We start from the raw sequence: 57,671 nt of genomic DNA on the forward strand, positions 1-57,671 counted from the left end.
GCGGAAGGACCCGAAGGAGTCACCCAGGTGCACGTGCCGCACCCGGTCGCCCAGGTCGCGCACCATGTCGAGGGCGTCCTCCCCGGCCGTGGCGGCATGGCTGATGTCGAAGGTCACGTCGCTGTAGGGGTAGTCGCGGGGGTCGGGCCCGGGGAGGTAGGCCTGCATGGCCGAGCCTCCGGTGCGCCAGGGGAACATGTTCTCGACCGCGATGGGGATGCCCCAGCGCTCCTGCCGCTGCGCCACCCCCTCGACGAAGCCCTCGGCATACCCTCGCTGCCAGCGGAACGGGGGGTGGACGACCACGCACTGCGCCTGCACGTCGCGGGCGAGGTCGAGCGCGCGCTCGATCTTGCCCCAGGGCTCCCAGCCCCACAGCCGCTGCGCCAGCAGCAGGGTCGGCGCGTGGATCGCGCCGATCTGCAGCTCGTGCAGGGCGGCGAGCGCGCTGAGCGCCCCTGCCTCCTGCGTCACCGGGTCCGTCCACACCATGATCTCGACCCCGTCGTAACCGAGCCGTTCGGCGAGGTCGAAGGCGTAGGCGGCGTTCTCGGGGTAGACCGAGGAGGTCGACAGGTGGACCGGGATGGGGGTGCTCATCGGCCGAGCCCCACCGTGCGCGAGGAGTCGGGCGTCGGGTGGCCGCCGGGCCGGACGTCCACGACCAGCAGGTGGACCGTGCTCGATCCGACGTCGACGACACCCAGGCGCATGCGGGCCATGATGCCGCACCCACCCGGGACCGGCCCACAGGCGTGCGGCAGAACGCCGTCCGGGACGGCCCGCGGGCCGCGTCCCGGGCGCGGCGGGCCTGTCGGGACCGGCGCCTACCCTGGGGGGCGTGGCCAAGGCGAACAGGACGGCATACCGCTGCACGGAGTGCGGCTGGCAGGGCGTGAAGTGGGCGGGGCGGTGCCCGCAGTGCCAGGCGTGGGGCACCGTGTCCGAGAGCGGTGGGGCCGCCGCGGTCCGCACCAGCGCGGTGCGCCCCTCCCGGCCGGCCGTGCCCATCGCGACGGTGGATGCCGAGGCCGCCCAGGCGCGCCCGACCGGGGTCGGCGAGTTCGACCGCGTGCTGGGGGGTGGGCTCGTGCCGGGCGCGGTCGTGCTCATGGCGGGCGAGCCCGGCATCGGCAAGTCGACCCTGGCGCTGGACGTCGCCGCCCGCGCGGCCCGTGAGGGCCGGTCGGTGCTCTACGTCTCCGGGGAGGAGTCCGCCGCCCAGGTCAAGCTGCGGGCCGAGCGCATCGGTGCCGTGGCCGACACCCTCTACCTCGCCTCGGAGACCGACCTCGCGACGATCCTCGGACAGCTCGAGCAGACCGACCCCGACCTGCTCGTCGTCGACTCGGTGCAGACGGTGGCGAGCGCCGAGGTCGAGGGGGCGCCCGGCAACGTGGGACAGGTGCGCGAGGTGGCCTCGGCGCTCATCCAGGCGGCCAAGACCCGCCGGACCGCCGCCGTCCTCATCGGGCACGTCACCAAGGACGGCGGCATCGCCGGACCGCGCGTGCTGGAGCACCTCGTGGACGTCGTCGTGGCCTTCGAGGGCGAGCGGCACAGCCGGCTGCGCCTGGTGCGCGCGGTCAAGAACCGGTTCGGCCCCACCGACGAGGTGGGCTGCTTCGACCTCGGCGACTCCGGCATCTCGGGCCTCGCGGACCCCAGCAACCTCTTCCTGTCCAGCCGCGACCGCCCGGTGCCTGGCACCTGCGTGACGGTGACCCTCGAGGGCCGGCGGCCGCTGGTCGCGGAGGTGCAGGCCCTGGTCAGCGAGGCGGCCGCCGGGTCGGCCCGGCGGACGACGAGCGGGCTCGACCCGGCCCGGTTGGCGATGGTCCTCGCCGTGCTGGGGCAGCGTGGCGGGGTGCCGCTGGCCAAGGACGACTGCTACGCCGCGACCGTCGGCGGGGTGCGCCTGTCCGAGCCGGCCGCGGACCTGGCGCTGGCCCTGGCCCTCACCAGCGCCAAGGCCGACCTGGCGCTGCCGGTCGGCACGATCGCGGTGGGCGAGGTGGGCCTGTCCGGCGACCTGCGCCCGGTCACGGGTGCGCCGCGCCGGTTGGCCGAGGCCTCCCGGATCGGCTTCACCGAGGCGGTCATCCCGGTGGGCTCCCTCACCGAGGGCCGGCCACCGGCGGGGATGCGCGTGCACGAGGTCGCGACGCTGAGCGACGCCGTCGCGCTGGTCCTCGCGGCGGCGCAGGCGAGCACCCGGGCGACCGTCACGGCCGCACCGGGTCCCTGATCAAGAATCCATAACGGTCTGACCGGCTCGACGGAGCGACCCCTGCTGCCGCCTAGGATCGGCCCAGTGCCCCACCGGCACGCGAGCACCGCCGGCTGCGCAACAGGAGGGAGGTGGGCATGCCTGAGCGCAACGACGAGGCCCTGCTGCGCGCCACCCTGGGCGCGGTCGCGCCGGGCACCGACCTGCGTGACGGGTTGGAGCGCATCCTGCGCGGTCGGACGGGGGCGCTCATCGTCCTGGGCAGCGACCGGACGGTCGACTCCATCAGCACCGGAGGCTTCGAGCTCGACGTCGAGTTCTCCGCGACCCGGCTGCGCGAGCTGGCCAAGATGGACGGGGGCATCGTGCTGAGCCGGGACGGCACCCGCATCGTGCGGGCAGCCACCCAGCTGGCCCCGGACCGCACCATCGAGACCCGCGAGAGCGGCACCCGGCACCGCACCGCCGAGCGCACGGCCAAGCAGACCGGCTTCCCCGTCGTCTCGGTGAGCCAGTCCATGTCGCTCATCGCGCTCTACGTCGGCGACATCCGCCACGTCCTCGAGGACCGCAGCCAGCTGCAGGCGCAGGCCAACCAGGCGCTGCAGACGCTCGAGCGCTACCGCTCACGCCTCGACGAGGTGACCGGCACGCTGTCCGCGCTCGAGATCGAGGACCTCGTCACCGTGCGGGACCTCGCCTCGGTGCTGCAGCGGCTGGAGATGGTGCGCCGGATCAGCGCCGAGATCGAGCAGTACGTCGTCGAGCTGGGGGTGGACGGCCGGCTCATCGGTCTGCAGCTGGAGGAGATGACCGGCGGTGTCGAGCGCGAGCGCGGACTCGTCGTCCGCGACTACATCGGCGCCTCCGACGCGGGCCGGGACCCCGTGCAGGTGCAGGCGGCCCTCGGGGCGCTGGACAGCACCGAGCTGCTGGACCTCGCGGCCGTCGCCCGGTGCCTGGGCATCACGGTCGTGGGCGACGGCATGGACCACCAGCAGCTCAGCCCGTCCGGGTACCGCCTGCTGCACCGCATCCCCCGCCTCCCCGGAGCGATCGTGGACCGGCTGGTGGCGCACTTCGGCACCTTCCAGCAGCTGCTCTCGGCCGGCCTCGAGGACCTCATGGAGGTCGACGGCGTCGGCGAGGCCCGGGCGCGCGCGGTGCGCGAGGGGTTGTCGAGGCTCGCGGAGAGCTCGATCCTCGAGCGATACTCCTGACGTGCCGGCCCCCGAGGTCCTGCACGACCGTCTGCTGCCCTGGTATGCCGTGCACCGGCGCGACCTGCCCTGGCGGGACCAGGACCGCTCGCCGTGGGGGGTCCTCGTCTCCGAGGTCATGCTGCAGCAGACGCCGGTGTCGCGGGTCCTGCCCGTGTGGGAGCGATGGATGAGCAGGTGGCCGACCCCGTCGGCCCTGGCGGACGCGCCGACGGGCGACGCCGTGCGGGAGTGGGGCCGGCTGGGCTACCCGCGCCGCGCCCTGCGCCTGCACGCCGCCGCGACCGTCGTCCGCGACGCCCACGACGACGAGGTGCCCGCGGACGAGGCGGTCCTGCGCACCCTGCCGGGGGTCGGCGACTACACCGCGGCGGCCGTCGCCGCCTTCGCCTTCGGGCGGCGGGCGACCGTCGTCGACACCAACGTGCGGCGGGTGCAGGCCCGCTCGGTCACCGGACTCGCCCTGCCGGCCCCGGCCCTCACCCGGGCCGAGACCTCCCTCGCCGCCCGGTTGCTGCCCCAGGACGACGCGGTGGCCGCGAGGTGGAGCGTGGCGGTCATGGAGCTGGGCGCGCTCGTCTGCACGGCCCGGGCACCGCGGTGCACCGAGTGCCCGCTCGTCGACCTCTGCGCGTGGCGCGCGGCCGGCTCACCGGCCCCCAGCGGCCCGCCGCGTCGCGGCCAGCGCTGGACCGGCACGGACCGGCAGTGCCGGGGCACCCTCCTGCAGCTCCTGCGCGACTCCCCGGGGCCGGTCCCGGCCGAGCGGCTGCAGGCCGCCTGGCCCACGCCCGGGGCGGAGGAGCCGGAGGAGGCCGCGCGGCAGCGGGAGCGCTGCCTCGACGCGCTGGTCGCCGAGGGCCTGGTCGAGCCCCTGCCCGGCGCACGGTTCCGCCTGCCCGGTACCTGAGCGACGCCGTCGGTGCGGGTCGCGGACCGGCGTCGGGGGGCGCCGTCGATACGATGCCTGGCATGACGCTGCGCTGGGACACCTATGAGTCGGCCGAGCAGTGGCGCGCGCGCCTGCTGCAGACGCCGGGACGTCCGTCGATGTTCCAGACCCCGGAGTTCGCCCAGGTCAAGAGCCTGACCGGGTGGACACCGAGGTATGCCGACGTCGACGGCTTCCCCCTCACCGTGCACGAGCGCCGGGCGCCCGGTTTCGGGAAGGTCTGGTACCTCCCCAAGGGGCCCGGGGTGGCGTCCGTCCAGGGCCTGGCCGCGCTGCTCCCGGACCTGCGCACGGCGGCGCACGACGCGGGGGTCCTCCTCGTCAAGATCGAGCCCGAGCTGGTCGAGTCCCCGGAGACGCTGCAGGCGCTGGAGCGCCTGGGCCTGCGGCCCGCCGGACGCATCCAGACCAACAGGTCCACCGTCGTCGTCGACGTGACCGGCACGCCGGACGAACTCATGGCACGCCTGCCGTCCAAGACCCGCAACACCGTCCGCCGCGGCCTCAAGCAGGGTGTCGTCACGGAGGCCGCGCCGTCGCAGGAGTCGACCTACGAGCGCATGTGGGCGCTGTGGATGGAGGTGGTGCAGGACCAGGGCATCGCCCCGCGCTCCCACGAGTACCAGGTGGCGATGTGGCGCACGTTCTGCGAGGCCGGGCTCGGTCGCGTCTTCCTCGCCCAGCACGAGGCCCGGGACGTGGCCGGGGCCTTCGTCACCGTCGTCGGCGACGTCGCGTGCTACCGCGACGGTGCCAGCGTGCGCGAGCGCCCGGTCCGCGGCGCCAGCCACGCGCTGCAGTGGGAGGCGATGTGCTGGGCGCAGGAGCAGGGGGCGACCTCCTACGACATGGCGGGGACGCCGCACTCCTCGCGGGTCGACGACCGAAGCGACCCCTTCTTCGGCATCGGGGAGTTCAAGCGCAGCTTCAGCAAGGAGGTCACCGACTTCGTCGGCGCCTACGACCTCGTGCTCCGGCCGCGCCGGTATGCCGCCTGGCAGCGGGTGGGGCACCGGGTCACGGCCAAGGTGGTCTCCGGCGGCCGGCCGGGTGCGACCTTCTACTGAGGCTCAGAACCCGGTCGTCGAGGGGCGGGGGTAGAACCTCGCCAGCTTCTTGGCGTGGTTGAGCCGGTTGGCCATGACGTAGGCGCGCCGCCGCCAGTTGCCGCGTTCGTAGAGCAGGGGGTGGACGACCCCGCGCCGGGCGGCCCGCAGGACGCGTCGGCGCAGGGCGCGGTCGCGCACGTAGTAGGGGAGCACGGCCGGGCTGACGATGCTGTAGAGCACCTCGTCGGTGCCACGGACCGGCTCGCGCTCCACCCCGCGGACGAGGTCGTCCACGAACGCCCCGGCGAGGTCGGCTCCGGCCGCGGTGGCGTAGAAGCTGTTGCGCCCCATGCGCGGGTTGACCTCCATGTAGTAGATCGTCCCGGTGCGCGGGTCGCGCTTGGCGTCGATGTTGGCGAAGCCCCAGTAGTCGACCGCACCGAGGATGCGCTCGGCGGCGTCCATGAGCTCGGGCATGGGTGTGGTGATCATGGCGATGGGGCTGCCGATGGTGGTGGGTTCGTGCTCGCCCAACAGGACCTGCGCCGTCGCGACCGCGGTCAGCCGGCCGGTGCGGTCGACATACCCCACGATCGAGAGCTGGTGGGTGTCGTCGCCGGGGATGTGCTCCTGCACCAGGAAGTCCTGGCGCACCCCACCGTCGACCAGGACCGTGACGAGCTCCTCCCACTCCTGCGGCGTCTGCAGGAACCACACCTTCTGCGCACCGGGGAACGTGAGGTTCTCGAAGTGCGCGCTGTTGGCCGGTTTCGCCACGACGGGGTAGGTGACGTCGACCGGCTCGGGGGTCCAGCCGGGGCGGTCGGCCTCGCCGAAGCGCACGACGGTGGTCCTCGGGGTGGGCAGTCCCAGCCGCTCGCAGAGCTGCCCGAACTGCTGCTTGTCGGCGATCTGCTCGAGGGTCTGCGGCGACATCCGGGGGAAGGCGAAGACCTCCCCCAGCTCCTCGGCGTGCTGGGCGATGAGGTCGGTGTGCGAGTCGGAGTTGCAGCACAGCAGCAACGGCACGTCCGGCTCGCGCTCGCGGGCCGCCCGCCCCTCGGCCAGCAGCGTCGCGAGCAGCTCGGCCCGCCCGGTGTTCTGCCCCGCCTCCACGGAGCGCAGGATGCGCGAGTTCGCGATCGCCCCGGACCGGCCGCGCGAGACCAGCGTCGTCTCCACGCCGTAGCTCTCGTGCAGGGCCCGGGCGAGCCCGTAGGTGCCCGGGTCGGTACCGAGGAAGACGGGCCGGAAGGCCGGTCCCGGGGCAGGCGAAGGCACGGCGGTGGCGTCCGAGGGCATACCGCGCATGCTACGTCACCGGCTGCCGCCGGCCGGGGCGTAGCGGGGCGTCAGTTGACCCCGGTGACCCGCCCGTAGCCGGAGACCCCGCTGAAGATCGCGCGGTACTGCGTGGGGACGCCGGGCCGGCCGGTGTCGTACATCATGCCGTCGCCGGCGTAGATGCCCACGTGGTAGGCCGGCGAGCCGAAGAAGACGAGGTCACCCGGCTGCGGGTTGCTCACCGGCGTGGTGGCCGCCTGCTGCTGCGACGAGGTCCGCGGGATGGTCAGGCCCACCTCGGCGAACACGTACTTCGTGTAGCCGGAGCAGTCGAAGCCCTCCTGCGGGCTGTTGCCGCCGTACTTGTACGGCGTCCCGATGTACTGGGCCGCGGTGTTGAGGATGAGCTGGCGCAGCTGGCTGGGGGCCGGGGCCGGAGCAGGTGCCGGGGCTGGAGCGGGCGCTGCCCCACCGGGGTCGCTGGACGTGAGGACCGACTCGGCCATGTAGCGCGAGCCGGACATCTTCAGCCAGCCGTTGCTCGTGATCGTGCCGGTCACCTTGGTGCCGCGGGCCTGGCTGCCGACGATGGAGTAGGACGTGGACGGCCCCGACCGCACGTTGGCCAGGGAGGCGCTCACCCACCGGGTGACCTGGCCTGGCGAGGGGTCCGGCTGCTCGCCGCCGCCACCGCCCCCGCCACCGGGGTCGGTGCCGGTGAGGATGGTCCGGGAGATGTACTTGCCGCCACCGATGTTCAGCCAGCCGTTGCTCGTCCACGTGCCCTGGACGCGGGTGCCCTTGCGCATCGTCGTCACCACGGAGTGCCCGAGTCCGGGGCCGGAACGCACGTTGCCGATCGAGGCGTCCATCCACTGCGTCACCCGGGTCGGTGAGGGGTCCGGCTGCTCGCCGCCACCGCCACCTCCCCCGGGGTTGGTCCCGGTGAGGATGGTGCCGGAGATGTACTTGCCGCCGCCGATGTTCAGCCAGCCGTTGCTGGTCCAGGAACCCTCGACCTTGGTGCCCTTGCGCATGGTCGTCACCACCGGGTGACCCAGGCCGGGACCGGAGCGCACGTTGCCGACCGAGGCCTCCATCCACTGCGTCACGCCGCGGGGGGCCGGGTCCGGCCGCTCGCCGCCACCACCGCCGCCACCGACCCGCGTGAGGTTCCATGCGGCGACGAAGCGGTTCGGGGCGATCTTGAGCCAGTTGTTGGAGGTCAGCGTGCCGGTGAGCTCTGCGCCGCGACGGTATCCCCCGACGACGCCGTAGGAGGTCGACGGGCCGCTGCGCACGTTGACCCCCGCAGCGACGTCCACCCGCATGGTGACGGTGCTCGTCGGCGCCGGGGTGGGCAGGATGCGCGGCGTGGTCACCGGGGTGGTGGGCGTGCTGGGCAGCAGCGGCTGCTGCGGCAGCTGGGGGGTACCGGACGGGGCGGCCTGCGCGGCAGGCGCCAGGGTCACCACGGGTGCCGCCGCGGCGGTGACGGCGATCATGGCGCGGGACAGGCGGCGAGGGCTCAGGGTCATCGGGGATCCATACGTGTGGTGGGACAGGCAGGAGGCGTCCGTCGCCGGACGAAGGGGTGCTGCGGGACGACCCGCGTGCGGGCCGAGAGCAGTGAAACCCACCCGCGCAGGGCCGCGCAACCCCTCCGGAGCAGGTCGGAGTACGTTTGGCGGGGGCACCACAAGCGTGTAACTCGTGATGTTCGTCACACACTCTCAGCGTTTATGCAGGTCACCCCGGATATCACACTCGTGTAGTTCGCTGACCAGCACTTTTCTCGCTTTTCACACGTCTCACGGGCGTCTCTGCGGTCTCGTGACGCCTGTGACTCACGCGATGAGAAGTGGCCCCTGTGGGCGTGTCACGCCCCTCGCGGGCCCGGGGCACCCTCCCCGGCCGGAGCACCCGTAGAAGGGCCCCCAGGCACGCCAGAGGGCGGGGACGGGCATACCTGCCCCTCCCCGCCCTCAGCGGTGCTCTGCGCGCCTCAGCCGGCCTGTTCCTCCACCGGCACGGTGTCCGGCACCTCCGCGGGCTTCTCCTGGCCCTGGAAGGTGAAGACCTTGTCGCGGTTCTTGCCCTCGCCGACCGTGTCCTCCACGTCGACGATCACGATCTGACCGGTGCCGAGCTCGCCGAAGAGGATCTTCTCGGACAGCTGGTCCTCGATCTCGCGCTGGATCGCCCGGCGCAGCGGCCGCGCACCCAGCACGGGGTCGTACCCGCGCTTGGCGAGCAGCTCCTTGGCGGGGGAGGTGAGCTCGATCGCCATGTCCTTGTCCTTGAGCCGCTCGTCCAGCCGCGCGACCATGAGGTCGACGATCTGGATGATCTCGGCCTGGCTGAGCTGCGGGAAGACGATGGTGTCGTCCACCCGGTTGAGGAACTCCGGACGGAAGTGCTGCTTGAGCTCGTCCGTGACCTTGTTCTTCATCCGCTCGTAGGAGCTCTGGGTGTCCGGTCCGGCGGAGAAGCCGAGCGAGACGCCCTTGGCGATGTCCCGGGTGCCCAGGTTGGTGGTCATGATGATGACGGTGTTCTTGAAGTCGACCACCCGGCCCTGGGAGTCGGTCAGGCGACCGTCCTCCAGGATCTGCAGGAGGCTGTTGAAGATGTCCGGGTGCGCCTTCTCGATCTCGTCGAAGAGCACCACCGAGAACGGCTTGCGCCGGACCTTCTCGGTCAGCTGGCCGCCCTCCTCGTAGCCGACGTAGCCGGGGGGCGAGCCGAACATCCGCGAGACGGTGTGCTTCTCGGAGTACTCCGACATGTCCAGGGTGATGAGGCTGTCCTCGTCACCGAAGAGGAACTCGGCCAGCGTCTTGGCCAGCTCGGTCTTGCCGACACCCGTGGGCCCGGCGAAGATGAACGACCCACCGGGACGGCGCGGGTCCTTCAGACCGGCCCGCGTGCGGCGGATGGCCTGGGAGAGCGCCTTGATGGCGTCGTTCATGCCGATGATCCGCTTGTGCAGCTCGTCCTCCATGTTGAGCAGGCGGGAGGACTCCTCCTCGCTCAGCTTGAAGACCGGGATGCCGGTGGCGGCGGCGAGGACCTCGGCGATCAGCTCCTCGTCGACCTCGGCGACGACGTCCATGTCGCCGTTCTTCCACTCCTTCTCCCGCTCGGCGCGCGCCTGGGTGAGCTTGTGCTCCTCGTCGCGCAGCCGGGCCGCCTTCTCGAAGTCCTGGCCGTCGATGGCCGACTCCTTCTCGCGCTTGGCGTGCGCGATCTTGTCGTCGAACTCGCGCAGGTCCGGCGGCGCGGTCATCCGGCGGATGCGCAACCGCGCCCCGGCCTCGTCGATCAGGTCGATCGCCTTGTCCGGCAGGAAGCGGTCGTTGATGTAGCGGTCGGCCATCGTGGCGGCCCCCACGAGGGCGCCGTCGGTGATGGTCACCCGGTGGTGCGCCTCGTAGCGGTCCCGCAGCCCCTTGAGGATCTCGATGGCGTGCTTGAGCGTCGGCTCGGCGACCTGGATGGGCTGGAAGCGGCGCTCGAGGGCGGCGTCCTTCTCGATGTGCTTGCGGTACTCGTCCAGCGTCGTGGCGCCGATGGTCTGCAGCTCGCCCCGGGCCAGCATCGGCTTGAGGATGCTGGCGGCGTCGATGGCGCCCTCGGCGGCACCCGCCCCGACGAGGGTGTGGATCTCGTCGATGAACAGGATGATGTCGCCGCGGGTGCGGATCTCCTTGAGGACCTTCTTGAGCCGCTCCTCGAAGTCTCCGCGGTAGCGCGAGCCCGCGACCAGCGCGCCGAGGTCGAGGGTGTAGAGCTGCTTCTCCTTGAGCGTCTCCGGCACGTCGCCGCGGACGATGTCCTGGGCCAGGCCCTCGACGACGGCGGTCTTGCCGACGCCGGGCTCACCGATGAGCACCGGGTTGTTCTTGGTCCGGCGGGACAGGACCTGCATGACCCGCTCGATCTCGCTCTCCCGGCCGATGACCGGGTCGAGCTTGCCCTCCCGGGCGGCCTGGGTGAGGTTGCGGCCGAACTGGTCGAGCACGAGGGAGCCGGACTGCTGGCCCTCCTGCTGGCTGCCGGCGCCGACGCCCGCCGTGGCGGACTCCTTGCCCTGGTAGCCGGAGAGCAGGGTGATGACCTGCTGACGGACCCGGTTGAGGTCGGCGCCCAGCTTGACCAGCACCTGGGCCGCGACGCCCTCGCCCTCACGGATGAGGCCGAGCAGCAGGTGCTCGGTGCCGATGTAGTTGTGCCCCAGCTGCAGGCCCTCGCGCAGCGAGAGCTCGAGGACCTTCTTGGCGCGGGGCGTGAACGGGATGTGGCCGGTGGGGCTCTGCTGTCCCTGGCCGATGATCTCCTGCACCTGCTGGCGCACCGCGTCCAGCGAGATGTCCAGCGACTCCAGCGCCTTGGCTGCCACGCCCTCACCCTCGTGGATCAGGCCCAGCAGCAGGTGCTCGGTGCCGATGTAGTTGTGGTTGAGCATGCGCGCCTCTTCCTGCGCGAGCACCACCACACGTCGAGCCCGGTCGGTGAACCGTTCGAACATGCTCTTCTCCTCCACTGTGGGATACCTCCCACTCTACGTGCGTCTGGTCCGTGTCAACGTCCCCGTCCACCACCGATGTTCCGTGTTCGCCCCCGGCGCAATGGCCCGCGTCCCGCGCCGGTGCCCGGCGTACCGGCCGACGGGCACGCCGCGGCATACCGGTCGCATCGTGCGGGACGTGGGCTCGTGGTGCCCGTCCGATGGCACGGGGGTATGCCGTGCGTCCCGGGTTCCTCGCGGGGCCTCAGGGTCTCAGCGCAACCGGGCCGGCATGCCTGCGCGAGGTGTCGACCAGGTCGGCCTGCGCCCAGAGGCCGTGGGCCACCACCTGGTGCTGGCAGACGACATCGAGCCCCTCCTCGAGACAGATCGCCCGGAGGACGGACTCGAACGGGTTGGCGGCCCGCCCGTCGGCGAGCCGCGCCACGCGTCGCAGCTGACGCGACCCGTCCCCCCGGGCCTGGGCGGCGGCCGCCGCCAGCCGGGCGCGCCCGACCTGGCCGGAGCGAAGCGCCGAGTCGGCGACGGCGAGCGCCTCGTCGAAGGGCAGGTCCCGGGCGCAGTCCACGACGGTCCGCAACGGCGCCGTCACCCCGTCGGCGGCGTCCCCCGGCCCCAGGCGGCGCCACCGCACCACGGCCGTGCGCTGGTCCTGCGCGCAGACGTTGCGGTTGCGCGGCACGACCACCTCCGGCAGCTCGGGGTCGTTCTTGACGGCCCATCCGTGCTGCACGGCCGCCGAGCGGTGGGACAGGACGGCGCTCATCCTGTGCGCCTGCGCCGCGTGGGTCTCGAGCGAGGCGCGACGGTACCGTCCCCGCCGGCTGCGATGCAACCGCCCCTCCCGCACGGCGGGCGCGGCCCGACCCGGCTGCCCCCGGTTCGCCTGGTCACGACGGACGGGCACCACGCGGCATACGGCGCGCGTCGTGCAGGACGAGGACCCGTGGTGCCCGTCCGACGGCACGGGGGTAGGTCGCTCAGGACAGCACCGCGCAACCCTCGGCTCGGCTCAGCCCGCCTTCTTGGACTCCGAGTCCTTGGCCGAGGACTTCTTCGACGACGACCTGCTCCCCGAGGACTTGGGCTTGGACGACGACGTCCCTGCCGAGGACTTCTTCTTGGCCGAGGACGAGCCTGCTGAGGACTTCTTCGCCGAGGAGGTGCCGCCCGACGAGCTGCCGCCGGAGCCCTCGCCGCGGCCCGTCTTGGCCCGGTCCACCGAGCGCTGCAGCGCCGCCAGCAGGTCGACCACCTCGCCGCTGTCGGCCTCGTCCTCCTCGTCCGGGCTCTCGGTGACCTCTCCGCCGCTGATCTTCTTCTCCACCAGGGCGTCGACGGCCTCCTTGAAGTCGTCGACGTGGCCCTCGGGCTCGAAGTCGCCGGACATCGAGTCCACGAGCATCCGCGCCATCGCGACCTCGTCCTTCTTGGGCTCGCTCACCTCGTCGAGGTGATCGAGCTGCTCGGAGGTGCGGATCTCGTCGGGCCAGAGCAGGGTCTGCAGCACGATCGCCGCGTCGTCCTCCCGCACCCGCAGCACCGCCATGGTCATCCGGCTGCGGACCGAGACGGTGACGACGGCGACGCGGTCGGACTCGCGCAGGGCCTCGCGCAGGAGACCGTAGGCCTTGGCCCCCATGGCGTCGGGCTCGAGGTAGTAGGCCTTGTCGTAGAGGATCGGGTCGATCTGCTCGCGCGGCACGAACTGCTCGACCGAGATCTCCTTGCTGCTCCGGTTGGGCAGGCTCGCGAGGTCCTCGTCGGTGAGCACGACCGTCTTGCCGTCGTCGGTCTCGTAGGCCTTGGCGATGTCCTTGTAGGCCACCTCCTCGCCGTCGGCCTGCGCCACCCGCTTGTAGCGGATGCGGCTGCCGTCGCTGCGGCGGACCTGGTGGAAGCTCAGGTCGTGGTTCTCGGTGGCGGAGTACAGCCGCACGGGCACGTTGACCAGCCCGAACGAGACGGCGCCCTTCCAGATCGCTCTCACGCACCCCAGGATGGACCCATGCGCCCCATGCTCGCCACCCCGGGGGAGGTCCCGGCCCGGCCCCCCACCGGTCCGGCGTGGGTCCACGAGATCAAGTGGGACGGGATCCGGCTGCTGGCCGACGTCACCGGGGGCCGGCTGCGGCTGCTGACGCGGGGCGAGCGCGACATCGCGCACGCCTTCCCCGAGCTCGCCGGTCTGGGCAGGGTCGCCGACGACCTGCTGCTGGACGGCGAGGCGGTGTGCCTGGTCGAGGGCCGCCCCTCCTTCAGCCACGTCGTCGAGCGGGTCCACGTGGGCCGGGGCGCCGCCGCGGACCGCCTGGCCGCCGCCCGCCCCGCCACCTACGTCGCCTTCGACCTGCTGCGCCTGGACGGGCTCGACCTCACCTCCCTCCCCTGGTCGGCGCGCCGGGAGGCGCTGGAGCAGCTCGTCGAGGACGTGCCGGGGGTCCAGCTCTCCCCCGTCTACGACGACGGCGCGATGCTGCTCGCCGCCACCCGCGAGCAGCACCTGGAGGGGGTGGTGAGCAAGCGGCGGGACGCGGCATACCACCCGGGGCGGCGCAGCCCCACCTGGGTGAAGTTCCCGCACCGCGACCGGGTGTCGGTGGTCGTCGGCGGGTGGCGGCCCGAGACCGACCGCCCGGGACGCATCGGCGCCGTGCACGTCGGCCTGCCGCTGCGCGGCCCCGACGGTATGCCGCAGCTCGCCCCGGACGGGTCGCTGCGGCTGCGGTACCGGGGTCGGGTCGGCAGCGGGCTGGCCGGGCGCGCCGGCGAGCAGCTGCAGCGGCTCCTGGCCGGGGTGCCCGCCGGGGACTACCCCTTCGACGCCCCGATCCCTCCCGTCGAGGCGCGCGGCTCCACCTGGCTGCGACCGCAGGTGGTCGTCGACGTCGCCGCGCTGGGCGCGGACGGGACGGCCGGGCGGCTGCGGCAGCCGTCGTTCCAGGGCGTCCGCCCCGACCTGGCCGCGGCCGACCTGGCCGGGCCCGTCGAGGAGGCCCCATGAGCAGCCAGCAGGTCAGTGTCGCCGGGCGCACGCTGCGGGTGAGCAACCTGGACAAGGTGCTCTACCCCGCCACCGGGACCACCAAGGGGGAGGTGCTCACCTACTACGTCACCCACGCCGAGCAGATCCTGCCCGAGCTCGCGGACCGCCCGGTGACCCGCATCCGGTGGCCGGAGGGGGTGACCGGGGCCCACTTCTTCGAGAAGAACCTGCCCTCGGGGGCGCCGGACTGGCTGCCCCGGGTGACCCTGCCGACGCCCGGGTCCTCCCGGGGGCACACCCACCTCACCTTCCCGCTGGTGACCGACCTGGCCGTGCTGGTCTACCTCGTCAACCTCGGCAGCCTGGAGCTGCACGTCCCCCAGTGGCGGGTCGACGACGAGGGCGCCGCGCTGCCTCCGGACCGGCTGGTCGTCGACCTGGACCCCGGTCCCGGCGCCGGGCTTCAGGAGTGCTCGCGGGTGGCCCTGCTGGTGCGGGAGCGCCTGGAGGCCGTGGGCCTGGAGTCGCGGCCGGTGACGAGCGGCTCCAAGGGCATGCAGCTGTATGCCGGGCTCGAAGGGACCCGTGGCGCCGACGAGGTGAGTGCCGTCACCAAGGCCCTCGCCGAAAAGCTCGCCGAGGACCATCCGGACCTCGTGACCGCACGGATGAGCAAATCATTGCGCTCACACAAGGTCTTTCTGGACTGGAGCCAGAACAATGGCGCCAAGACCACCATCTGCCCGTGGTCGCTACGGGCCCGGGAACGACCTCAGGTCGCCCTGCCCCGGGAGTGGGCCGAGGTCGAGGACGCGGCCTCGGGCCACGCCGATCTCGAGCAGATCACGATGGACCAGGTCTAGGGGCACGGGAAAGAGCAGCGAGAAGGGGCTGGCACCCCCGGGGGGTGCCAGCCCTTTCTCCGGGCCTGCGACAGGTCAGTGGGCCGCCGCGTAGGCGTCCTGGAGCTCCTGCGAGACGCGGCCCCGGGAGCTGACCTTGTAGCCGTTCTCCCGGCCCCACTCGCGGACCTTCGCGAGCTCGTCGCTGCGACCTCCGGCAGCCGGGGCGGTGCCGCGCCGGCGGGTCTGGCGACGACCGCCGGCCCGACGGGCCTGGCCGATCCACGACGCGAAGTCCTCACGCAGCTTCGCGGCGTTCTCGTCGCTGAGGTCGATCTCGTAGTGGACCCCGTCCAAGGCGAACTCCACCGTCTGGTTCGCCTCCCCACCACTGAGGTCATCCACGAGGATGACCTGCACTCGCTGTGCCATTTCTTCTCCTTTGTGCCGAACGTGCGCCGCTACAGGTTGCGTCGCAGGAGAAGACTAGCGCCATTTCCTCTCAGCGCGAAAGTCAGCACATTTCATGGGGAATTCTTGAGAAATCCTGGCAATGCGGTCCGACGGGGAGGACCGTCAGGCGCGGTCGGCCGGGTCGGCGCCCTGCCCGGGGTCGGTCACCGCGCGACCCGGCCCGCCGCCGTCGCCCGGGTCCACGGCACGGTCGGCCTCGCGGTCCGCCGCACGCTGGGCCGCGCGCTCCCGGCGGTCGCCCTCCACCATGTGCTTCATGACGACGTAGAAGAGGTAGAGCAGCCCGGCCGAGGGAAGCAAGGCGGCCAGGATCATCCATCCCTCGTGCAGGATCTCGCCCATCAGGCCTCCGGCTTGAGGAAGGGGAAGAGGATGGTCTCGCGCACTCCGCTCCCGGTGAGCAGCATGAGCACCCGGTCGAGCCCCATACCGAGGCCCCCCATCGGCGGGGCGGCGTACTCCAGCGCCCGCAGGAAGTCCTCGTCCAGCTGCATGGCGTCGGCGTCGCCCCCGGCCGCGAGGAGGGACTGCTCGGTGAGCCGGGCCCGCTGGATCTCGGGGTCGACCAGCTCGGAGAAGGCGGTGCCCCGCTCGATCCCGCCGATGATGAGGTCCCAGGCCTCGACCAGCCCGGGCCGGTCGCGGTGCGGGCGGGCCAGCGGCTGGGCGATCGCCGGGTAGTCGCAGACGAAGGTCGGCTGCACGAGGGTCGGCTCCACGACGTCGCCGAAGATCTCCAGGGCGACCTTGTCGGCGCCCCAGCCGGGCTGGACCGGCACCTCGTGGACGGCCGCCAGCCGCCGCAGGTCGTCGACCGGCGTCTCGACGTCGACCCGCTCCCCCATCGCCGCGGACAGACCGTCGTAGAAGGACAGCCACTCCCACTCCGCGTCCAGGTCGATGGTCCCGGCCGCGCTCTGCACCTGCCGGCTGCCGATCTCGTCGGCGGCGGCCAGGATCATCCGCCGCATGAGGTCGGCCATGGAGAACTGATCGCCGTAGGACTGGTAGCACTCCAGCATCGTGAACTCCGGCGAGTGGGTGGAGTCGATGCCCTCGTTGCGGAAGATGCGCCCGATCTCGTAGACCCGCTCCACCCCGCCGACCACCGCCCGCTTGAGGTGCAGCTCCAGCGCGATGCGCAACGTCATCGGCAGGTCGAAGGCGTTGAGGTGGGTGTTGAAAGGCCGGGCGTTGGCGCCGCCGTGCAGGGCCTGCAGGACCGGCGTCTCGACCTCGACGTAGCCGTCGCCCTCGAGCACCCGGCGCACCGCCCGGGTCAGGGCCGCGCGCTTCAGCACCATCTGGCGGGCGTCCTCGCGCACCAGCAGGTCGACGTACCGCTGGCGCACGCGCTGCTCCTCGGAGAGCTCCTTGTGCAGCACCGGCAACGGCCGCAGGGCCTTGGAGGCCATGCGCCACGAGGTGGCCATGACCGACAGCTCCCCCCGGCGCGAGCTGATGACGCGGCCCTCGACGAAGACGTGGTCGCCCAGGTCCACCCACGCCTTCCACCGGTCCAGGGCCTCCTGGCCGACCTCGGCGAGGGACAGCATGGCCTGCAGGCGCGTGCCGTCGCCGGACTGCAGCGAGGCGAAGCAGAGCTTGCCGGTGTTGCGGACGAACATCACCCGGCCGGCGACACCGACCACGTCGTCGGTCTCCTCACCGGTCTCGAGGTGCGCCCAGCCCTCGCGCACCTGGGCGAGGGTGTGCGTGACCGGCACCTCGACGGGGTAGGGGTCGACCCCGGCGTCGAGCATGGCCTGACGCTTGCCCTGGCGGACCGCGATCTGCTCGGGCAGGTCGGTCTCGGGCACGCTCGGTCGGGTCGGCTCGCTCACCCTCCCAGGGTAGTCGGCGGCGGGCGTGCCCCCCGCACCGCGTCGAGCCGCGACCGCGGTGACGGGGGCCGGTCAGACGGGCAGCGTGGGCGCGGTCCGCGACCGTTCCAGGTCCAGGAGCACCTGCTTGCGCACCACCCCGCCGCCGTAGCCGGTGATCGAGCCGTCCGCCCCCACCACCCGGTGGCAGGGCACGACGATGGACAGCGGGTTGCGGCCGTTGGCGAGGCCGACCGCACGGGAGGCGCCGGGGCGGCCCACGGCCCGGGCGAGCTCGCCGTAGGACCAGGTCCGGCCGTAGGGGATGGCGCGCAGCTGCGCCCAGACCTGCTGCTGGAAGTCGGTGCCCGGGGCGGTCGTCGGCAGGTCGAACCCGGTGCGGTCACCCGCGAAGTACTCCTGGAGCTGACGGGCGGTCTCCCGCAGCACCGGTGGCGCCAGGGCCTCATCGACCGCCTCGCCCAGGTCGTCGGGCGCGTGCCGGTGCTCGGCGAAGAAGACCCCGGTGAGGTGCTCGCCGTCGCTGCGCAGGCGGAGGGGTCCGACCGGGGAGTCGGTGGTGAGGTGGACGGTCATGGGGTCTCCTTGCTGGCCGGGGGTATGCCGTCGCCCCGGCGGGGCGACGGCGCTGGGGTGGCGGGCAGCGTCGCGGCGGCGTGGCCGGAGGCCGCCCACAGGACGGCGGTGGCGTAGCTGCGCCAGGGGCGCCAGGCCTCGGCGTGCTGGAGCAGCCCCGCGCCGGCCGGCACCCCGGCGGCGGCCGCCGTGACCTTGACGCCGAGGTCGGTCGCCGGGAACGCGTCGGGGTCGCCCAGGCCGCGCAGCAGGACCATCTCCGCCGTCCACGGGCCGACGCCGGGCAGCGCGAGCAGCCCCTCGCGCGCCTCCTGCCGGTCGACCCCCGGCCCGAGCCGCAGGTCGCCCTCGGCGAGCGCCCGGGCGACCGTCCGCAGGGTGCGCTGGCGGGACGCCGGCATGGCGGGCATCTGCTCGGCGGGCGCGTCCGCGACGGCCTCCGGGGTGGGGAAGAGGTGGGTCACCGCCCCGGTCATCGGCTCCGGGAGCGGCTCTCCCACCGCCTGGACGAGCCGCGCCGCATGGGTGCCGGCCGCGGCGGTGGAGACCTGCTGGCTCAGGACCACCCGCAGGGCCAGCTCGTCGGCGTCCACGGTCCCCGGCAGCCGGACGCCGGGATGGGCGCGCACGAGCGGGGCCAGCCGCGGATCGGCCCCCAGGTGCTCGTCGACGGCGACCGGGTCGGCGTCGAGGTCCAGGAGCCGTCGGCAGCGTCCGATGGCGGCCGCGAGGTCGGCGACGTCGGTGAGCCGCAGGGTGACACCCACGTGGCGCTCCCCCTCAGCGCCGGGGCGCAGCACGAGCAGGGCCGGCCCGCCGGGCAGGCGCACGGCGCGGGTCAGGGCCCCGTCGGACCAGGCCTCGGGGCCCCGGACCGAGGTCGCCACGAGGTGGCCGAAGAGGCTGGGGACGTGCAGCGGCGGCCGGAACGGCAGCCGCAGGCTGATGCTCACGGGGGCGGGACCGCCCGGCCGGTCACCCGCGGGCGACCCACGAGCCGGACGCCGGCGCCGCGCGGCGGCGCGCAGCTCGGAGGGCGCGGCGGCATACACCTCGCGCACCGTGGCGTTGAACGAGCGGGTGCTGGAGAAGCCGGCGGCGTGGGCGACGTCGACCATCGTCAGCGTCGTCCCCTCGATGAGCAGCCGTGCGGCCTGGGCGCGCTGGGCCCGGGCGAGGGCGAGCGGCCCCGCGCCGAGCTCGGCCTGCACGAGCCGCTCGAGCTGGCGCACCGAGTAGCCCAGCCGGGCCGCCAGACCGGAGACCCCCTCCCGGTCCACCACCCCGTCGGCGACCAGCCGCACCGCCCGGGCCACGACGTCCCCGCGCACGTGCCACTGCGGGGACCCCGGGGTCGCGTCCGGGAGGCAGCGCTTGCAGGCCCGGAAGCCGGCCCCCTGGGCGGCCGCCGCGCTGGGGTAGAAGCGCATGTTGCGCACCTGCGGCGTGATGGCCGGACAGCTGGGTCGGCAGTAGATCCTCGTGCTCAGGACCCCGGTGACGAACCAGCCGTCGAACCGGGGGTCCTTGCTGCGCACGACCGCGGCGCAGCGGTCGTGGTCGAGGTGGAGGGAGGTGCGCACCTCTCCATGGTGCGGCACCCGACCCGGTGGGTCTAGCAGGAAAACGACATCACAGCACGGGCTCCCCGTCGGCCACCTTCTGCCGCACCCGACGCCGCTCGGCCAGGACCCCGGCCTCGAAGGTGGCGGTGACGAGCAGGGTGAGAGCGACGAGGGGCAGGACGAAGATCACCATGATGATCTCGAAGCCCTGCAGCGCCTCGTGCCGGGTCGCGTTGAGGACGACGAAGGCGGTGTAGGCGGCGTAGAGGAGCACGAAGAGGCCACCCTCCCAGCGGGCGACCGCGAAGCCGGTGAAGACCACCGGCGCGAGCGCCACCGAGGCGGCGACCATGAGCGGGATGTCGAGGGCGATCGCCGGGAACGGCACCGGCAGCCCGCCGGAGGAGATGATCGCGGGCACGCCGAGCACCAGACCGATGTTGGCGATGCAGCTGCCGACGACATTGCCGACCGCGAGGTCGCGCTCGCCGCGGACCGCGGCGATGACGGACGCCGCCAGCTCGGGCAGCGAGGTGCCCACGGCGACCACGGTCAGCCCGACGACGAGACCGCTGACGCCGAGCGCCTCGGCGATGTTCACCGCACCCGCGACCAGGAGGTTGGCGCCGAGCACCAGCAGCGCCACCCCGCCGACCACGAGACCCAGGGCCGGGAGGACCCCCATCGGCTCCCCCTCGCGGGCCGCCGGGGCCCGACGTTTGCGCAGCTCCCGGCGCTGCTTCCTCCTGCCGACGACGACGGTGAGGACGGTGTGGGCGACCATGACGCCCAGCAGGAGCAGCCCCTCGACGGTCGAGATCACCCCGTCGAGCGCGACGAGCAGCAGCGCCACCGACAGCCCGACCATGACGGGCACGTCGATCTTCACCAGCTGCTCGCGCACCGTGAGCGGCAGCACGAGTGCCGCGATCCCGAGGATGAGCAGGATGTTGGCGATGTTGGAGCCCACGACATTGCCCACCGCGAGCTCGGGCTGCCCGTCGAGGACCGCTCCGACGGTGACCGCGAACTCCGGCGCGGAGGTCGCGACGGACACCACGGTGAGGCCGACCACCAGGGGGCTGAGGCCGAGGCGGGTGGCGAGGTTGGAGGCCCCGCGCACCAGGAACTCCCCGCCCACGACGAGCAGGACGAGGCCACCCAGGATCCGGGCGATGTCGAGAAGGTCCACGATGCGGCACCCTAGTGGGATGAGCGCCCCGGCACCTCCCCACGGGACCACGGGATGGGAGCCGGCCTGGCAGGAGGCGCTCTACGGCCCCGGCGGTTTCTACCGCGCGAGCGCCCCGGGCGCCCACTTCGCGACCTCGGCCCAGGGCATCCCCGGGGGTGGGGAGCTGCTGGCCGCGGCGGTCGTCGCCCTCGCGCACCGGCACGGCTGCCGGCGCGTCGTCGACGTCGGGTGCGGCCGCGGCGAGCTGCTCACGCAGGTCCGGCGGCTGGACCCGTCGCTGCACCTGACCGGGGTCGACGTCGTCCCGCGACCCGCGGGTCTCGACGTCGACGCGTGGCTCGTCTCCCCCGGCGGTGCGGCCCTGCCCGACGGGCTGCGCGACCTCCCCGAGACCCTGGTCGTCGCGCACGAGTGGCTGGACGTCGTCCCGTGCCCGGTGGTGGCCCGCGACGGAACGGGGGTATGGCGTTCCCTCGCCGTCGCCGCGGACGGCACCGAGCACCTCGGTCCCGTCGTGCGCGGCGACGACCTCGCCTGGGTGCGCCGCTGGCTCGACGACGACGGCGACGACCTGCCGGGCCGGCGCGGCGAGGTGGGCCTGCCCAGGGAGGCGGCGCTCGCCGACCTCCTGGGCCGGGTCCGCAGCGGTCTGGTGGTGGTGGTCGACTACGGCCACACGGCGGACGACCGGCCGCCGCACGGCACCCTCACCGGGTTCCGCGGCGGTCGCGAGGTCGCGCCGGTGCCCGACGGCAGCTGCGACGTGACGGCCCACGTCGCCGTCGACGCCCTCCTCGCCTCGCTCTGCACCGGACGCACGGGAGGCCCGTCGCGGCTGGTCCGCCAGCGTGACCTCCTGCGCGAGCTCCTCGGCGATCCCGGCCCCCCGGTGCCGCACGCGCTCGCGCGGAGCGACCCACCGGCATACCTCGGAGGCCTCGCCCGGCGCGCCGCCCTGACCACGCTGACCGGCGGAGCCCTGGGCGACTTCTGGTGGCTGCTCGTGCCGATGGAGCGGCAGCCCGGCGACGCCCCGCCCCCGGCATAGGGTGAGGGCGTGAGCACCCGAGACGTGGACGTGACCCTGGGCGCCGCCGGCGTGGGCGGGCTCTCGACCACCGAGATGGTGCTCAACATCGGCCCGCAGCACCCGGCGACCCACGGCGTGCTGCGGCTGCGCATCACGGCCGACGGCGAGCGCATCACGGCCGCCGAGCCGGTCATCGGCTACATGCACCGGGGAGCCGAGAAGCTCTTCGAGGTCCGGGACTACCGGCAGATCATGGTGCTCGCCAACCGCCACGACTGGCTCTCGGCCTTCAACAACGAGGTGGGGGTCGCGCTCACCGTCGAGCACCTGCTCGGCATGGAGGTGCCCGAGCGGGCGACCTGGACGCGCACGCTGCTCAGCGAGCTCGGCCGGGTCCTCAACCACCTCATGTTCCTCGGGTCCTACCCGCACGAGCTCGGCGCCATCACCCCGATGTTCTACTCCTTCCGCGAGCGGGAGGAGATCCAGGCCGTCATGGAGGAGTTCTCCGGCGGCCGGATGCACTTCATGGCCACCCGGGTCGGCGGGCTGCTGCACGACCTTCCCGAGGGCTGGCTGGACCGGGTCGACGCCGCGGTCGCGACCGTCCGCGGCCGGATGCCGGACCTCACCGGCCTGGTGCTGGGCAACGAGATCCTGCAGGGGCGCACCCGCGGGGTCGGCGTGCTCGACCTCGAGACGGTGCTGGGGTACGGCGTGTCCGGCCCGATCGCGCGCGCCTCCGGGCTCGACGTGGACCTGCGGCGCGACGAGCCCTACCTCGCCTACGCCGAGCTCTTCGCCGAGGGCGGCCCCGGGCGGGTGGTGACCCGGGAGGCGGGCGACTGCTACGCCCGGCTCGAGGTGCTGGCCGAGCAGATCGACGTCAGCCTCGACCTCGTCGAGGCGTGCACCGCCCGGTTGCGCGAGCTGGGCGAGGGCCCGGTGAGCACCCGGCTGCCGAAGAAGCTCAAGGTGCCGGCCGGCGAGCACTGGTTCGCGGCGGAGAACCCGCTCGGCTTCAACGGCTACTACCTCGTCAGCCGCGGCGACACCGTGCCGCACCGGCTCAAGCTGCGCTCGGCGTCCTTCAACAACGTGCAGGTGCTCAGCGAGATGCTGCCCGGCACCGTCGTCGCCGACATGGTGGCCATCCTGGGGTCGATGTTCTTCGTCGTCGGGGACATCGACAAGTAGTTCTGGACATCGGTTCCTGGGGCCCGCTCCCCAGAAGGCCATGTCCAGAAGGCGATATCCAGAAGGCGTGGGGGCGGACCGGCACGTCCGGCCCCCTGCGCTCGCCGGGGCGGCTCAGCCGTAGGCGAGGTCGCCGTCGCTGACCCCGTCGTCATCGTCGTCGTCGTGCTCGGTCGGCGGGATGCGGCACCACGCCTGGCCGAGGTACCCGGCCGCCGAGAGGCCCAGGGCCACCGCGGCGTGCACGAGCCCCCACACCAGCTGCACCCGCTCGCTCGGGACGTCGGCGTTGGGCAGGTGGACCAGGGCGTTCGCGGCATACCACCCGAGCAGCGCGGCGCCGCCCAGCGCGGCGGCCTGCGCTCCCACGAGGGTGCCCCGTCCGCGCTGCGGGGAGGGACGCACGCTGCCGCGGCCGAGGAGGTAGCGCCGGATCTGCCAGCACATGACGAGGACGAGCAGGGCCACGGCGACGAGCGGGACGAGCCCGATCCAGGAGATGGCCGGGTAGCCGCCGCCGAGCGAGCGCACCACCTGCAGCAGCAGCCAGCTGGCCATCGCGGTGAGCACGGCGAGGACTCCGCCCGTGCCGACGCGCACCCCGTCCGGCGAGCTCACCGCGGGTCCTCGACCGGCGCCACGGCCTGCCCGGACAGCTCGGGTATGACGTCGCGCACGGCCACCACCCGGTCACCGACACGCAGGGTCGCCGCCGGGTCGACGTCGTCCCAGGGCACGAGCACGAAGGCGCGTTCCCGGGCGCGCGGGTGCGGCAGCGTCAGGTGCGGGTCGTCACTGCGCACGTCGCCGTCGGTCGCGGGGTCGCCGTACTGCACGAGGTCGAGGTCCAGGGTCCGTGCCTCCCAGCGCACGTCGCGGGTGCGTCCCAGGTCGGCCTCGACCCGGTGGAGGGCCGCGAGGAGCGCGGCGGGAGCGAGGCTGGTGCGGGCGACCGCGACGGCGTTGACGTAGTCCGGCTGCCCGGCGACCGCCTCACCACCCACCGGGGCCGTCCGGAAGGACCGGGACACCCGGACGCGGTGGAGGCCGCGCATCCGGCGCAGCCGGCGCGCCGCCCGGGCCACGGTCGCCGTCGGCTCCGACCCGTCGGGGCCGGGGAGGTTGGCCCCCAGCGCGATGACCACGGGCACGTCCGTGCGCCGACGCACCACGACGGCGACGTCGTCGAAGGGCACCCCCACGGGCGCCTGCGGCTTGTGCACGGTGACCTCGACCGCCTCGACGAGGGGGTGCACCAGCACGCGGGCGGCGATCTCCTCGGCGACGGTCTCGACGAGGTCGCGCGGCTCGCCCTCGACCACGGCGACGACCTCGGCGGCCACCGCGCCGTAGTCCACCGTCCGGGACAGGTCGTCGGTCGCACCCGCGGCGGCGAGGTCGACCTCGAGGGTCACGTCCACGACGAAGTCCTGCCCGTCGCGCCGCTCGTGCGCGAAGACCCCGTGGTGCCCGCGGGCCCGGACCCCGGTGAGGCGGATGAGGTCACCGCGCACCGGCAGCCCCCTGCGTGAGCTCCCACACCGCGAGCGCGTCGCGGGTCGGGCCCACCTCGTGCACCCGCACCGCCCAGGCGCCCGCCTGCGCGGCCAGCAGGCTCGTCGCGGCCGTCGCGGCGTCGCGCTCCGCAGGTGCGGTCGGCTCGTCGGGCAGCGGCGCCCCGGGCCGCGCGGGCAACCGGCCGAGGAAGCGCTTGCGCGAGGCCCCGACGAGCACCGGCAGCCCGAGGGCGACGACCCGGTCCAGCCCAGCCAGCAGCGTCCAGTTGTGCCCCGCGTCCTTGGAGAAGCCGAGGCCCGGGTCCAGCACCAGCTGCTCCTCGCGCACCCCCAGCCCGACCAGCTCGTCCACCCGGTCGCCGAGCTCGCCGCAGACCTCCCCCACGACGTCGTCGTAGTGGTGGGTGGCGGTGGGGTCGCTCAGCAGCCCCCGCCAGTGCATGACGACGTAGCGGGCACCGGTCTGCGCGACCATCGGCCCCATCTCGGGGTCGCCCAGACCACCGGACACGTCGTTGACGAGGACCGCCCCCGCCTCCAGCGCCGCCTGCGCGACGGAGGCGCGCATGGTGTCGATCGACACGGCATACCCCTGCTGCGCGAGCGCGGAGACGACCGGCAGGACGCGATCGCGCTCCTCGTCCTCCGAGGGACGGCTGCTGCCGGGACGCGTCGACTCGCCCCCGACGTCGACGAGCTCGGCGCCGGCGGCCACGAGGTCGCGCCCCCGGGCGACCGCAGCCGCGGGGTCGACGAAGCGGCCCCCGTCGCTGAAGGAGTCGGGCGTGACGTTGACGACGCCCATGATCGAGGTGTGCCGGTGGCTCACGGCGTCCTCAGCGCCCGGTGATGAGGCTCATCGCCTCGGCGCGGGTGGCCTGGTTGCGCAGCTGGCCGCGGACGGTGGACGTGACGGTGCGGGCCCCGGGGCGGCGCACGCCGCGCATGGACATGCACAGGTGCTCGGCCTCGACGACGACGAGGACGCCGCGGGGGGCGAGGTGCTCGACCAGGGCGTCGGCGACCTGGGTGGTCAGCCGCTCCTGGACCTGGGGCCGGCGGGCGTAGACGTCGACGAGCCGGGCCAGCTTGGACAGCCCGACGACCCGACCGTCACGCCCGGGGATGTAGGCGACGTGGGCCGTGCCGTGGAAGGGCACGAGGTGGTGCTCGCAGACGCTGTAGAGCTCGATGTCCTTGACGAGGATCATCTCGTCGTGGTCGACGTCGAAGGTGGTGCCGAGGACCTCCCGGGCGTCCTGCTGCAGCCCGCCGAAGATCTCGGCGTAGGAGCGGGCCACCCGGGCCGGGGTGCCCTGCAGCCCGTCCCGGTCGGGGTCCTCGCCGACCGCGAGCAGGATCTCGCGGACCGCGGCCTCGATCCTGGCGTGGTCGACCGGCCCGCTCGCGGGCGGCTCGCCCGCCCCCGGCTCAGGCGTGACCGGGGTCGACATGGCCACCCTCGGGCACCTGGACCACCTCGGACGGGGGGTTCTCGTCCCCGGCCTCGGTCAGCGGGTGATGGCCGTTGGCCATGGCCCGCCGCTCCGCGTCGGTGAGCACCGGGCCCGCCTCGTGGATCGTGCGGGCGTCCGAGGACAGCCACACCGGCCGCACGGGGCGCTTGCGGATGTCGGTGAAGACCGCGGCGATCGCGTCGGCGTTGAGCGTCTCCTTCTCGAGCAGCTCCAGCACGAGGGCGTCGAGGATGTCGCGGTTGTCGTTGAGCGCGTGCCAGGCCTCGTCGTGCGCGGCCTCGATGAGCCGGCGCACCTCCTGGTCGACGACACCGGCGAGGTTCTCGGAGTAGTCGCGCTCGTGGCCCATGTCGCGCCCGAGGAAGACCTCTCCCCCGGCCGAGCCGAGCTTGACCGCGCCGACCCGCTCCGACATCCCGAACTGGGTGACCATCTTGCGGGCCAGACCGGTCGCCTTCTCGATGTCGTTGGCGGCGCCGGTGGTGGGGTCGTGGAAGACCAGCTCCTCGGCCACCCGGCCACCGAGGGCGTAGGCGAGCTGGTCCAGCAGCTCGTTCCGGGTGGTGGAGTACTTGTCGTCCGCGGGCAGCACCATGGTGTAGCCGAGCGCCCGGCCCCGGGGCAGGATGGTCACCTTGCTCACCGGGTCGGTGTGGTTCATCGCCGCGGCGACGAGGGCGTGGCCGCCCTCGTGGTAGGCGGTGATCTTCTTCTCCTTGGCGCTCATGACCCGGGTCCGCTTCTGCGGGCCGGCCATGACGCGGTCGATCGCCTCGTCGAGGTCGGCGTCGGTGATGACCTGCTCGTTCTTGCGGGCGGTGAGCAGGGCGGCCTCGTTGAGCACGTTGGCCAGGTCGGCGCCGGAGAAGCCCGGCGTGCGCCGCGCGATCGCCATGAGGTCCACGTCGGCCAGCGGCTTGCCCTTGCCGTGCACCTGCAGGATGTGCAGGCGGCCCAGCATGTCGGGTGCCTCGACCGCGATCTGCCGGTCGAAACGGCCCGGGCGCAGGAGCGCGGGGTCCAGGATGTCGGGCCGGTTGGTGGCGGCGATGAGGATGACGTTGGTCTTGACGTCGAAGCCGTCCATCTCGACGAGCAGCTGGTTGAGGGTCTGCTCCCGCTCGTCGTGACCGCCGCCCATGCCGGCGCCGCGGTGCCGGCCGACGGCGTCGATCTCGTCGACGAAGATGATGGCCGGGGCGTTCTCCTTGGCCTGCTCGAAGAGGTCGCGGACGCGGGAGGCACCCACGCCGACGAACATCTCGACGAAGTCCGAGCCGGAGATGGAGTAGAACGGCACCCCGGCCTCGCCGGCGACCGCGCGGGCCAGGAGGGTCTTGCCGGTGCCGGGCGGGCCGTAGAGCAGCACGCCCTTGGGGATCTTCGCGCCCACCTCGAGGAACTTGCGGGGCTCGGAGAGGAACTCCTTGATCTCGTGCAGCTCCTCCACGGCCTCGTCCGAGCCGGCGACGTCGGCGAAGGTGACCTTGGGCATGTCCTTCGTCGCGAGCTTGGCCTTGGACTTGCCGAACTGCATGACCCCTCGGCCGCCGCCCTGCATCCGGGTCATCAGCCACAGGAAGAGCGCGAGGATGAGCAGCAGCGGCAGGAAGTTGACGAGGATGGAGACGAAGACGTTCTGGCGGGCCGGGTCGTCGGTCCACCGCTCCGAGGGCGGGTTGGCGTCGAGGGCCTCGATGACCTGGGGGCCGCGGGCGTCGACGTAGAACGCCTGGACCTGGTCGGTCTCCCGGACGTCGTCGCTGGAGAACGTCTCCCCGTCGCGCAGGGTGAGGTCGATGCGGTCCGGCGTCACGACCGCCTCGGCGACCTGCCCGTCCTCGATGAGCTGCAGCGCGTCGGCGGTGTCGATCCTGCTGTAGGGGCTCTGCGACAGCAGCGAGTACCACAGGATGCCCAGGCCGAGGAAGAGGAAGACCCACATCCACGGGCTGGGCTTGGGCCGCTTGCTGGGCCTGTTGGTCGGGGCAGTGCTCATATCAGTGACGTTCGGGGAGCCACGGGACCCCCCGGTCCTCCTGGTCGGTGGTCCGGCAGTGATTCTTCTGCCCGTCAACGCGCGGCAGATGGACAGTGTTCCACCTCACCCGAGGGCCGCGCCCCACACCCCGCGCCGGGTGCGGTGGCACCCGCCCCTCGCCGGTCCGCCCAGGACGCCCGACCCCGGGCTACGGTGACGCGTATGACGCCCCTCGGCCTGATCTTCCCGCCCGACCAGCCCCCCGAACGGCTCCGGGAGGTGGCCCGGGCCGCGGAGGAGGCCGGGCTGGACGAGCTGTGGCTGTGGGAGGACTGCTTCAAGGAGAGTGGGATCGCCCCCGCGGCGGCCGCCCTCGCGTGGACCTCGACCCTGCGGGTCGGCATCGCCCTCATGCCGGTGCCGCTGCGCAACGTCGCGCTCACCGCGATGGAGATCGCGACCCTGGCGCGGCTCTTCCCCGGGCGCTTCCTCCCGGCGGTCGGTCACGGGGTGCAGAGCTGGATGGGGCAGACCGGCACCCGGGTCGACTCGCCCATGACGCTGCTGCGCGAGCAGGTCAAGGCGCTGCAGTGCCTGCTGCACGGGGAGCAGGTGTCGCGGCAGGGGCGCTACGTCCCCCTCGAGGAGGTGGCGCTGGACTGGCCGCCCGCGCAGGTGCCTCCGCTGCTGGTGGGCGCCCAGGGGCCCCGGACCCTGGCGCTGGCCGGCGAGCTCGGCGACGGGGTGGTCGTGGACGTGGCCGAGCACCTGCCGCGGGCCGCGGCGGCGGTGCGCGACGCCCGGGCCCGCGCGGGTCGGGAGGGGGAGCCGGACGTGCTCGTCTTCCAGCCCGTGGCCCAGGGGACCCCGCCCGAGGAGGTCGCCGAGCTGGTGCGCGCCCGGGTCGCCGAGGGCGCACGGCGGGTGGCCGTCACCGTGGTCACGGCTCCGGGTGGCCCTGCGGAGCCGGGCCCCGCGCTGCTGGACGCCGTCCCGACGCTGGGCCGCGCCCGAGAGCTGCTCGCTCAGCTGTAGACGTGCGGGGCCAGGGTGCCGATGACGCGCAGGTTGCGGTACTTCTCGGCGTAGTCGAGGCCGTAGCCCACGACGAACGCGTCGGGGATGTCGAACCCGACGTAGCGCGTGTCGATCTCCACCTTGGCGGCCTCCGGCTTGCGGAGCAGGGTGCAGATCTCCAGGCTGGCCGGGCCGCGGGAGCGCAGGTTGGCGCTGATCCACGACAGCGTGAGGCCGGAGTCGATGATGTCCTCGACGATGAGCACGTGCCGCCCGGTGATGTCGGTGTCCAGGTCCTTGAGGATCCGCACCACCCCGCTGCTCTTGGTGCCGGAGCCGTAGCTGGAGACGGCCATCCAGTCCATCTCGGCCGAGCCGGGCAGGGCCCGCATGAAGTCGGCCATGACCATGATCGCGCCCTTGAGCACACCCACGAGGAGCACGTCCTTGTCGTGGTAGTCCGCCCACACCTCCTCGGCCAGCTCGGCGAGGCGGCCCTGGATCTGCTCCTCGGTGTACATCACCTCGGCCAGGTCCTCACCCATGTGCTGTGCGTCCACGCAGCCTGCTCCTTCGTCGTCCGGCGCTGACGACCCGGGCGGTCACGCACCCGCGTCGGACCCCATCCAACTACGCCTCCCGGTGCAGCCGCACCCCCTCCCCCGTCCGGGCGGCCCGGACCCCGCCCGGCAGGTGCAGCGGTCCCTGCCCGCGCCAGTCGGTGACGAGGGCGTCGACGGCCCGCAGGTGCTCCCCGGTGAGGTCGGTGCCGGGGCTGCCCTGCTCGAGCGCCACCCGCCGCCACAACCGGGTGCGGACCGCCCGGGGCAGCACCGCCAGGGCCGGGGCTCCCCACGGCTGCTCACCCAGGTCGAGGTATGCCGTGTCCGCCAGCGCGTCCAGCGCGTCGGCGTCGTCGCGCAGCAGGTCGGCGGATCGCGCCAGGTTGCCGGCCAGGCCGGGGCCGAGGTCGCCCTCGAGCTGCGCGAGCGCCTGCCGCGCCCGGACCCGGGCGAAGCGGCGGTCCTCGTTGTGCGGGTCCCGGTAGGGCGCCAGGCCCAGCACCGCGCAGGCGTCCGCGGTCTGCTGCCGGGAGAGCCCGAGCAGGGGCCGGCCGAGCAGCAGGCCCTCGCCCAGGGGTCGACGGGCGACCATGCCCGCCAGCGAGCGGGCGCCGGACCCCCGGGCCAGGCCGAGCAGGACCTGCTCGGCCTGGTCGTCGCGGGTGTGCCCCAGCAGCACCGCGGCGGCGCCGAGCCGTCGCGCGCCGTCGGCCAGCGCGGCATACCTCGCCCTCCGCGCGTCCGCCTCCGGACCGGCGCCCGAGGACGGCACCACCACCGGGACCACCTCCACGGGCGACCCGCCGGGGAGCAGCGACCGGCACCGGTCCGCGGCCTCCCTGGCCACGTCCGCCGACCCGGGCTGCAGCCCGTGGTCGACGACGACGGCGCCGACGGCATACCCCGCGCGGGGGGCGACGAAGCCGGTCGCCGCCGTCAGCGCCAGCGAGTCGGCCCCGCCGGAGCACGCGAGCAGCACCCGTGCCCCCGGCTCCAGGCCGCTGCCGTCCAGCCACCGGCGCACCGCGACACGGGCCTCCGCCAGGGCCGGGGGCGGTCCGGGCACCGGCTCAGCCGTGGACGCGGGCGACCCACGCCTGCGGGTCGGCGATCTCGGTCGGCCGGGGCAGGGTCTCCGGCGAGGTCCAGACGTGGTTGAACCCCTCCACACCGACCTGGTCCTGGACCGCGCGGACGAAGATCGCGCCGTCCTTGTACTGCCGCATCTTGGCCTCCATGCCCAGCAGCCGGCGCAGCAGCGTGTCGATGTTGCCCGCGCCCTTGCGCCGCTGCGTGAACCGGCGGCGGATCTCGGCCACCGACGGGATGACGCTGGGGCCGACCTCGTCCATGACCACGTCGGCATGACCCTCGAGCAGGGACATGACAGCGGTGACCTCGGCGAGCTTCTCCCGCTGCTCGGGCGTGGCGACGACCTGGGTGATGTCCACCTCGCCACGGACGACGCCGGGCAGGGCGGCCGCGATCTCCCGCAGCCGCTGACCGAGGTCCTCCGGCTCGGGCATGATCCGGGTGCCCATGCTGCGGGCCCGCTCGATGAGGTGCTCGCGCAGCCAGGGCACCGCGGTGAACTGCACCCGGTGGGTCTCCTCGTGCATGGCGACCCACAGCCGGAAGTCCCCGGGGTCCACCCCGAGCTCGCGCTCGGCCGCGAGGATGTTGGGCGCGACGAACATGAGGGAGGGGGTGCCCTGCGGGGAGAGGTCGTACTGGCCCAGCACCTTCGTCGAGATCCAGGAGAGCAGACCGGCGACCTCGGTGCCGGTGACCTTGGCCGAGATGGCCTGCGAGGTGGCGCCGAGGTCCGGCAGCTCCCGGCCGGCGCGCTGCGCCCGGGCCCGGTCGGCGGCCCGCTTCTTGCGCACGACCTCGTCGAGGACGGGAGCGAGCATGGCGTCCATCGAGGCGCAGTTGGCCCGGATCCAGCCCGCCCGGTCGACGACCAGCGCCTCGGGGGTGCCGGGAGGGGTGGACAGCCGGGCGGTCGTGGCGACCGGGTCCACGGCCCGCGCCGCGGCGGACCGCAGGTCGCCGACCAGCTCGGTGATCTCGCGCCGGCTCGCCCTGGGCCCGGGGGGCGCCAGCCGCGCGGCGGCCGCGGCGGCGAAGTCCCAGTCCACGAGGGCGCTGCCCCGCACGTCGTCGAGGGGAGCGTCGTCGGTGGTGGCGGGATGGTCGCTCATGCGGTGACGGTATGCGTTCGCGCGCCCCCGCGGCGACCCGGGACGCTCAGCAGCCGCACCGGGCGAGGTCGGCGACCACCTCGTCGAGCACCGAGGCCGCCTCGATCGCGGCCGCGCCCTGGTCGATGTCGTCCGCGGTCAGGGCGTAGACGAGCAGGCGCCCGTCGCGCGTCACGACCGTGCCCGCGAGCGAGCTGACCCCGGGCAGGGTGCCGGTCTTGGCGCGGGCGTTGCCGACCGCCGGGTCGTGGACGTCGAGGTGGAACCGGGTGGCGAGGGTGCCGGTGTAGCCGGCGATCGGCAGGCCGCCCGCGGCGAGCACCTCCTGCAGCCGGGGGTGGGAGCCGTCGGCGCCGGCCACGAGGACGTCGGCGACGGCGGCGACCGGGATGAGCGTGCCGTCGGAGAGCCCGCTGGCGTCCGTGATGCGCACGCCGGTCATGTCCAGCCCGTAGTCCTCGACCATGGTCCGGCGGATCCAGGCGGTGACCGACTCCTGGTCGGCCGCCTCGCCGTCGGCCACCGCGGCCTGCCGGGCCAGCTGCTCGACCATGGCGTTGTCGCTGGTCGCCAGCGCCAGGGCCAGCACGTCGCGGGCCGCCGCGGACTCCACGGTGGCGAGCTCGCGGGCGTCGTCCGCCACCTGCACCTCCGCCGCGCGGGCGTCGTCGTCCCCGGCACCCTCGACGTCGACGCCCTCCTCCGCGAGCGCCTCCCGGAACACCCGGGCCACCTGCTGCTCGGGCGCCCGGGGTGAGGGGTTGAAGGGCCGGGCGCGGTCCACCGAGCGGCCGATCTGCACGATGCGGCCGGCGTAGCCCTCCTCGAGCCAGCGGTCGATCCACGTGGGCATGGCGTGCGGGCCCTCGACGTAGGTCAGGTCCAGGCTCACCCGCACCGGCCCCTCCGGGGCCTCACCGGACCCCTGCGCGGACCCGAGCGAGGCCGCGGTCTGCGCGGCCAGGTCGGCGATCCCGGCGTGCCCGGCGACGGCCTCGGGGTCGCCGTCCCCGTCGGCGAGCAGCATGTCCCCGCCCGCGACGAGGACCACCTCACCCGGGTCGGCGCCCGCGACCACCCGCGTGGTGAAGGTGTGGTTCCCCGGCAGCCCGGTGACGACCGCCGCGGCGGCGAGCAGCTTGGTCGTCGAGGCGGGGGTGACCAGCCGGGAGGAGTAGCGGTCGCCCAACGGTTCGCCGGTGAGCGCGTCCCGGATGGCCACGGCGCGCCGCGTCGTGCCGCCCAGCCAGGTGCTGTCCAGTTCGTCGCTGATCTGCCCGGACACGGCGCCGCGGTCCGGCACCGGCGCCGCGGTGACCGGCCCGAGGGGCTCCGTGGCGGGCGTGATCCGCGGCCGCACCTCGCCCGGGGACGGCGCGGCGTCCGCCGTGCTGCCGGCCCCGTCCTGCGCCGGCGGCTCCTGCGTGGCGCCCGCCTGCTCGACCGCGGTGGCGCGCGGGTCGCCCGCACCGGGCGCGAGCGCGCCGAGGGCCACCACGAGCGCGGTGACCCCGGCGAGGGCATACCGTGTGCTGAGGCGGGGGGTGCTGCGCAGACCTTCCACCGACGTGCTCGACCTCCGTCGTCCCGGACCCCCAGGATGAGGGACACTGGGGGCCGAGCCTATGCCGTCCCCGAGCCAGAGAGAGCAGCAGATGCAGTTCGACGTGACGATCGAGATCCCGCAGGGCAGCCGCAACAAGTACGAGGTCGACCACGCGACCGGCCGGATCCGGCTGGACCGCATGCTCTTCACCGCGACCCGCTACCCCGCCGACTACGGCTACATCGAGGAGACCCTCGGCGAGGACGGCGACCCGCTGGACGCGCTGGTGCTCCTGGACGAGCCGACCTGGCCCGGCTGCCTGGTGCTCGCCCGACCGATCGGCATGTTCCACATGCGCGACGAGGCCGGTGGCGACGACAAGATCATCTGCGTGCCCGCCGAGGACCCGCGCAAGATGGGTATCCAGACCCTGGACGACATCGGCACCCACACCCGGCTGGAGATCCAGCACTTCTTCGAGGTCTACAAGGACCTCGAGCCCGGCAAGTCCGTCGAGGGCGCGCACTGGGCCGGCCGCGAGGAGGCCGAGCAGTGCTACCTCGAGGCCGTCAAGCGCGCCAAGGACGAGGGCATGTCGACCGCGCGCTGGCCCATGCCGCAGCACTGAGGCACCACCCCTGACGCCGCCGGGCGGGGTCGCGCCGCGCGCCTCGGGCCGCCCCCGGTCCCGCCGCCCGGAACCATCGGTGCCCGCCCGTCGTCGTAGCGGTGTACGGGGCGGACACCCGTGCCGCGCGCGGTACCATGGCTCCCGCACGGGCCACCGGCCGGCGATGACGACGCCCGCGGAGTGACCGCGGCACACGACAGGGGATTTCGATGACAACGGTGAACGAGACGACCGGCGAGGTCGACGAGGGCGGGCGGAAGACGCCGTGGCTGCTCATCGGCGGGGGTGTCGCCGCGGCTGCCGTCGTCGGGGGTGGCACGGCGTTCGCGCTCATGATGGGGGGCGGGGGCGACCGCCCGGACAGCGTCCTGCCGGGCGAGGTCGCGGCCTACGCGCAGGTCGACCTGGACCCCTCGGCGGGGCAGAAGGTCGCCGCCGTGCGCTTCTTCCAGGGCCTCGACTCCGAGATGGACGAGCGCCTGTCCAACGGCGAGTGGCGCGAGTGGGTGTGGGAGCAGATCGAGAAGGAGGGCGACGTCCCCGGTGACGTGTCCTTCGAGGAGGACATCGAGCCCTGGCTCGGGGACCGCGCCGGGATGGTCGTCATGGGTGCGGGCGAGGGTGAGGAGCCGGTCGTCGCCGTCGCTCTGCAGGTCAAGGACGGCGACGCCGCGATGGCCTTCCTCGACGAGCACGTCGCCGAGAGCTCGGAGGAGGTCGGCTACTACCTCGAGAGCGACTACGTCGTCTTCAGCGAGGCCGACACCATCGACGCCGTCCGTTCCGCCGCCGAGGCCGGCACCCTGGCGGACAACGAGAACTTCACCACCGACATGGAGGACCTGGGCGAGCCGGGCGTCATGGCGATGTGGGCCGACCTCGCGCAGACCGACGAGATCGACCCCGCGGCCTACGACCCGAGCCTGCAGGCGACCCAAGACCAGCTCGGGATGGGGGCCGAGCGGCCCGAGGTCGCCGGGCGCATGGCCGCCACGGTGCGGCTCACCGCGGACGCGATCGAGATGCACGGCATCAGCCGGGACGTCACCGGGATGGAGTCGCTGCCCGCCGGCGGCAACGCCGACAACCTCGTCACCCAGCTCCCTGCCGACACCGCCGTGGCGATGTCCCTCGAGCACGGCGACGAGATGGTCCAGTCGCTGTGGGACCTCTACAGCGAGGACTACGCCGAGGAGCTGCAGCAGGCCTCGGACGCCGCGGCCGAGCAGGGCTTCTCCCTCCCCGACGACCTCAAGGTCCTGCTCGGGGAGTCGATGACCCTGGCCGTGGGGCCGGGCATCGTGGACGCCGTGACGGGCATCTCGCAGACCGACCCCTCGGTGCCGGAGCTCCCCCTGGTCTACCGCGCCACGACCGACACCGCTCGGGCCCAGGAGATGCTCAACGACAACGGCATGGGCGCCGGCGTGCTCGTGGTCCGCGAGGACGACGGCACGCTCTCGCTGGGCACCGACCAGTCCTACGTCGACGCGGTCGGCGAGGGCGGCGAGGAGACGCTGGGTGACACCGAGCTCTTCACCCGGGCGGTCGCCGACGCGGGTGAGGCGCAGTCGACCTTCTTCGTCGACGTGGCGCCCTTCGAGCAGTACTACCTGCCCCAGGTCACCGACGAGAACGCCCGCACGGCGCTCGAGAAGCTCGCCGCGGTCGGCATGTCGAACGTCACCGAGGAGGGCGGCGACAGCCGCTTCACCCTGCGGATGGTCGCCGACCAGGAGTGAGCCGCGGGGTGCGGTGACCGGTGCCGCACCCGCAGCTCCCCCGCCACCTGCCGACCCCCGGCGACGGACTCCACGGAGCCCGTCGCCGGGGGTCGGCAGTTTGGGAGGCCTCGACCCGGTCGGGTATCCTCGTCGAGTTGCCCGGCGGGCGACGCGCCGCCTTAGCTCAGTCGGCCAGAGCGATTCACTCGTAATGAATAGGTCGGGGGTTCGATTCCCCCAGGCGGCTCCGCTGCACCACCTCCGACGCCCTCGACCCACCGGTCGGGGGCGTCGCTCGTCGGGGGCCACGTCATACGCATCCCGGACCCGCACGTCCAGCAGGTCCGGGCCCGATCAGCAGGTGGTGCCGTCCGCCGGGACGGTCCCCTCGAGCAGGTAGGCGTCCACCGCGTCGTCGACGCAGTCGTTGGAGCGGCCGTATGCCGTGTGCCCGTCGCCGTCGTAGGACAGCAGCACGCCGGAGTCGAGGGTGTCCGCGAGCCCCTCGGCCCACTCGTACGGCGTGGCCGGGTCGCGGGTGGTGCCGATGACGAGGATCGGGTCGGCTCCCTGGGCGGAGTAGTCCTCCACGGTCTCGCTGGCCTCGGCCGGCCAGTACTCGCACGCACCCTCACCGGCGAGGTAGCGCCCCCACGTGGGGGACACCTCCTCGAACTGCTGCTCCACCGCCTCGGAGTCGAGGTCCTCGCCGTCGGAACCGGCCGGCCGGTCGAGGCAGTTGACCGCGTAGATCGCCTGCATGCCGTTGCCGTCGTAGCTGCCGTCGCTGCCGCGCGAGGCGTAGAGGTTGGCGAGGTACATGAGCAGCGTGCCGTCGCCCTGGAACGCGCGGTCGAAGGCCTGGGACAGGACCGGCCAGGCGTTCTGGTCGTACATCGCGACGATGATGCCGTACATCCCCCAGCCCTCGGTGAGCTCGCCGGCCGCGTCGTCCCCGACCGGGAGCGGGGCGGAGTCCAGCTCGTCGAGGAAGGCGGGGATCCGCGCCATCGCCGACTCGACGTCCGAGCCCAGCGGACACTCCCCGCCGGCCACGCAGTCCTCGACGTAGGCCCGGGTGGCCCGTTCGAACCCCTCGGCCTGCCCGAGCCCCATCTCCAGGCCGGTGAGCTCAGGGTCGATGGCGCCGTCCAGCACGAGGCGCCCCACCCGGTCCGGGAAGAGCGCGGCGTAGGTCGCGCCGAGGAAGGTGCCGTAGGACGCCCCGAGGTAGGTGAGCTCCTCGTCGCCCAGGGCCGCTCGCAGCACGTCGATGTCCCGGGCGGCCTCCACCGTGGAGACGTGCCCGATGAGGTCCGGGGCGTTGGTGCCGCACGCCTGTGCGAACTCCTCGACGAGCTCCTGGGACGCCTGCTCCTCGGCGGCGTCGTCCGGGGAGGGGTCGGCGGAGAGGAACTCGTCCATCTGCGCGTCGTCGAAGCAGGTGATGGGCGCGGACCGGGCGACACCCCGGGGGTCGAAGCCGACGACGTCGTAGGCCTCGAGCACCGGGGCGGAGATCGACATACCGGCACTCATCGCGTAGTCGACGCCGGAGCCACCCGGGCCGCCCGGGTTGACCACCAGCGACCCCTGCGCCTCTCCGCCGGCCGGGCTGCGTAGGAGGGCGAGGTCGATCGTCTGCCCCTGCGGCTCGGCGTAGTCCAGCGGGACGGTGAGGGAAGAGCACTCGAAGTCGCCCTCGCAGGCGCTCCACACCAGTTCCTGGGAGTAGTAGTCCTCCAGGCCCTCCGGCGCCTCGTCGGCGGCCGGGGTCGAGGTGGCGACCGCCTCACCGCCCTCCCCCGCGTCCTGCGACGAGGTCGCCCCGCCGTCCTCGGGGGTCGCCGGGTCCGGCGTGTCGTCGCTGCACGCCGCCAGCAGGGCGAGCGCGCTGAGTCCGGCGACCGCCCTGGCCGTCATCGAGGTTCGCACGTGGTGTGTCCCTTTCCCGTCTGGTCTCACCCCCGGGGCAAGAGCAACCCAATCATCATGGCCTCCAGGACCAGCAGCGGCGCGCCGTTGGCGATGAGCCGCTGGCGCGCCTCGCCGATGGTCTCCAGCGCCCCGAGCAGACCCTCTGGTGTGAAGGAACGCGCGAGCCGCTCGATCTGCTCCGGCTCGCTGGCGTTGATCTGGCCCACGGACGCGCCGGTCGCCACGAGCAGCGCGTCGCGGTAGACCGAGGCGAGGTCGGTCAACGCCGCGTCGATGCTGTCGTGCTGCTGCCGCTTCGCCTCGGCCTTGAGCCGGTCGTCGAGGCGACGCAGGTGGGCGCGCACCGAGGGCGGGTGGGTCCGCGCCGAGGCGTCCGCACCCAGCTGCTCCAGCAGCTCGCGCCGCTGCTCCTCGGCGTGGTCCGCCGAGGTGGCCTTGGCCCCCTCCCCGGCCTCGTCGACGAGGTCCTGCGCCGCGCGCAGGGCGTCCCCCAGGGAGCCCAGGGTCAGGGGTATGCCGGTGATCTCCCGGCGGCGGGCCCGCGCGTGCTCGTCGGTCGCCAGGCGTCGGGCGATGCCGATGTGGCTCTGCGCCGCCCGCGCGGCGTAGTGCGCCATCGCCGGGTCGATGCCGTCGCGCTCGATGAGCAGGTCGGCGACCGCGCCCGCGGACGGGGTGCCCAGCCGCACGTGCCGGCAGCGCGAGCGGATCGTCACCAGGACGTCCTCGAGGGAGGGGGCGCACAGCATCCACACCGTCCGCGCCGTCGGCTCCTCCAGCGACTTGAGCAGCGTGTTGGCCGAGTGGTCGTTGAGCCGGTCGGCGTCCTCGACGACCATGACCCGCCACCGCCCCAGGCTCGGTCGGGCCTGCGCCTCCAGCACCAGCGCGCGCGCCTCGTCCACCTTGATGAAGGTCTGCTCGGTGTCGACGATGCGCACGTCCGGGTGGCTGCCGGCCATGACCATCCGGCACGGCTGGCACCGCCCGCACCCCACCTGCTCCGGCCCACCCGCCTGCTCCTCGCACTGGAGCGCCGCCGCGAAGGTGCGCGCGGCCACCGACCGCCCCGACCCGGGGGGGCCGGTGAACAGCCAGGCGTGCGTCATGGACGCCGGGTCGCCGGAGGCGCGCCGCAGGGTCTGCACCACGCGCGGCTGGCCCACGAGCTGGGTGAAGACGCTCACCGTGCCCCCTCCAGCAGCGGGGTCAGACGGGCGCGCACCTGCTCGGCCAACCGGCCGGCGTCGTGGTGCGCGTCGAGCACGAGGTAGCGCTCCGGCGCGCGCGCGGCGAGGTCGAGGAAGCCCTGACGGACGCGGTCGTGGAAGTCGTCGGCCTCCCGCTCCAGCCGGTCGTGGACCCGACCGCGACGGGCCCGGCCCCGCTCGGCGCTGACGTCGAGCAGCACGGTCAGGTCCGGCAGCAGGTCCTCCGTCGCCCACAGCGAGAGCTCGCGCACCTCGTCGTGGCCCAGGGCCCGCGCCGCCCCCTGGTAGGCGACCGAGGAGTCGAGGTAGCGGTCGGTGATGACGATCTCGCCGCGCTCCAGGGCCGGGCGGACGACGGTCGCGACGTGGTGGGCCCGGTCGGCCGCGAAGATCAAGGCCTCCGCGCGCGGCGACACCGACCCGTCCTCGCCGTGCAGCACCAGCTCGCGCAGCGTGCGCCCCAGCGCCGTGCCGCCGGGCTCGCGGGTGTGGAGCACGGCATACCCCTGCTCCTGCAGCCACTGCCCCAGCCGGGCGGACTGCGTCGACTTCCCGGCCCCGTCGCCGCCCTCGACGGCGATGAACAGACCCCGCCCACGACCGCGTCCGGTCGCGCTGGGCGGGGTCGGCTCGGTCACGTGGGCAGCCTACGGGACGGGGGCGACAGGCCCGCCGTCGTCCACAGCGCACCGCGCAGCGCGCCAAAGGGTCGCCGGCCACCCCTCGGTGGCCGGCGACCTCACCTCAGCCGCGGGCGGCGTTGGCCACGACCGCGTCGTGGACGTACTGCGCCAGCCCCGGGGCGATCTCCTCGTAGGAGGCGGTGAACCGGGGGTCGGTGACGTACATCTGCGCGATCGCGGCGTGCATCTCCCGCGGGCAGTCGTAGAACCAGCGGCAGATCTGCTGGCGGGCCTCCTCGGCGAGCGCCGTGCCCACCTCGGACCCCGCTGCGTGACCGGCCCGCATGGCCGCGACGAAGCGGGCGTTGAGGTCGTCCTGCTCGTCCTTGACCTGCTGCCACTGCTCGACCGAGTAGCCCTGGGTGCGCCGCGACGACTGCTGCCACGCGTCGGTGTCACCCCAGCGCTGCTCCGCCTCGGTCGCGTAGTCGTCGTCGAAGCCGTCGCCGAAGATCTCCCTCAGCTCGGCGGGGCTGACCTGGTTGCCACTCATCTCGTCCTCCAGTGCTGCGTCGATCAACCGGGTCAGCTCCTGCAGCTGCCCGATGCGGTCCGTGACGCTCGCCCGCTGCCGCCGCAGGTGCGCCGTGACGTCGGCGTCCTGCTGCAGCAGCTCGGCGATCTCCTCCAGCCCGAACCCGAGCCGGCGGTAGACGACGACGTGCTGGAGCCGGGTGAGGTCACCCACGGTGTAGAGCCGGTACCCGGCGAGGCTCCGCCCACCCGGCACCACCAGACCGATCTCGTCGTAGTGGTGCAGCGTGCGGATGCTCACGCCGACCTCGGCGGCCACCTGGCCGACCGTCCACGTCTCCTGCGCCGTCATCTGCGTCACGTGCCCCAGCGTGCAGCCTCACGGAGCGTGAGGGTCAAGCCTCTTCTGCAGGGGCCTCGTCGGCGGCGGTCATGGTCCCGTGCCCGCGCAGCGACTCGAAGATGAGGCTGGTCTCGGCGTGCAGGACCCCGGGCCGGTTGGTGAGGTGGTCGAGGACGAAGTCGCGCAGGGCGTCGGCGCTCGGGACCGCCACGTGCACGTAGTAGTCGATGGCCCCGGAGACGTGGAAGGCCCCCAGCACCCCCGGCAGCTGCGGCACCTCGCGGGTGAACTCCTCGAAGTTCGCGCGCCGGTGCCCGCCGAAGCGGATGGCGATCATCGCCTCGACCGGTCTGCCCACCGCCACCGGGTCGATGTCGGCGTGGATGCCCCGCACGACGCCACGCTCGCGCAGCGACCGCACCCGGACCAGGCAGGTGGACTCGGCGACGCCGACCTCGCGGGCCAGCATCGCGTTGGACATCCGCCCGTCCAGCTCGAGGAGACGCACCAGCGCCTGGTCGGTGTCGTCGAGGGGCTTGTCGTCACGAGGATTCTTCGGCACGAGGTCAGGGTATGCCGTCCGCCGCGCAGACGCGGCAGCCCGACCGGGCGAGGGCCAGGTCGGGCTGCCGGTCAGGCGGTGCTCACTCCAGGGTCCGCAGCCGCTCCAGGACGTCGTCGGCGACGGCGCCGTCGCCACCGAGGACGCTGACGAGCGCCGGCTGGAGACGCCCGAGCGCCGACCAGGTCGACGGGGGGACGGAGGCCTGGCGGACCAGCAGCATCGGCGCGTCCACGGTGCCCGCGGCCGCGGCCCCGGCCAACGCGTCCGGCCAGTTCTGCCCCGAGGCGAGGAACACCTGGGCCCGGGTGTCGTCCGCCCCGGCCAGCAGCGCGGCCGTGGCATACCGGTCCGTGCCGGCCACCCGCGTGACCTCACCCCACTCCTCCAGCGCGCTCTCGACCTCGTCGTCGACGACGCCGTCGCCACCGAGCAGCACGATCTCCTCCACGCCGAGGTCGGTGAGCGCCGCCGCCGTCGCAGCCGGCACCGCGTCGGGCCGCACGAGGAGCACCGGGGCGTCGGAGCGGCCCGCTCGGGCCGCCCCGGCCAACGCGTCCGGGTAGTCCCGTCCGGTGGCGACGTAGGCCGTGTCCGCCGTGCCGACCTCGGCCGCGATGAGTGCCGCCGTGCCGTACCGGTCCTTCCCGGCGAGTCGGCGGACGTCCACCCGGGCCGACTCCTCGATCGCCTCGACGACGGCGTCCTCGACCGCGCCGTCACCGCCGAGGACGACGACCTCCTGCGGGTCGAGCCGCTCCAGCTCACCGGCGGTCGCCGCCGGGAGCCGGTCGGGCTTGGTGAGGAGCACCGGCGCGCCGATGCTGCCGGCCCGCGCGGCGGCCGCCAGGGCGTCCGGGTAGTCGTCGCCGGTGGCGACGAAGACCGCCTCCACCCCCGGGTCGAAGGTCCGCGACAGCAGGACGGCGGTGCCGTAGCGGTCCTCCCCCGCGATCCGCTCGACCTCGGGGTGGACCGGCCCGGGCGGCGTGCCGCAGTCCTCGTGGAGCAGGGCGAAGTCCTGCTCCACCACCTCACCGCGTCGCGGGCTGACCGTGGCGCTGTCGCTGAGGTGCGCCGCGGCGGAGGCGAGCAGCTCCAGGTCACCGACCCGGGTGTCGATCCACCGGGCGTAGGAGCCGTCCGTGTCGGTGACCATCCGCCAGCGCGGCTGGTCGGCCCGCTCGGGGGTCGCGTCCACGACGGCCCCGCCGAGCGGGTCCGTGGCGCCCTCGCAGTCCTCCCCCTCGACGAGGCCGGTCAGCTTGCCCCAGGTCGCCGGCGGCCGGACCGTCATCGCCACCTCCGCGGTGGGGTCGCTGCCCGCCACGCCACCGGTGGCGCGGACCCCTGCGGTGTAGGCACCGGGCTGGGCCACGTCACCGTCGGTCGTCACCTCGACGGTCACCGACTCCCCCGGCTCGAGGGTGAACTCGGTCCGGGAGAGCGAGAGCCACGGCACGTCCACCCCGGCGTCCGAGCACTCGTCGAACCCGGGCAGCAGCTCGACCACATCGAGCACGGTCCCCCCGTCGGTCCCACCCACCGTGACGAAGCCGCAGGCGCCGGCCCCGCGGTAGCTGGGCACGTTGGCGTTCGGCAGGTCGACCCAGGCATCGGTCGCCGGGTCATAGCCGAAGGTCTCGTTGGACAGGTCGCCCTGCTGCACGCCGCCGCTGACGACCAGCTGACCGGCGGCCGCGGCGTAGGCCGCCGCCCAGTGGTCGCTCGGCGCGTCCGCGACCGGGGACCACGCGTCGTCCGCCGGGTCGTAGGCGTAGGTGGCCGCCGAGCTGGAACCGCTGTCGGGGTCGACGCCACCGGAGCAGTAGAGCAGGCCCTCGGCACCACCGCACGCGGCGAAGGCGACCTCCTCGGGGTAGTCCGCCAACACCTCCCAGGAGTCGGACCCCGGGTCGTAGGCCGTCACGGCGGCCGAGGCCGGCGCACAGTCGCCGGTGGTGCACCCACCGACGGTGTAGAACCGCCCGTCCAGGACACCGTGACCTGCGGCCGAGACCGCGGACGGGTTGTCCGCCACCTGGGTCCAGGCATCGGCGCCGGCGTCGTAGACGACGGTGGCACCGGTCGTCGCGCCGGCCTCGTCCCACCCGCCGGACACCACGATCTGCCCGCCGACGACGCCGGCCGACGGCGCGTTGACCCTCATCGGCAGCGGCGCCACCTCGGTCCACTCCATCGTGGCGTTGTCGTAGCGGTGGACGGCGTCCGTCGGCTCCATGCCGTCGCTGCCGCCCACGACGTACCACTGGCCGTCGAGGGCCACGACCCGGTGGTCCATGATCCCGGTCGGGTAGGGCGTGAGCTCCGTCCACGGCTCCTCCTGGGGGGCGCGGGGCGACGGGGAGGACTGCCCCGCCCCGGGCGCCGCACCGAAGGAGGTCTCGACGTCGGCGGTCCGCACCGGCGCCCCCTCGGCAGCCCGGGCGGCGGAGGCGGAGGAGCGGGAGCCGTCGGCACGCAGGATGGTCATGTCACCGCCCACCTCCCGCAGCTCCACCTGTGCGGTGCCGGTGCCCTCGTTGCTCACCGTGAGGTCGCGGGTCTGCGCCTCACCGAGCAGGACGTCGGTCGCGACCGACCCCGGGTCCACCGTGAGGACACCACCCTCCAGCGTGAAGTCGGCGCGGACCGCGCCCTCGTCGGGCACGCCCACGTCCTGGCGCCCCGGGCTGTAGCTGCGGGCGGTCGTCTCGAACGGGTGCGTTCCGGCCAGCGAGCTGAACAGCCAGTAGAAACCGTCGTCCTGCCCCTCGTCCGCCGGGGTGTCCTTGCTCATGCCGGAGTCGCCGGAGTCCAGGTTGGTCACCGTCGCGCCGCTGACCGGGTCGTCGTCGACCCCGGAGGTGACGGTGCCCACGACGTACCCGCCCTCACCGACCGGGTCGCACGCCATGCTGCCGAGCAGCACGTCGTCCACCTGCCACCAGAGCGTCCAGTTGGCGTCGTAGAAGTGCCAGCGCACCTGCACCTGGCTCTGTCCGGCCGCCATCGGCAGGGGCACGGTGTCCCTGACCTCGATCTGCTCACCCGTGTAGGTCTTCACCGTGGTCCAGGTGTCGCCACCGTCGATGCTGACGTCGAGGTCGGCGGTGTCACCGAGCTCGACGTAGAAGTGGTTGAAGGCGACGACGGGGGTGGTCTGCCCCGTGAGGTCCACGACCGGGGAGACCAGGGAGGTGTCCTGGCTGCCGTCCGGGCCGTAGAAGTCGCTGTTGACGTCGGCGAAGCCGCCCTCGCCGCCGGTGAGGTTGCCCATCCCGCCCGGGTCGTCGAAGGTCCACACCTGGCCGTTGCCGAGGTTGTCCTCCACGGTCCACCCGTCCGGCAGCTCGAGGGTGTCGAAGGACTCGGTCAGGCCGGTGGAGCTGGCGGCATACCCGTTCGCGACGCAGCTGAGGACGTCGACCAGCATGCTCACGTCCAGGGTCTCGTCCCCCTCGAGCGACACCTCCTCGGAGACGACCGTGTAGCCGGGGTACTGCGCCTCGACCCGCACCACGACCGGGGTGCCCAGCGGGACGTCCAGCGCGTAGCTCCCGTCGAGCGGGTCGGTGAACGTCGTCAGCGCCGTGCCCCCGACGGAGACCTTGGCATAGAGCGGGTACCCCTGGCCGGAGCCGTCGCCGACGGTCCCGCTCAGGGTGCCCGTGGGCGCCCGGTCGAGAGCGAAGTCCTGCACCACCGTGCCGTCCACGGGCACGGTCACCTCCGTGCTCTCGGAGACCCAGCCGAAGCTGGAGGCGGTCACGGCGTAGTCGCCGGAGGTCACCAGGGCGCGGTACCTGCCCTCGGCGTCGGTCGTGAGCTCACGCTCCAGCGGGCCGTCGAGGCTCACCTGCGCCCGGCCCAGCGGGTCGCCGGAGGCGGCGTCGGTCACGGTGCCCTCGACGAACCCGGTGTCGCCGCGAGGGGCGGACTCCACGAGCGCGAGCGCGTCCAGGCGTCCCTCGCCGAAGACGTTGTTGTCCTCGTCGGTGCCCCCGCACTGGTCGTCCGGGCTGTCGACGGCGGTGCCGTCCAGCAGGTCCTTCGTCGCCTCGAGGTCACCGACGAGCAGCGGCGCGCTCGACCACAGCAGGGCGATCGAGCCGGCCACGTGCGGCGAGGCCATCGACGTGCCGGAGAACGCGGCGTAGTCGTTGCCGGGCACCGAGGAGCGCACGGCGGTGCCGGGCGCCGACACGTTGGGCTTGGTCTCCCCGTCCTGGCCCGCGCCGCGGCTGGAGGTGTCGGCGATCTGGTGCGCGGCGTCGTAGTTGCCCACCGAGTAGTTGACGACCAGGCTCCCTGGCGACCCCGAGGTCTCGCAGCCCGGACCGATGTTGCCGTTGGCCCAGACCCCGAACTGGCCGGCGGCCGCCCAGGCGAGCGACACGTCCTCCATGAACGGGTCGTCGGACGGTATGCCCGAGCCCCAGGAGTTGTTGATGACGTGCGGCCGCTGGGCGGGGTCGGGGTCGCTGCCGTCGACACGGGTCGGCGCGAGCATCCACTCCCCGCTGGTGATGAGCGCGTCGTCGGAGGGGCAGCAGCCGTTGGCGGCGATCCACCGGGCGCCTGGGGCGACGCCGACCTGGTTGTCGCCACCGTCGTCGCCGACCATGGTGCCGGTCACGTGGGTGCCGTGGGCGTCGACGTCGACGGGCTCCTCGGGCGAGACCCCGGCCGCGTCGAACCAGTTGTAGTCGTGGTCGAAGGTGCCGTCGCCGTTGTTCCCGCGGTACTGCTCCACCAGCGCGGGGTGGTCGTACTGCACGCCGGTGTCGATGGTCGCGACGACGATGCCCTCGCCGGTGACGCCGAACTCGCTCCAGACGTCGTCGGCGTTGATGTCGGCGATCCCCCACTCGACCGCCGCCGGACCGACCGCCGCGGGCTCCACCGGGCGCACCTCGGGCACGTCGTAGGTGCGGGTCGGGTAGATCCCCTCGACCTCGGAGCGCCCTGCCAGGGCCAGCGCGAGGTCCTCCGACCCGGCGGTCACGTGCACCGCGTTGGTGATCCAGTGCGTCTCGTAGGTCGCGCCCTCGGCGTCCAGCTTGGCGCGCACCCCCGCCTGGCTGGCGGTCGCGGTGCTGGTGAGCGCGTCGTACACCCCCTGGCCGCGAGCGGCCCAGTCCCGCACCCCCTCGAACTGCGTGAGGTCGGGGCGCTCCTCCAGCCGCACCCAGAAGTCGGTCCTCCCCTGCGTCTCGAGCTCCTCCTGCACCGCCTGCTCGATCTTGGCCTCGGCGCCCGGCGCCGGTGCCGCGAGCGCAGGCGCCGTCGTCGCCGCCCCCGCCAGCACCACCCCCAGCATGCTGATCCCCGCGACTGCCCTGCGCCATACCCCTGCCTGAACCATGTCGGCCTCCCAGCGCGTCCTGCCTCGATCGGATGACCTGACGGTAGGCAGCACCGGGGCGGGCCACAACGACCGGCGTGGGGCAATCGTCGGGCAGTGTCAGCCGCCGGCGGACGCACCCGTCGGCGCGGTGACGGTCAGGGTGCGGGCCTGGAAGCCGCAGCCCCGGACGGTCTCGACCGTCAGCGGCAGCCGGGCCCCGCCCACCTTGCGCCGCAGGCGCTTGATCACCGAGCGGACCTGCTCGCCGTCCCCCACGAAGGACGTCCCCCACACGTCGCGGGAGAGCTCCTGGATGGACCACGCGTGCCCCTGGTCGGAGACGAGGAGAGCGAGGACGTCGTACTCCAGGGGGGTCAGGCGCACCGCGCGGCCCCCGGCCACCACCGTGCGTGCCTCCGGGTCGAGGACGACCGCCGGCCGGGGCGCGCCCGGCACCTCGCGGCAGCCCAGCTCCGCGGCGCCCGAGCCGAGCAGGGTGGCGGCGTGCTGCCTGCTCGTCGCGAGGACGACGCAGACCCCGTCGGGAAGTCGGGCGAGGAGCCGCTCGCGCTCGGCCCGGGTGGCGGCGATGACGAGCACCATGGACCGACCGGCGTCCGGGCCCGGGACGGGGCGCACGTCCCCGAGGTGAGTGACCCCCATGGCCGAACCCTAGCGGCGGCCGGGCCCGGTGTCACGACCTGCGGGCCAAGACCGTCCTTGGCGCACGATACGTCTGGATCCGGACATGATTCCGCTGATCCTGTGGCGTTCTTGACTGCCACCCGCAGTTTCCCCATCATGGGGGTATGCCGCTGCCTCGCCCCGACCTCGACACCCGCGCCGTCCACGCCGGGCGCGCCGACCTCACCGCGCTCGGGGTGCACGTGCCCCCCATCGACCTGTCCAGCACGTACCCGCTGCCGGACGTCGAGACCGGTGGGGAGGCCTACGACCAGATGGCCGGAGGCGGACCGCGCCTGGACGGCCAGAGCGCGGTCTACCAGCGGTTGTGGAGCCCGGGGGTCGCGCGCTTCGAGGAGGCCCTGGCCGAGCTCGAGGGCGGCGAGGCCGGTGTGGCCTTCGCCTCCGGCATGGCGGCGCTGAGCGCCGTGCTCCTGGCGTGCACCGGAGCCGGCACCCCGCACGTCGTCGCGGTGCGCCCCCTCTACGGCGGCTCGGACCACCTCCTGGCCACCGGGATCCTCGGCACCCGGGTGACCTGGACCGACCCCGAGGGGGTCGGCGCGGCGATCGAGGCGGACACCGGGCTCGTCGTCGTGGAGACCCCGGCCAACCCCACCCTCGACCTGGTCGACCTGCGCGAGGTGGTCGCCGCCGCCGGCGACGTGCCCGTGCTCGTCGACAACACCTTCGCCACCCCGGTCCTGCAGCGGCCGCTGGAGCTGGGCGCGAGCATCGTCCTGCACTCGGTCACCAAGTTCCTCGCCGGGCACGGCGACGTCCTCGCCGGTGCCGTGGTGACCTCGGAGGCGTGGGCCCGGCGGATCCGTCCGGTGCGCGCCGTCACCGGCGCCGTCCTGCACCCGCTGTCGGCCTACCTCGCGCACCGCGGGCTGCAGACGCTGCCGCTGCGGGTGCGGGCCCAGCAGGAGGGCGCCCAGGTGGTGGCCCGGTGGCTGCGCGGCCACCCCGCGGTGCGGGAGGTCTTCTACCCCGGCGCGGACGGCGACCCGCGCCGCCTCATCGGCCGCCAGATGGCCGGCCCCGGTGCCGTGCTCGCCCTGGACCTCGGCAGCTACGAGGCAGCCGCAGCCGTGGCGCAGGGCTGCCGGCTCATCACCCACGCCGTCTCCCTCGGCGGCGTGGACTCCCTCGTCCAGCACCCCGCCGCCCTCACCCACCGCCCGGTGGCCGCGGAGGCCCGGCCGGGCGCCGGCATACTCCGGCTGTCCGTGGGCCTCGAGGCCCCCGAGGACCTCATCGACGACCTCGAGCAGGCGCTCGCCGCGCTCGTGCCCGACGAGCGCCCCGTGACCACGTCGGTCTGAGGCGCGGGCGGCTCAGGACTTCTTCGTCGACGCCCGGCCGGTGGAGCTCTTCTTCGCCGGGGCCTTGCGCGTGGTCTTCGCCCTCGTCGCCGGCTTCTTGCGGGTGGTCGGGCCCTTGGAGCGCTTCTCCGCGATGAGCTCGAAGGCCCGCTCCTCGGTCAGCGTCTCGGGGTCGTCGCCGCGGCGCAGGGTCGCGTTGGTCTCCCCGTCGGTGACGTAGGGCCCGAACCGGCCGTCCTTGGCGACGACCTTGCGGCCCGACACGGGGTCCTCGCCGAACTCGGCCAGCGGCGGCTTGGCGGCCCCGCGCCCGCGCTGCTTGGGCTGGGCGTAGATCGCCAGCGCCTCCTCGAGGGTGATGTCGAAGATCTGTGCCTCGGTCTCCAGCGAGCGGCTGTCCGTGCCCTTCTTGAGGTACGGCCCGTAGCGGCCGTTCTGCGCGGTGATGTCCACGCCCTCGGCGTCCTGGCCGACGACCCGCGGCAGCGAGAGCAGCCGCAGCGCGGTGTCCAGCTCGATGGTGGCGAGGTCCATGTCGGCGAAGAGCGAGCCGGTGCGCGGCTTGACCTTGGCCTTCTTCTTGGCGCCCTTGGTCTCCCCCTCCTCGTCCTCGACGACCTCGGTGACGTAGGGGCCGTAGCGGCCGTTCTTGGCGACGATCTCCCGGCCGGTCTCGGGGTCGGTGCCGAGCACCCGCCCGTCGTCCGCGGCGGCCGCGAGCAGCTCCTCGGCCTTGGCCGCGGTCATCTCGTCCGGGGCGATCTCGTCCGGCACGGTCGCGCGGCGCGGCGTCTCGCCCTCCTCGCCGGGCAGCTCGACGTAGGGGCCGTAGCGCCCGACCCGCACCACCGTGCCGTCACCGGTCGTCACCGCGGAGACGGCGCGGGCGTCGATGTCCCCGAGGTCGGCGACGAGGTCGCGCAGCCCCTCGGTCGAGCTCGCCTGGTCGCCGAAGTAGAAGCGCTGCAGCCAGGCGACCCGCTGCTCCTCGCCGTGGGCGATCTTGTCGAGGTCGCTCTCCATGGACGCCGTGAAGTCGTAGTCGACCAGCCGCGGGAAATGCTGCTCGAGCAGCTGGGTCACCGCGAAGGCCAGCCAGGTCGGCACCAGCGCAGAGCCGCGGCTGTGGACGTAGCCGCGGTCCTGGATGGTGCCGACGGTCGCCGCGTAGGTCGAGGGCCGGCCGATCCCGCGCTCCTCCAGCGCCTTGACCAGCGTCGCCTCGGTGTAGCGGGCGGGCGGACTCGTCTGGTGGCCCTGCGCGTCGGCCCGCAGCGTCTCCAGCGCGACGCCCTCACTCAGCCTGGGCAACCGCATACCCATGGCGCTGTCGTCGCCGTAGCGGCTCTCGTCGCGGCCCTCCTCGTAGGCGGCGAGGAAGCCGCGGAAGGTGATGACGGTGCCGGAGGCGGAGAACTGCGCGCTGGAGTATGCCGTGCCGCCCGCGCTCGTGCCCTCGGGCAGGGTGGCGGTGAGCTTGACGCTGGCGGTCGACCCCTTGGCGTCCGCCATCTGGGAGGCGATGGTCCGCTTCCAGATGAGCTCGTAGAGGGCGTACTCCCCGCCGCGGATCTCGCCGGCCACCTGCGCCGGGGTGCGGAAGGAGTCGCCGGCGGGGCGGATCGCCTCGTGCGCCTCCTGCGCGTTCTTGCTCTTCTTGCCGTAGACGCGCGGGCTCTCCGGCACGAAGTCGGCGCCGTACATGTCGCGCGCCTGGCTGCGGGCGGCGCTCACCGCGCCGCTCGACAGGTTGGTCGAGTCGGTCCGCATGTAGGTGATGTAGCCGTTCTCGTAGAGCCGCTGCGCGGTGCGCATCGTGCTCTGGCTGTTCATCCGCAGCTTGCGGGAGGCCTCCTGCTGCAGGGTGGAGGTGGTGAAGGGGGCCGAGGGACGGCGCGTGTAGGGCTTCTCGGAGACCTCCCGCACCACGACGTCGGCCTCGCGGGTGCCGGCGGCGATCGCCTCCGCCGCGGCGGCGTCCAGCTGCACCGCGTTAGCGGTCTTCAGGGTGCCGTCGTCGGCGAAGTCGCGACCGCTGGCGACCTTGGACCCGTCGATCCCGGTGAGCTTGGCCTCGAAGCCCTGGCCGCTGTTGCCGCCCGGGGCGAACTCCCCCTCGACGTCCCAGTAGGACGCGACCCTGAAGGCCATCCGCTCCCGCTCGCGCTCCACCACCAGCCGGGTCGCCACCGACTGCACGCGGCCGGCCGACAGCCCCTGCTTGACCTTGCGCCACAGCACGGGCGACACCTCGTAGCCGTAGAGCCGGTCGAGGATGCGACGGCTCTCCTGGGCGTCGACGAGGTGGGTGTCCAGCTCGCGGGTGTCGTTGACGGCGCGCTGGATGGCCTCCTTGGTGATCTCGTGGAAGACCATGCGGCGCACCGGCACCTTGGGCTTGAGGACCTCGAGGAGGTGCCAGGCGATCGCCTCCCCCTCGCGGTCCTCGTCGGTCGCCAGGAAGAGCTCGTCGGCGTCCTTGAGCGCCCGCTTGAGCTCGGAGACCTTCTTCTTCTTGTCCGCGTCGACCACGTAGTAGGGCTCGAAGCCGTCGTCGACGGCGATCGCGAACTTGCCGTAGGGCCCCTTCTTCATGTCGGCGGGGAGCTCGGAGGGGTTTGGCAGGTCCCGGATGTGCCCGACGCTCGCGTCGACCCGGAAGTCCTTGCCGAGGTACTCGCCGATCTTCTGCGCCTTCGCCGGGGACTCGACGATGACCAACTTGGTGCCAGGTGCCACAGGATCTCCTTCGCCCCGTGTGCCGCGGATTCGTCGCGACCTCCGACACGGGACCTCGGGCGTCACCGTAGCCCATGGCCGGGGGCGGGCTACGCTGGCTCCCTATGGCGGCGAAGCGTGCGACCCCGACGAGCGGCAGGCAGCGGCGGCCGGGCCGTGGCCCCGCCCGGGGGGCCAGACCGGCCGTCGTCCTCCTGGCCCTGGGCGCGGTGCTGCTCGCGGGCTGCGACGACGACCCCGGGGAGGGCGAGGACGCCGGCACCACCGGCGGTGGGCAGACGGGCACCCCGGCGGGGGACGGCGGTGACGCCGGGGGTGGGGGCGACGGGGACGGTGCCGGCGGCACCGCGGACGCGCCCGCTGCGGAGGCGGCTCCCCCGCCCACCGCGCCGGCCGACATCGAGCCCGACCGGGGCGAGCGCAGCGTGTCCGAGGACGGCTCGACCATCACCGTCCAGGGGGACCGGGCCGCCTTCGTGACCCCGACCGGCAACCTGGCGTGCGTGCTCAACGGCCCGAGCGCCTCCTGCCAGCTGCTCGACATGGCCTACACGCCGAACCCCGACCACCTGGTCGAGGACGGCGTCGGCGAGTGCGCCGCGGACGCGGCCGACACCATGGTCCTCACCGATGCCGGGGGCGTATGGACGTGCCCGCCGGAGACGCTCACGAGCACCGCCGCGGCCACCGAGGGCGGGTGGTGGGCCGAGGCGGCGGGCGCCCCGACGACCGGCGTCGAGGACACCGACGCGGCCGTGCTGGAGTACGGCCTGACCCTGCGGGTCGGGGACACCACCTGCCTGTCCAGCGAGGACGGCGTCACCTGCCGCAGCGGCGACCTGGGCCGGCAGTTCTTCATCTCCCGCAACGCCTACCGCTTCGGCGCCAGCTGACCGACGCCTGCTGAGCGACGTCTGCATCCCGGGCCTCAGCGCAGGAGCCCGTCCTTGACCAGCTCGCGCAGGGTCGGCAGGACGGCGCGCTCGACCTGGTGCGCGGGCTGCTCGGTGAGGACGGCCAGCCCGGAGCACAGCTGGCGGGCGGTGAGCTCGCCGTCGCAGGCGCCCACGAGGCCGGCGGCGAGGGTGTCGAGGCGCACCGTGCGGCGCAGCCCGCCGCCCTGCCGGACCTGGATCACCTGCGGGTCCGGGTCGCCGGGCCGGCCTATGCGGTCCTCGGTGACGTCGTCGGCGACCTGCCAGGGCGTGTCGAGCAGCTCGTCGTCCCCGTGCTCGGCCAGCCAGGTGCGGGCCTCCAGCCCGGCCAGGACCGCCGGGCCCAGGGGCGAGGCGACCGGTCCCCGGACGTCCATGAGGTCCAGCCACGGCTCGCGCCCGGTGCGCGGTCGACGCACCGTGACCACGCCGAAGCCGAGCCGCTCGACCCCGCGCTCGGCGAAGTCGTCCAGCCACGCGGCATACAGCTCCTCGAAGCCGGCGCTGCCCGGCTGGTGGCCGCCGTCGCCCGTCCAGGTCTCGGCGTAGTCCGCCACGTCCTGCTCCTCCCGCTGCACGACCCAGGCATCCAGGCCGGTGCCCGCGAACCAGGCGCCCACGTGCTCGGTCCAGTCCTCCCCGGCGCGCAGCTCCCAGTTGGCGAGCAGCTGGGCGGTCCCCCCGGGCCGCAGGTGCTCGCGCAGCCCCCGCACGAGACCTTCGACGAGGGCGTCGCCGGCCCGGCCCCCGTCGCGGTACTCGTAGAGCGGGACGCCGGTGCGCCGCGGGGTGATGACGAAGGGTGGGTTGCTGACGACGAGGTCGAACTGCTCCCCGGCCACCGGCTCCAGCAGGCTGCCCGCCCGCAGCTCGGCGTCCACCCCGTTGAGCGCGAGGGTGAACCGGGCGAACTCCAGCGCCCGCTCGGAGAGGTCGGTCGCGACGACGTGTGCCGCGTGCCCGGCCAGGTGGAGGACCTGGACGCCGCTGCCCGTGCCGATGTCCAGGGCGCGCTCCACCCGGGGCCGGGGCGCCCAGCTGGCGAGGGTCGTCGAGGCCCCACCGATCCCGAGGACGTGGTCGGTCGGCAACGGACCACCGCTCGCCATCTCCGAGCGGTCGGAGACGACCCACCACAACTCCCGCTCGGTGGCGTAGGGCCGCAGGTCGCAGGCCGCCACGAGCACGCCGTCGTCGTCGTCGCCGTTGCCGTCGCCGTCGGCGACCAGGCCCAGGCGCAGCAGGCCGGCGGACCCGAGCCGGGGCAGGGCGGCGTCGAGGAGCTCACGTCGGACCGCGCTGCCCAGCGCGAAGAGCCGGCACAGCACGGCGACGGGGTCGGAGGACCCTTCGGTGGCGCGCAGCGCCGGGAGCGGCTGCTCGCGGTGCAGCGCCGCCACCGCCACCGGCCCGAGCACCTGCGCCAGCGCGTCGACGGTGTAGCCCACCTCCCCCAGGTCGGCCCGCAGGTCGTCCAGGAGGCTCGGGTCGGCGACGGAGGGCGGCGGCAGGCTCAGCGCTCGACCGCTGTCGCCGGCACGTCGTCGCTCTCGCCGATGGCGATGTCGCGCCGCTTGGACACGACGACCGCGGCGACGATGACGGCCAGGGCCACCACGGCGATGCCGTAGCGGACGAGGTCGTTGGCGCCCTCGCCGTAGGTGAGGCCGATGATCGCCGGGGCGATGAGCAGCGCCACGAGGTTCATCACCTTGATGAGCGGGTTGATCGCCGGGCCGGCGGTGTCCTTGAACGGGTCGCCGACGGTGTCACCGATGATCGTCGCCTCGTGCGCCGAGCTGCCCTTGCCGCCGAAGTTGCCGTCCTCGACGATCTTCTTGGCGTTGTCCCACGCGCCACCGGAGTTGGCCAGGAAGACCGCCATGAGCACGCCGGTGCCGATCGCGCCGGCGAGGTAGCCCGCGAGCGAGCCCACGCCGAGGCCGAACCCGACGGCGATCGGGGCGAAGACGGCCAGCAGGCCGGGGGTGGCCAGCTCGCGCAGGGAGTCGCGCGTGCAGATGTCGACGACCCGGGCGTACTCCGGCTTCTCGGAGTAGTCCATGATCCCGGGCTTCTCGCGGAACTGCCGGCGCACCTCGAAGACGATGGCGCCGGCCGCGCGGGTCACCGCGTTGATCGCCAGGCCGGAGAAGAGGAAGACGACCGACCCACCGATGAGGATGCCGACGAGGGCGCGCGGGTCGAAGACGAGGAACGACTGCAGCACGTCCCCGCTCGCGTCTCCGGCCGTCTCCAGCGCCTGCAGGATCGCGTCGAGGTAGGAGCCGAACAGCGCCGTGGCGGCGAGGACGGCCGTGGCGATGGCGATGCCCTTGGTGATGGCCTTGGTGGTGTTGCCCACGGCGTCGAGCTCGGTGAGGATCTGGGCGGCCTCGCCGTCCACGTCCCCGGACATCTCGGCGATGCCCTGGGCGTTGTCGCTCACCGGGCCGAAGGTGTCCATCGCGACGATGACGCCGACCGTGGTGAGCAGCCCGCACCCGGCGAGGGCGACGTAGAAGAGCGACAGGATGAGCGACCCGCCGCCGAGGGTGAAGATGGCGAAGATCGCGGCGGCGATGGTCACCGCGGTGTAGACCGCGGACTCCAGGCCGACGCCGATGCCGGAGAGGATGACCGTGGCCGGCCCGGTGAGCGAGGTGCGCGCCACGTCGTTGGTGGGCTTGGTCTCGGTGCCGGTGAAGTAGCCGGTGAGCCAGAGGATGAAGGCGGCGAGCACGATGCCGATGACCACCGAGGCGGCGGCACCCATGGCGGCGTTGACCTGCTGGCCGCCGCCGTCGCCGGCCCCGAGGTCGAAGCCCCCGGTGACCGCGAGCTCGGTGGGGAGGACGACGAAGGCAGCGACGACCGAGGCGACCGCGGCGATGCCCGCGGAGATGTAGAAGCTGCGGTTGATCGCCGCCAGGCCGCTCTCCCCCGCGCGGGCCTTGGTGATGAAGACCCCCACGATCGCGGTGAGCACGCCGATGGCCGGGATGACGAGCGGGAAGACCAGACCACCGTCCGACCCGAGCGCCGCGGTGCCGAGGATGAGCGCCGCGACCAGGGTCACGGCATACGACTCGAAGAGGTCGGCCGCCATGCCCGCGCAGTCACCCACGTTGTCGCCGACGTTGTCCGCGATCGTCGCGGCGTTGCGGGGGTCGTCCTCGGGGATGCCGGCCTCGACCTTGCCGACGAGGTCGGCCCCGACGTCGGCGGCCTTGGTGAAGATGCCACCGCCCACCCGCATGAACATCGCGAGCAGCGCGGCCCCGAAGCCGAAGCCCTCGAGCACCTTGGCGGCATCCCCCTGGTAGACGAGCACGACGACCGCCGCGCCGAGCAGACCCAGCCCGACCGTGGCCATGCCGACGGTGCCGCCGGTGCGGAAGGCGATGCGCATGCCGTCGTCCCGTCCGGTGGTGCGCGCGGCCTCCGCGACCCGCATGTTGGCGGCGGTGGCGAGGTTCATCCCGAGCCAGCCGATGGCGGCCGAGAAGCCGGCGCCGAAGAGGAAGGCCACCGAGCGCCCGACCCGGACCATCATGTCGTCGGCGGGGAGCGCCAGGAGCAGCACGAAGGCGACCGCCGCGAAGACCGCGAGGGTCCGGAACTGCCGACCGAGGTAGGCCGAGGCACCCTCCTGGACCGCTCCGCCGATCTCCTGCATGGACTCGGTCCCGGGTGAGGCGGCCAGCACCTCCCGCCGGAACATGAAGCCCATGACGAGGGCGACGAGGGCGATGCACAGCACCACGATGACGATCGAGGTGTCGGCACCCGAGAGCGAGACCTCGCTCGCGGCAGCGACTGGGGACATGTGTGCCTCCTCAGAGGGCCCGCACCATTGCGGGCGACGACGCGGTAGAACCGCAGGACATCCATCGGACGTGGCTACTGTAGTGATCCCAGGTGCGCGCACCTAACACCCCGCGCCGTGCGGTGCACACACCCTGTCGGTGCACCGGCGTAGCGTGGTGGCGAGATGGACGACCCGACCCCGCCGACCTTCGACCCGCAGACCGCCCTCGACCGCCTCGCCTCCGGTGCGCGGTCCGGGCGGCTGCGGCACGTGCGGACGGTGCCCGCTCGCCAGGGCAGGAGCGCTCCCTGGCCGGCGTGGTGCGCCGCCCCGGTCAAGGCGGCGCTGCTGGGCCAGGGGATCCAGGCGCCGTGGGAGCACCAGGCGCGGGTGGCCGAGCTGGCGCGGTCGGGACAGCACGTCATCGTGTCGACCGGGACGGCCTCGGGCAAGTCGCTGGGCTACCTCGTGCCGGTGCTCACCGCGCTGAGCGAGGGCACCGGTGCCGTGACCGGCCGCGGGGCCACCGCCCTCTACCTCGCCCCCACCAAGGCGCTCGGCGCCGACCAGGAGGCCAGGCTGCAGGGCCTCGCCGTGCCGGGGGTGCGGGTGGCCCGCCTCGACGGGGACACACCGGTCGAGGAGCGCCGGTGGATCCGCGAGCACGCGCACTACGTCCTCACCAACCCCGACCTGCTCCACCACACCCTGCTGCCCGGCCACGAGCGGTGGGCACCCTTCCTGCGGTCGCTGCGCTACGTCGTCGTCGACGAGTGCCACATCTATCGCGGGGTCTTCGGGGCCCACGTCTCTGCCGTGCTGCGGCGCCTCCTGCGCATCGCGGCGAGGTATGGCGCCACCCCCACCGTGGTCCTGGCCTCGGCGACCGTGGCCGAGCCCGAACCGCTGGGGCGGGCCCTGCTGGGCCAGGACGTCGTGGCGGTGACCAGCGACGCCTCCCCCCGCCGGGAGACCGTGGTCGCCCTCTGGCAGCCGGACGAGCTCGAGGACGGGCGGCGGCGCAGCACCGTCGGTGAGGCCGCCGACCTGCTCACCGACCTCGTCGGGGCCGGGGTGCAGACCGTCGCCTTCGCCCGGTCGCGGGCCGGGGTCGAGCAGGTCGCCAGCCGGGCCCGGGACGGGTGCGCCGCACGGGCGGGGGCGGCGGGAGGCGTGGCGGCCTACCGCGGTGGCTACCTCCCGGAGGAGCGGCGAGCCCTGGAGTCGGCGCTGCGGGAGCGCACGCTGATGGGCCTGGCCGCCACCAGCGCCCTGGAGCTCGGCATCGACATCGCCGGGCTGGACGCCGTGGTCATGGCCGGCTGGCCGGGCACGCGCGCCTCGTTCTGGCAGCAGGTGGGGCGCGCCGGACGCAGCGGCTCGCCCTCCCTGGCCCTGCTGGTGGCGGCCGACGACCCGCTCGACGCCTACCTCCTCGACCACCCCGAGCTGATCTTCGAGGCGCCGGTCGAGTCCTGCGTCCTGGACCCGGAGAACCCCTACGTCCTCGGGCCGCACCTCGCCGCGGCCGCCGCCGAGCTCCCGCTCACCGAGCAGGACGAGCGGTGGTTCGGGACCGGGCTGCGCGCGCTGGCCGAGCAGCTCGTCGTGGGAGGTGTGCTGCGAGCCCGGCCGACGGGGTGGTACTGGGCACGCCCGGACCGACCGAGCGACCACGTCGCCCTGCGCGGTGCCGGTCAGACGGTGCAGATCGTCGACAGCCGCAGCGGACGTGTCCTCGGCACGGTCGACGAGGCCCGTGCCCTGACGACGGTGCACGAGGGCGCGGTCTACGTCCACCAGGGCGAGCCCCACGTCGTCACCGCGCTCGACCTCGACGCCGCGGTGGCGCTGGTGGTCCACGGCGACCCCGGCTGGACGACCCGCGCGCGCAGCGAGAGCAGCTTCAGCATCCGCGCCCGGCACACCGAGCAGCGGTGGGGTGCGGCGACCCTTGCCTCGGGACGGGTCGAGGTG

The 57,671-nt window shown here is 73.7% G+C and carries 45 protein-coding genes, 1 tRNA gene and 1 pseudogene (2 of these 47 running past the window's edge); 15 read left to right on the forward strand and 32 right to left on the reverse strand.

Annotated features, from left to right (window positions below):
- Together Q0967_RS02795 and Q0967_RS02800 are read right to left on the reverse strand one after the other, a co-directional pair.
- Window positions 1-600: the 5' portion of a sugar phosphate isomerase/epimerase gene (locus tag Q0967_RS02795; protein ID WP_298749026.1), read on the reverse strand. Its footprint begins 210 nt before the window's first position; the window shows 600 of its 810 coding nt (coding positions 1-600); the start codon lies at window positions 598-600; its stop codon lies off the left edge, out of view.
- 20 nt (window positions 601-620) lie between these two features.
- Window positions 621-713 (reverse strand): annotated as a pseudogene (locus tag Q0967_RS02800) (Ppx/GppA family phosphatase); the annotation flags it as partial.
- A 128-nt stretch (window positions 714-841) separates the two neighbouring features.
- Here Q0967_RS02800 and radA point away from each other — a divergent pair.
- From radA to Q0967_RS02820, 4 genes are all read left to right on the forward strand, one after another.
- On the forward strand, window positions 842-2,248 hold the full coding sequence (gene radA / locus Q0967_RS02805; RefSeq protein WP_298749027.1) for a DNA repair protein RadA: 1,407 nt from the start codon (window positions 842-844) through the stop codon (window positions 2,246-2,248).
- A 119-nt stretch (window positions 2,249-2,367) separates the two neighbouring features.
- Window positions 2,368-3,450 (forward strand): DNA integrity scanning diadenylate cyclase DisA, encoded by a 1,083-nt coding sequence (gene disA / locus Q0967_RS02810; RefSeq protein WP_298749028.1) that lies wholly within the window; start codon window positions 2,368-2,370, stop codon window positions 3,448-3,450.
- Between the two features lies 1 nt (window position 3,451).
- The gene (locus Q0967_RS02815) at window positions 3,452-4,360 is read left to right on the forward strand and encodes an A/G-specific adenine glycosylase (protein WP_298749029.1); all 909 of its coding nucleotides are present in this window, start codon (window positions 3,452-3,454) and stop codon (window positions 4,358-4,360) included.
- 62 nt (window positions 4,361-4,422) lie between these two features.
- A complete protein-coding gene (locus tag Q0967_RS02820) occupies window positions 4,423-5,469 on the forward strand; it encodes a peptidoglycan bridge formation glycyltransferase FemA/FemB family protein (protein WP_299448965.1) in 1,047 nt (348 codons plus the stop codon).
- 3 nt (window positions 5,470-5,472) lie between these two features.
- On the opposite strand, the gene Q0967_RS02825 is transcribed toward Q0967_RS02820, so the two are convergent.
- From Q0967_RS02825 to Q0967_RS02845, 5 genes are all read right to left on the reverse strand, one after another.
- Entirely contained in the window at window positions 5,473-6,753 is a 1,281-nt protein-coding gene (locus Q0967_RS02825) for a carboxylate--amine ligase (RefSeq protein WP_298749031.1), read from the reverse strand.
- A 50-nt stretch (window positions 6,754-6,803) separates the two neighbouring features.
- A complete protein-coding gene (locus Q0967_RS02830) occupies window positions 6,804-8,273 on the reverse strand; it encodes an SH3 domain-containing protein (protein WP_298749032.1) in 1,470 nt (489 codons plus the stop codon).
- Window positions 8,274-8,740: 467 nt separating this feature from the next.
- Window positions 8,741-11,266, reverse strand: a complete 2,526-nt coding sequence (locus Q0967_RS02835) for an ATP-dependent Clp protease ATP-binding subunit (protein ID WP_298749033.1) — start codon at window positions 11,264-11,266, stop codon at window positions 8,741-8,743.
- 244 nt (window positions 11,267-11,510) lie between these two features.
- Window positions 11,511-12,032, reverse strand: coding sequence for a hypothetical protein (locus tag Q0967_RS02840; RefSeq protein WP_298749034.1), 522 nt, complete (start codon window positions 12,030-12,032; stop codon window positions 11,511-11,513).
- A 246-nt stretch (window positions 12,033-12,278) separates the two neighbouring features.
- Entirely contained in the window at window positions 12,279-13,256 is a 978-nt protein-coding gene (locus tag Q0967_RS02845; RefSeq protein WP_298749035.1) for a Ku protein, read from the reverse strand.
- A gap of 18 nt (window positions 13,257-13,274) precedes the next feature.
- On the opposite strand from Q0967_RS02845, the gene ligD (Q0967_RS02850) reads away from it, so the two are divergent.
- Together ligD (Q0967_RS02850) and ligD (Q0967_RS02855) are read left to right on the forward strand one after the other, a co-directional pair.
- Window positions 13,275-14,270, forward strand: a complete 996-nt coding sequence (gene ligD, locus Q0967_RS02850; protein WP_298749036.1) for a non-homologous end-joining DNA ligase — start codon at window positions 13,275-13,277, stop codon at window positions 14,268-14,270.
- On the forward strand, window positions 14,267-15,115 hold the full coding sequence (ligD, locus tag Q0967_RS02855) for a non-homologous end-joining DNA ligase (RefSeq protein WP_298749037.1): 849 nt from the start codon (window positions 14,267-14,269) through the stop codon (window positions 15,113-15,115). Before ligD (Q0967_RS02850) ends, ligD (Q0967_RS02855) begins: the two co-directional genes overlap by 4 nt.
- A gap of 75 nt (window positions 15,116-15,190) precedes the next feature.
- Here ligD (Q0967_RS02855) and Q0967_RS02860 read toward each other — a convergent pair whose 3' ends face one another.
- From Q0967_RS02860 to Q0967_RS02885, 6 genes are all read right to left on the reverse strand, one after another.
- On the reverse strand, window positions 15,191-15,526 hold the full coding sequence (locus tag Q0967_RS02860; protein WP_298749038.1) for an Lsr2 family protein: 336 nt from the start codon (window positions 15,524-15,526) through the stop codon (window positions 15,191-15,193).
- A 144-nt stretch (window positions 15,527-15,670) separates the two neighbouring features.
- Window positions 15,671-15,910 (reverse strand): hypothetical protein, encoded by a 240-nt coding sequence (locus Q0967_RS02865; protein ID WP_298749040.1) that lies wholly within the window; start codon window positions 15,908-15,910, stop codon window positions 15,671-15,673.
- Window positions 15,910-17,412, reverse strand: a complete 1,503-nt coding sequence (lysS, locus tag Q0967_RS02870; protein ID WP_298749041.1) for a lysine--tRNA ligase — start codon at window positions 17,410-17,412, stop codon at window positions 15,910-15,912. The genes Q0967_RS02865 and lysS overlap by 1 nt, the downstream gene beginning before the upstream one ends.
- 72 nt (window positions 17,413-17,484) lie before the next feature.
- Complete coding sequence (locus tag Q0967_RS02875; protein WP_298749042.1) at window positions 17,485-17,988, reverse strand: methylated-DNA--[protein]-cysteine S-methyltransferase; 504 nt, start codon at window positions 17,986-17,988, stop codon at window positions 17,485-17,487.
- The gene (locus Q0967_RS02880; RefSeq protein WP_298749043.1) at window positions 17,985-19,571 is read right to left on the reverse strand and encodes a DNA-3-methyladenine glycosylase 2 family protein; all 1,587 of its coding nucleotides are present in this window, start codon (window positions 19,569-19,571) and stop codon (window positions 17,985-17,987) included. Before Q0967_RS02880 ends, Q0967_RS02875 begins: the two co-directional genes overlap by 4 nt.
- 49 nt (window positions 19,572-19,620) lie before the next feature.
- A complete protein-coding gene (locus Q0967_RS02885) occupies window positions 19,621-20,745 on the reverse strand; it encodes a calcium/sodium antiporter (protein WP_298749044.1) in 1,125 nt (374 codons plus the stop codon).
- A gap of 19 nt (window positions 20,746-20,764) precedes the next feature.
- On the opposite strand from Q0967_RS02885, the gene Q0967_RS02890 reads away from it, so the two are divergent.
- Both Q0967_RS02890 and Q0967_RS02895 read left to right on the forward strand, forming a co-directional pair.
- Window positions 20,765-21,796, forward strand: a complete 1,032-nt coding sequence (locus tag Q0967_RS02890; RefSeq protein ID WP_298749045.1) for an SAM-dependent methyltransferase — start codon at window positions 20,765-20,767, stop codon at window positions 21,794-21,796.
- Window positions 21,797-21,805: 9 nt separating this feature from the next.
- Window positions 21,806-22,975 (forward strand): NADH-quinone oxidoreductase subunit D, encoded by a 1,170-nt coding sequence (locus Q0967_RS02895; protein ID WP_298749046.1) that lies wholly within the window; start codon window positions 21,806-21,808, stop codon window positions 22,973-22,975.
- A gap of 114 nt (window positions 22,976-23,089) precedes the next feature.
- Here the strand turns inward: Q0967_RS02895 and Q0967_RS02900 are convergent, their stop codons facing one another.
- Genes Q0967_RS02900 through ftsH form a run of 5 tightly spaced genes read right to left on the reverse strand, consistent with a single transcriptional unit; the run spans window position 23,090 to window position 27,915 of the window.
- On the reverse strand, window positions 23,090-23,593 hold the full coding sequence (locus Q0967_RS02900; RefSeq protein WP_298749047.1) for a DUF3180 domain-containing protein: 504 nt from the start codon (window positions 23,591-23,593) through the stop codon (window positions 23,090-23,092).
- A complete protein-coding gene (gene folB, locus Q0967_RS02905; RefSeq protein WP_298749049.1) occupies window positions 23,590-24,489 on the reverse strand; it encodes a dihydroneopterin aldolase in 900 nt (299 codons plus the stop codon). The genes Q0967_RS02900 and folB overlap by 4 nt, the downstream gene beginning before the upstream one ends.
- The gene (gene folP, locus Q0967_RS02910) at window positions 24,479-25,321 is read right to left on the reverse strand and encodes a dihydropteroate synthase (protein ID WP_298749050.1); all 843 of its coding nucleotides are present in this window, start codon (window positions 25,319-25,321) and stop codon (window positions 24,479-24,481) included. Before folP ends, folB begins: the two co-directional genes overlap by 11 nt.
- 7 nt (window positions 25,322-25,328) lie before the next feature.
- On the reverse strand, window positions 25,329-25,946 hold the full coding sequence (gene folE / locus Q0967_RS02915) for a GTP cyclohydrolase I FolE (RefSeq protein ID WP_298749051.1): 618 nt from the start codon (window positions 25,944-25,946) through the stop codon (window positions 25,329-25,331).
- Entirely contained in the window at window positions 25,924-27,915 is a 1,992-nt protein-coding gene (gene ftsH, locus Q0967_RS02920) for an ATP-dependent zinc metalloprotease FtsH (RefSeq protein WP_298749111.1), read from the reverse strand. Before ftsH ends, folE begins: the two co-directional genes overlap by 23 nt.
- 258 nt (window positions 27,916-28,173) lie before the next feature.
- On the opposite strand from ftsH, the gene Q0967_RS02925 reads away from it, so the two are divergent.
- The gene (locus Q0967_RS02925; protein ID WP_298749052.1) at window positions 28,174-28,986 is read left to right on the forward strand and encodes an LLM class flavin-dependent oxidoreductase; all 813 of its coding nucleotides are present in this window, start codon (window positions 28,174-28,176) and stop codon (window positions 28,984-28,986) included.
- On the opposite strand, the gene hpt is transcribed toward Q0967_RS02925, so the two are convergent.
- The 4 genes from hpt to Q0967_RS02945 all read right to left on the reverse strand — a co-directional run bounded on the left by hpt (window position 28,977) and on the right by Q0967_RS02945 (window position 33,299).
- A complete protein-coding gene (gene hpt / locus Q0967_RS02930; protein WP_058892107.1) occupies window positions 28,977-29,528 on the reverse strand; it encodes a hypoxanthine phosphoribosyltransferase in 552 nt (183 codons plus the stop codon). The two genes, Q0967_RS02925 and hpt, sit on opposite strands and share 10 nt — an antisense overlap.
- 70 nt (window positions 29,529-29,598) lie before the next feature.
- Complete coding sequence (gene tilS, locus Q0967_RS02935; RefSeq protein WP_298749053.1) at window positions 29,599-30,597, reverse strand: tRNA lysidine(34) synthetase TilS; 999 nt, start codon at window positions 30,595-30,597, stop codon at window positions 29,599-29,601.
- Window positions 30,598-30,601: 4 nt separating this feature from the next.
- Window positions 30,602-31,735, reverse strand: a complete 1,134-nt coding sequence (locus Q0967_RS02940) for a zinc-dependent metalloprotease (protein WP_298749054.1) — start codon at window positions 31,733-31,735, stop codon at window positions 30,602-30,604.
- 46 nt (window positions 31,736-31,781) lie between these two features.
- Entirely contained in the window at window positions 31,782-33,299 is a 1,518-nt protein-coding gene (locus tag Q0967_RS02945; protein ID WP_298749055.1) for a D-alanyl-D-alanine carboxypeptidase/D-alanyl-D-alanine-endopeptidase, read from the reverse strand.
- A 91-nt stretch (window positions 33,300-33,390) separates the two neighbouring features.
- Between Q0967_RS02945 and Q0967_RS02950 the strand changes: the two genes are divergently transcribed.
- The 3 genes from Q0967_RS02950 (at window position 33,391) to Q0967_RS02960 (ending at window position 35,883) form a co-directional block, all read left to right on the forward strand.
- Window positions 33,391-33,909, forward strand: coding sequence for an inorganic diphosphatase (locus Q0967_RS02950; protein ID WP_298749057.1), 519 nt, complete (start codon window positions 33,391-33,393; stop codon window positions 33,907-33,909).
- Window positions 33,910-34,130: 221 nt separating this feature from the next.
- Window positions 34,131-35,654, forward strand: coding sequence for a hypothetical protein (locus Q0967_RS02955; RefSeq protein ID WP_298749058.1), 1,524 nt, complete (start codon window positions 34,131-34,133; stop codon window positions 35,652-35,654).
- A gap of 155 nt (window positions 35,655-35,809) precedes the next feature.
- Window positions 35,810-35,883, forward strand: a tRNA-Thr gene (locus Q0967_RS02960).
- Window positions 35,884-35,990: 107 nt separating this feature from the next.
- Here the strand turns inward: Q0967_RS02960 and Q0967_RS02965 are convergent.
- The 7 genes from Q0967_RS02965 to Q0967_RS02995 all read right to left on the reverse strand — a co-directional run bounded on the left by Q0967_RS02965 (window position 35,991) and on the right by Q0967_RS02995 (window position 46,860).
- On the reverse strand, window positions 35,991-37,571 hold the full coding sequence (locus Q0967_RS02965; protein WP_298749059.1) for an alpha/beta hydrolase: 1,581 nt from the start codon (window positions 37,569-37,571) through the stop codon (window positions 35,991-35,993).
- A gap of 26 nt (window positions 37,572-37,597) precedes the next feature.
- Window positions 37,598-38,761 (reverse strand): DNA polymerase III subunit delta', encoded by a 1,164-nt coding sequence (locus Q0967_RS02970; protein ID WP_298749060.1) that lies wholly within the window; start codon window positions 38,759-38,761, stop codon window positions 37,598-37,600.
- Entirely contained in the window at window positions 38,758-39,423 is a 666-nt protein-coding gene (gene tmk, locus Q0967_RS02975) for a dTMP kinase (RefSeq protein ID WP_298749061.1), read from the reverse strand. Before tmk ends, Q0967_RS02970 begins: the two co-directional genes overlap by 4 nt.
- Window positions 39,424-39,529: 106 nt before the next feature.
- Window positions 39,530-40,294, reverse strand: a complete 765-nt coding sequence (locus Q0967_RS02980) for a MerR family transcriptional regulator (protein ID WP_298749112.1) — start codon at window positions 40,292-40,294, stop codon at window positions 39,530-39,532.
- Window positions 40,295-40,337: 43 nt separating this feature from the next.
- On the reverse strand, window positions 40,338-40,847 hold the full coding sequence (locus tag Q0967_RS02985) for an Lrp/AsnC family transcriptional regulator (protein WP_298749062.1): 510 nt from the start codon (window positions 40,845-40,847) through the stop codon (window positions 40,338-40,340).
- An 82-nt stretch (window positions 40,848-40,929) separates the two neighbouring features.
- Window positions 40,930-46,215 (reverse strand): cell wall-binding repeat-containing protein, encoded by a 5,286-nt coding sequence (locus tag Q0967_RS02990; protein ID WP_298749063.1) that lies wholly within the window; start codon window positions 46,213-46,215, stop codon window positions 40,930-40,932.
- 99 nt (window positions 46,216-46,314) lie between these two features.
- Window positions 46,315-46,860 carry a winged helix-turn-helix domain-containing protein gene (locus Q0967_RS02995; RefSeq protein WP_298749064.1) on the reverse strand — a complete coding sequence of 182 codons (546 nt, stop codon included), beginning with the start codon at window positions 46,858-46,860 and terminating at the stop codon, window positions 46,315-46,317.
- Window positions 46,861-47,006: 146 nt separating this feature from the next.
- Between Q0967_RS02995 and Q0967_RS03000 the strand changes: the two genes are divergently transcribed.
- Window positions 47,007-48,209: a PLP-dependent aspartate aminotransferase family protein gene (locus Q0967_RS03000; protein ID WP_298749066.1), complete on the forward strand. Its 1,203-nt coding sequence runs from the start codon at window positions 47,007-47,009 to the stop codon at window positions 48,207-48,209.
- Between the two features lie 12 nt (window positions 48,210-48,221).
- Here Q0967_RS03000 and topA read toward each other — a convergent pair whose 3' ends face one another.
- A complete protein-coding gene (topA, locus tag Q0967_RS03005; RefSeq protein WP_298749067.1) occupies window positions 48,222-50,948 on the reverse strand; it encodes a type I DNA topoisomerase in 2,727 nt (908 codons plus the stop codon).
- Between the two features lie 104 nt (window positions 50,949-51,052).
- Between topA and Q0967_RS03010 the strand changes: the two genes are divergently transcribed.
- Window positions 51,053-51,841: a hypothetical protein gene (locus tag Q0967_RS03010; protein WP_298749068.1), complete on the forward strand. Its 789-nt coding sequence runs from the start codon at window positions 51,053-51,055 to the stop codon at window positions 51,839-51,841.
- 35 nt (window positions 51,842-51,876) lie between these two features.
- On the opposite strand, the gene Q0967_RS03015 is transcribed toward Q0967_RS03010, so the two are convergent.
- The gene (locus Q0967_RS03015; RefSeq protein ID WP_299448978.1) at window positions 51,877-53,331 is read right to left on the reverse strand and encodes a methyltransferase; all 1,455 of its coding nucleotides are present in this window, start codon (window positions 53,329-53,331) and stop codon (window positions 51,877-51,879) included.
- Between the two features lie 65 nt (window positions 53,332-53,396).
- Window positions 53,397-55,712 (reverse strand): sodium-translocating pyrophosphatase, encoded by a 2,316-nt coding sequence (locus Q0967_RS03020; protein WP_298749070.1) that lies wholly within the window; start codon window positions 55,710-55,712, stop codon window positions 53,397-53,399.
- A gap of 165 nt (window positions 55,713-55,877) precedes the next feature.
- Here Q0967_RS03020 and Q0967_RS03025 point away from each other — a divergent pair, with 165 nt between their 5' ends.
- Window positions 55,878-57,671: the 5' portion of a DEAD/DEAH box helicase gene (locus tag Q0967_RS03025; RefSeq protein ID WP_298749071.1), read on the forward strand. It continues 525 nt past the right edge of the window; the window shows 1,794 of its 2,319 coding nt (coding positions 1-1,794); the start codon lies at window positions 55,878-55,880; its stop codon lies off the right edge, out of view.

Origin of the sequence: uncultured Serinicoccus sp., from assembly GCF_947500995.1 — a bacterium.
GTDB lineage: Bacteria > Actinomycetota > Actinomycetes > Actinomycetales > Dermatophilaceae > Ornithinicoccus.

Excerpts from the sequence above, each read along its gene's own strand:
- Q0967_RS02890 (WP_298749045.1), top strand. The coding sequence starts at position 20,765 with ATGAGCGCCCCGGCACCTCCCCACGGGACCACGGGATGGGAGCCGGCC.
- Q0967_RS02875 (WP_298749042.1), bottom strand. The coding sequence starts at position 17,988 with ATGACCGTCCACCTCACCACCGACTCCCCGGTCGGACCCCTCCGCCTG.
- Q0967_RS02990 (WP_298749063.1), bottom strand. The coding sequence starts at position 46,215 with ATGGTTCAGGCAGGGGTATGGCGCAGGGCAGTCGCGGGGATCAGCATG.
- folE (WP_298749051.1), bottom strand. The coding sequence starts at position 25,946 with ATGTCGACCCCGGTCACGCCTGAGCCGGGGGCGGGCGAGCCGCCCGCG.
- Q0967_RS03010 (WP_298749068.1), top strand. The coding sequence starts at position 51,053 with ATGGCGGCGAAGCGTGCGACCCCGACGAGCGGCAGGCAGCGGCGGCCG.
- ligD (WP_298749036.1), top strand. The coding sequence starts at position 13,275 with ATGCGCCCCATGCTCGCCACCCCGGGGGAGGTCCCGGCCCGGCCCCCC.
- Q0967_RS02825 (WP_298749031.1), bottom strand. The coding sequence starts at position 6,753 with ATGCCCTCGGACGCCACCGCCGTGCCTTCGCCTGCCCCGGGACCGGCC.
- Q0967_RS02925 (WP_298749052.1), top strand. The coding sequence starts at position 28,174 with ATGACGCCCCTCGGCCTGATCTTCCCGCCCGACCAGCCCCCCGAACGG.
- Q0967_RS02835 (WP_298749033.1), bottom strand. The coding sequence starts at position 11,266 with ATGTTCGAACGGTTCACCGACCGGGCTCGACGTGTGGTGGTGCTCGCG.
- Q0967_RS02865 (WP_298749040.1), bottom strand. The coding sequence starts at position 15,910 with ATGGGCGAGATCCTGCACGAGGGATGGATGATCCTGGCCGCCTTGCTT.
- Q0967_RS02980 (WP_298749112.1), bottom strand. The coding sequence starts at position 40,294 with ATGACGGCGCAGGAGACGTGGACGGTCGGCCAGGTGGCCGCCGAGGTC.
- Q0967_RS02840 (WP_298749034.1), bottom strand. The coding sequence starts at position 12,032 with ATGAGCGCCGTCCTGTCCCACCGCTCGGCGGCCGTGCAGCACGGATGG.
- Q0967_RS02940 (WP_298749054.1), bottom strand. The coding sequence starts at position 31,735 with ATGAGCGACCATCCCGCCACCACCGACGACGCTCCCCTCGACGACGTG.
- disA (WP_298749028.1), top strand. The coding sequence starts at position 2,368 with ATGCCTGAGCGCAACGACGAGGCCCTGCTGCGCGCCACCCTGGGCGCG.
- ftsH (WP_298749111.1), bottom strand. The coding sequence starts at position 27,915 with ATGTGGGTCTTCCTCTTCCTCGGCCTGGGCATCCTGTGGTACTCGCTG.
- Q0967_RS02860 (WP_298749038.1), bottom strand. The coding sequence starts at position 15,526 with ATGGCACAGCGAGTGCAGGTCATCCTCGTGGATGACCTCAGTGGTGGG.
- Q0967_RS03020 (WP_298749070.1), bottom strand. The coding sequence starts at position 55,712 with ATGTCCCCAGTCGCTGCCGCGAGCGAGGTCTCGCTCTCGGGTGCCGAC.
- Q0967_RS02995 (WP_298749064.1), bottom strand. The coding sequence starts at position 46,860 with ATGGGGGTCACTCACCTCGGGGACGTGCGCCCCGTCCCGGGCCCGGAC.
- Q0967_RS02950 (WP_298749057.1), top strand. The coding sequence starts at position 33,391 with ATGCAGTTCGACGTGACGATCGAGATCCCGCAGGGCAGCCGCAACAAG.
- Q0967_RS02830 (WP_298749032.1), bottom strand. The coding sequence starts at position 8,273 with ATGACCCTGAGCCCTCGCCGCCTGTCCCGCGCCATGATCGCCGTCACC.
- Q0967_RS02820 (WP_299448965.1), top strand. The coding sequence starts at position 4,423 with ATGACGCTGCGCTGGGACACCTATGAGTCGGCCGAGCAGTGGCGCGCG.
- Q0967_RS03000 (WP_298749066.1), top strand. The coding sequence starts at position 47,007 with ATGCCGCTGCCTCGCCCCGACCTCGACACCCGCGCCGTCCACGCCGGG.
- ligD (WP_298749037.1), top strand. The coding sequence starts at position 14,267 with ATGAGCAGCCAGCAGGTCAGTGTCGCCGGGCGCACGCTGCGGGTGAGC.